Source organism: Lentibacillus jeotgali, from assembly GCF_000224785.1.
Classification (GTDB): domain Bacteria; phylum Bacillota; class Bacilli; order Bacillales; family Amphibacillaceae; genus Lentibacillus; species Lentibacillus jeotgali.
The window spans coordinates 1-57,671 of sequence record NZ_AGAV01000019.1 but is presented as its reverse complement, the minus strand read 5'-3'; the positions used below and the strand labels follow the sequence as shown (position 1 = coordinate 57,671).

At 41.7% G+C, this 57,671-nt stretch carries 50 protein-coding genes and 2 pseudogenes (1 of these 52 running past the window's edge); 12 read left to right on the top strand and 40 right to left on the bottom strand.

What is annotated here, in order from left to right:
- Positions 1-283, top strand: the end of a protein-coding gene (locus ON01_RS15765) for an ABC transporter ATP-binding protein (RefSeq protein ID WP_010531967.1). The gene continues 503 nt to the left of window position 1, outside the view; 283 of the gene's 786 nt are visible here — the last part of the coding sequence; its start codon lies beyond the left edge, outside the window; it ends in the stop codon at positions 281-283.
- Between the two features lie 24 nt (positions 284-307).
- On the opposite strand, the gene ON01_RS19635 is transcribed toward ON01_RS15765, so the two are convergent.
- A complete protein-coding gene (locus ON01_RS19635; RefSeq protein ID WP_175284968.1) occupies positions 308-445 on the bottom strand; it encodes a hypothetical protein in 138 nt (45 codons plus the stop codon).
- Between the two features lie 121 nt (positions 446-566).
- Between ON01_RS19635 and ON01_RS15760 the strand changes: the two genes are divergently transcribed.
- Positions 567-761: a hypothetical protein gene (locus ON01_RS15760; RefSeq protein ID WP_040912579.1), complete on the top strand. Its 195-nt coding sequence runs from the start codon at positions 567-569 to the stop codon at positions 759-761.
- A gap of 81 nt (positions 762-842) precedes the next feature.
- Here ON01_RS15760 and ON01_RS15755 read toward each other — a convergent pair whose 3' ends face one another.
- A complete protein-coding gene (locus ON01_RS15755) occupies positions 843-1,262 on the bottom strand; it encodes a hypothetical protein (protein WP_010531965.1) in 420 nt (139 codons plus the stop codon).
- Positions 1,263-1,432: 170 nt separating this feature from the next.
- A complete protein-coding gene (locus ON01_RS15750; RefSeq protein WP_010531964.1) occupies positions 1,433-2,362 on the bottom strand; it encodes an LCP family glycopolymer transferase in 930 nt (309 codons plus the stop codon).
- Between the two features lie 311 nt (positions 2,363-2,673).
- Here ON01_RS15750 and ON01_RS15745 point away from each other — a divergent pair.
- The 3 genes and pseudogenes from ON01_RS15745 to rraA all read left to right on the top strand — a co-directional run bounded on the left by ON01_RS15745 (position 2,674) and on the right by rraA (position 5,842).
- Positions 2,674-3,540, top strand: a pseudogene (locus tag ON01_RS15745) (SDR family oxidoreductase).
- A 115-nt stretch (positions 3,541-3,655) separates the two neighbouring features.
- Positions 3,656-5,200: a multicopper oxidase family protein gene (locus ON01_RS15740; RefSeq protein ID WP_010531961.1), complete on the top strand. Its 1,545-nt coding sequence runs from the start codon at positions 3,656-3,658 to the stop codon at positions 5,198-5,200.
- Positions 5,201-5,362: 162 nt separating this feature from the next.
- Positions 5,363-5,842 carry a ribonuclease E activity regulator RraA gene (rraA, locus tag ON01_RS15735; protein ID WP_010531960.1) on the top strand — a complete coding sequence of 160 codons (480 nt, stop codon included), beginning with the start codon at positions 5,363-5,365 and terminating at the stop codon, positions 5,840-5,842.
- A gap of 83 nt (positions 5,843-5,925) precedes the next feature.
- Here rraA and ON01_RS15730 read toward each other — a convergent pair whose 3' ends face one another.
- On the bottom strand, positions 5,926-6,879 hold the full coding sequence (locus ON01_RS15730; protein WP_010531959.1) for a hydroxyacid dehydrogenase: 954 nt from the start codon (positions 6,877-6,879) through the stop codon (positions 5,926-5,928).
- 262 nt (positions 6,880-7,141) lie between these two features.
- On the opposite strand from ON01_RS15730, the gene ON01_RS15725 reads away from it, so the two are divergent.
- Positions 7,142-7,687, top strand: a complete 546-nt coding sequence (locus ON01_RS15725) for an NADPH-dependent FMN reductase (RefSeq protein ID WP_010531958.1) — start codon at positions 7,142-7,144, stop codon at positions 7,685-7,687.
- Positions 7,688-8,102: 415 nt separating this feature from the next.
- Here ON01_RS15725 and ON01_RS15720 read toward each other — a convergent pair whose 3' ends face one another.
- Both ON01_RS15720 and ON01_RS15715 read right to left on the bottom strand, forming a co-directional pair.
- Positions 8,103-9,008 carry a glycine betaine ABC transporter substrate-binding protein gene (locus tag ON01_RS15720; RefSeq protein WP_050901132.1) on the bottom strand — a complete coding sequence of 302 codons (906 nt, stop codon included), beginning with the start codon at positions 9,006-9,008 and terminating at the stop codon, positions 8,103-8,105.
- 388 nt (positions 9,009-9,396) lie between these two features.
- Positions 9,397-9,705, bottom strand: coding sequence for an MFS transporter (locus ON01_RS15715; RefSeq protein WP_010531956.1), 309 nt, complete (start codon positions 9,703-9,705; stop codon positions 9,397-9,399).
- 39 nt (positions 9,706-9,744) lie between these two features.
- On the opposite strand from ON01_RS15715, the gene ON01_RS15710 reads away from it, so the two are divergent.
- The gene (locus tag ON01_RS15710; RefSeq protein ID WP_010531955.1) at positions 9,745-10,107 is read left to right on the top strand and encodes an IclR family transcriptional regulator; all 363 of its coding nucleotides are present in this window, start codon (positions 9,745-9,747) and stop codon (positions 10,105-10,107) included.
- Between the two features lie 262 nt (positions 10,108-10,369).
- On the opposite strand, the gene ON01_RS15705 is transcribed toward ON01_RS15710, so the two are convergent.
- The gene (locus ON01_RS15705; RefSeq protein WP_010531954.1) at positions 10,370-12,913 is read right to left on the bottom strand and encodes a glycoside hydrolase family 84 protein; all 2,544 of its coding nucleotides are present in this window, start codon (positions 12,911-12,913) and stop codon (positions 10,370-10,372) included.
- A 536-nt stretch (positions 12,914-13,449) separates the two neighbouring features.
- Between ON01_RS15705 and ON01_RS15700 the strand changes: the two genes are divergently transcribed.
- A complete protein-coding gene (locus tag ON01_RS15700; RefSeq protein WP_010531953.1) occupies positions 13,450-14,559 on the top strand; it encodes a glycerol dehydrogenase in 1,110 nt (369 codons plus the stop codon).
- Between the two features lie 91 nt (positions 14,560-14,650).
- On the opposite strand, the gene ON01_RS15695 is transcribed toward ON01_RS15700, so the two are convergent.
- Together ON01_RS15695 and ON01_RS15690 are read right to left on the bottom strand one after the other, a co-directional pair.
- Positions 14,651-15,541 carry a DMT family transporter gene (locus ON01_RS15695; RefSeq protein WP_010531952.1) on the bottom strand — a complete coding sequence of 297 codons (891 nt, stop codon included), beginning with the start codon at positions 15,539-15,541 and terminating at the stop codon, positions 14,651-14,653.
- Positions 15,542-15,693: 152 nt separating this feature from the next.
- The gene (locus ON01_RS15690) at positions 15,694-16,590 is read right to left on the bottom strand and encodes a LysR family transcriptional regulator (protein WP_010531951.1); all 897 of its coding nucleotides are present in this window, start codon (positions 16,588-16,590) and stop codon (positions 15,694-15,696) included.
- 132 nt (positions 16,591-16,722) lie between these two features.
- On the opposite strand from ON01_RS15690, the gene ON01_RS15685 reads away from it, so the two are divergent.
- Both ON01_RS15685 and ON01_RS15680 read left to right on the top strand, forming a co-directional pair.
- On the top strand, positions 16,723-17,781 hold the full coding sequence (locus ON01_RS15685) for a YeiH family protein (protein WP_010531950.1): 1,059 nt from the start codon (positions 16,723-16,725) through the stop codon (positions 17,779-17,781).
- Positions 17,782-17,990: 209 nt separating this feature from the next.
- Entirely contained in the window at positions 17,991-18,878 is an 888-nt protein-coding gene (locus ON01_RS15680) for a fructose bisphosphate aldolase (RefSeq protein ID WP_010531949.1), read from the top strand.
- 372 nt (positions 18,879-19,250) lie between these two features.
- On the opposite strand, the gene ON01_RS15675 is transcribed toward ON01_RS15680, so the two are convergent.
- Genes ON01_RS15675 through ON01_RS15665 form a run of 3 tightly spaced genes read right to left on the bottom strand, consistent with a single transcriptional unit; the run spans position 19,251 to position 23,282 of the window.
- Positions 19,251-20,717 carry a CoA-acylating methylmalonate-semialdehyde dehydrogenase gene (locus ON01_RS15675; RefSeq protein WP_010531948.1) on the bottom strand — a complete coding sequence of 489 codons (1,467 nt, stop codon included), beginning with the start codon at positions 20,715-20,717 and terminating at the stop codon, positions 19,251-19,253.
- A gap of 22 nt (positions 20,718-20,739) precedes the next feature.
- Positions 20,740-21,876, bottom strand: a complete 1,137-nt coding sequence (ald, locus tag ON01_RS15670; RefSeq protein ID WP_010531947.1) for an alanine dehydrogenase — start codon at positions 21,874-21,876, stop codon at positions 20,740-20,742.
- A 44-nt stretch (positions 21,877-21,920) separates the two neighbouring features.
- Entirely contained in the window at positions 21,921-23,282 is a 1,362-nt protein-coding gene (locus ON01_RS15665) for an aspartate aminotransferase family protein (RefSeq protein WP_010531946.1), read from the bottom strand.
- A gap of 240 nt (positions 23,283-23,522) precedes the next feature.
- Here ON01_RS15665 and ON01_RS15660 point away from each other — a divergent pair, with 240 nt between their 5' ends.
- Positions 23,523-25,148 carry a PucR family transcriptional regulator gene (locus ON01_RS15660; protein ID WP_010531945.1) on the top strand — a complete coding sequence of 542 codons (1,626 nt, stop codon included), beginning with the start codon at positions 23,523-23,525 and terminating at the stop codon, positions 25,146-25,148.
- Positions 25,149-25,218: 70 nt separating this feature from the next.
- On the opposite strand, the gene ON01_RS15655 is transcribed toward ON01_RS15660, so the two are convergent.
- From ON01_RS15655 to ON01_RS15575, 18 genes are all read right to left on the bottom strand, one after another.
- A complete protein-coding gene (locus ON01_RS15655) occupies positions 25,219-25,704 on the bottom strand; it encodes a hypothetical protein (protein ID WP_010531944.1) in 486 nt (161 codons plus the stop codon).
- Positions 25,705-25,708: 4 nt separating this feature from the next.
- Positions 25,709-27,379, bottom strand: coding sequence for a sodium/proline symporter (locus ON01_RS15650; RefSeq protein WP_010531943.1), 1,671 nt, complete (start codon positions 27,377-27,379; stop codon positions 25,709-25,711).
- Positions 27,380-27,412: 33 nt separating this feature from the next.
- Positions 27,413-27,538 carry a hypothetical protein gene (locus ON01_RS20115; protein WP_280990994.1) on the bottom strand — a complete coding sequence of 42 codons (126 nt, stop codon included), beginning with the start codon at positions 27,536-27,538 and terminating at the stop codon, positions 27,413-27,415.
- A gap of 364 nt (positions 27,539-27,902) precedes the next feature.
- Positions 27,903-29,507 (bottom strand): amidohydrolase, encoded by a 1,605-nt coding sequence (locus tag ON01_RS15645; protein ID WP_010531942.1) that lies wholly within the window; start codon positions 29,505-29,507, stop codon positions 27,903-27,905.
- A gap of 105 nt (positions 29,508-29,612) precedes the next feature.
- A complete protein-coding gene (locus ON01_RS15640) occupies positions 29,613-31,118 on the bottom strand; it encodes a sodium:solute symporter family protein (RefSeq protein ID WP_010531941.1) in 1,506 nt (501 codons plus the stop codon).
- A 27-nt stretch (positions 31,119-31,145) separates the two neighbouring features.
- Positions 31,146-31,364 carry a hypothetical protein gene (locus tag ON01_RS15635; protein WP_010531940.1) on the bottom strand — a complete coding sequence of 73 codons (219 nt, stop codon included), beginning with the start codon at positions 31,362-31,364 and terminating at the stop codon, positions 31,146-31,148.
- 553 nt (positions 31,365-31,917) lie between these two features.
- Positions 31,918-33,153, bottom strand: a complete 1,236-nt coding sequence (locus tag ON01_RS15630; protein WP_010531939.1) for a Zn-dependent hydrolase — start codon at positions 33,151-33,153, stop codon at positions 31,918-31,920.
- Between the two features lie 34 nt (positions 33,154-33,187).
- Positions 33,188-33,409 carry a hypothetical protein gene (locus ON01_RS15625; RefSeq protein WP_010531938.1) on the bottom strand — a complete coding sequence of 74 codons (222 nt, stop codon included), beginning with the start codon at positions 33,407-33,409 and terminating at the stop codon, positions 33,188-33,190.
- A 19-nt stretch (positions 33,410-33,428) separates the two neighbouring features.
- Positions 33,429-34,901, bottom strand: a complete 1,473-nt coding sequence (locus ON01_RS15620; protein WP_010531937.1) for an NCS1 family transporter — start codon at positions 34,899-34,901, stop codon at positions 33,429-33,431.
- 142 nt (positions 34,902-35,043) lie between these two features.
- A complete protein-coding gene (gene preA, locus ON01_RS15615) occupies positions 35,044-36,312 on the bottom strand; it encodes an NAD-dependent dihydropyrimidine dehydrogenase subunit PreA (protein WP_010531936.1) in 1,269 nt (422 codons plus the stop codon).
- 30 nt (positions 36,313-36,342) lie between these two features.
- Positions 36,343-37,716 (bottom strand): NAD(P)-dependent oxidoreductase, encoded by a 1,374-nt coding sequence (locus ON01_RS15610; RefSeq protein ID WP_010531935.1) that lies wholly within the window; start codon positions 37,714-37,716, stop codon positions 36,343-36,345.
- Between the two features lie 98 nt (positions 37,717-37,814).
- Positions 37,815-39,242, bottom strand: coding sequence for a dihydropyrimidinase (hydA, locus tag ON01_RS15605; RefSeq protein WP_010531934.1), 1,428 nt, complete (start codon positions 39,240-39,242; stop codon positions 37,815-37,817).
- Between the two features lie 470 nt (positions 39,243-39,712).
- Complete coding sequence (locus tag ON01_RS15600; RefSeq protein WP_010531933.1) at positions 39,713-41,155, bottom strand: aldehyde dehydrogenase family protein; 1,443 nt, start codon at positions 41,153-41,155, stop codon at positions 39,713-39,715.
- 31 nt (positions 41,156-41,186) lie between these two features.
- Complete coding sequence (locus ON01_RS15595) at positions 41,187-41,936, bottom strand: SDR family NAD(P)-dependent oxidoreductase (RefSeq protein WP_010531932.1); 750 nt, start codon at positions 41,934-41,936, stop codon at positions 41,187-41,189.
- Positions 41,933-43,024, bottom strand: coding sequence for an isocitrate/isopropylmalate dehydrogenase family protein (locus tag ON01_RS15590; RefSeq protein ID WP_138919810.1), 1,092 nt, complete (start codon positions 43,022-43,024; stop codon positions 41,933-41,935). The genes ON01_RS15595 and ON01_RS15590 overlap by 4 nt, the downstream gene beginning before the upstream one ends.
- The gene (locus ON01_RS15585; RefSeq protein WP_010531930.1) at positions 43,002-44,237 is read right to left on the bottom strand and encodes a M20 family metallopeptidase; all 1,236 of its coding nucleotides are present in this window, start codon (positions 44,235-44,237) and stop codon (positions 43,002-43,004) included. Before ON01_RS15585 ends, ON01_RS15590 begins: the two co-directional genes overlap by 23 nt.
- Positions 44,238-44,250: 13 nt before the next feature.
- Entirely contained in the window at positions 44,251-45,720 is a 1,470-nt protein-coding gene (panF, locus tag ON01_RS15580) for a sodium/pantothenate symporter (RefSeq protein WP_010531929.1), read from the bottom strand.
- Positions 45,717-46,013, bottom strand: coding sequence for a YhdT family protein (locus ON01_RS15575; RefSeq protein WP_010531928.1), 297 nt, complete (start codon positions 46,011-46,013; stop codon positions 45,717-45,719). Before ON01_RS15575 ends, panF begins: the two co-directional genes overlap by 4 nt.
- A gap of 251 nt (positions 46,014-46,264) precedes the next feature.
- Here ON01_RS15575 and ON01_RS15570 point away from each other — a divergent pair, with 251 nt between their 5' ends.
- Positions 46,265-46,963 carry a FadR/GntR family transcriptional regulator gene (locus ON01_RS15570; protein ID WP_010531927.1) on the top strand — a complete coding sequence of 233 codons (699 nt, stop codon included), beginning with the start codon at positions 46,265-46,267 and terminating at the stop codon, positions 46,961-46,963.
- 290 nt (positions 46,964-47,253) lie between these two features.
- Here the strand turns inward: ON01_RS15570 and ON01_RS15565 are convergent, their stop codons facing one another.
- From ON01_RS15565 to ON01_RS15520, 10 genes and pseudogenes are all read right to left on the bottom strand, one after another.
- The gene (locus tag ON01_RS15565) at positions 47,254-48,237 is read right to left on the bottom strand and encodes a P1 family peptidase (RefSeq protein WP_010531926.1); all 984 of its coding nucleotides are present in this window, start codon (positions 48,235-48,237) and stop codon (positions 47,254-47,256) included.
- Positions 48,238-48,651: 414 nt separating this feature from the next.
- Positions 48,652-49,782 (bottom strand): N-methyl-L-tryptophan oxidase, encoded by a 1,131-nt coding sequence (gene solA / locus ON01_RS15560; protein WP_010531925.1) that lies wholly within the window; start codon positions 49,780-49,782, stop codon positions 48,652-48,654.
- Positions 49,783-49,832: 50 nt separating this feature from the next.
- The gene (locus ON01_RS15555; RefSeq protein ID WP_010531924.1) at positions 49,833-51,260 is read right to left on the bottom strand and encodes a sodium:solute symporter family protein; all 1,428 of its coding nucleotides are present in this window, start codon (positions 51,258-51,260) and stop codon (positions 49,833-49,835) included.
- 154 nt (positions 51,261-51,414) lie between these two features.
- A complete protein-coding gene (locus ON01_RS15550) occupies positions 51,415-52,506 on the bottom strand; it encodes an NAD(P)/FAD-dependent oxidoreductase (protein WP_010531923.1) in 1,092 nt (363 codons plus the stop codon).
- Entirely contained in the window at positions 52,490-52,825 is a 336-nt protein-coding gene (locus tag ON01_RS15545; protein ID WP_010531922.1) for a (2Fe-2S)-binding protein, read from the bottom strand. The genes ON01_RS15550 and ON01_RS15545 overlap by 17 nt, the downstream gene beginning before the upstream one ends.
- Positions 52,818-53,930, bottom strand: coding sequence for an NAD(P)/FAD-dependent oxidoreductase (locus ON01_RS15540; protein ID WP_010531921.1), 1,113 nt, complete (start codon positions 53,928-53,930; stop codon positions 52,818-52,820). Before ON01_RS15540 ends, ON01_RS15545 begins: the two co-directional genes overlap by 8 nt.
- Positions 53,920-54,243, bottom strand: a complete 324-nt coding sequence (locus ON01_RS15535) for a (2Fe-2S)-binding protein (RefSeq protein WP_010531920.1) — start codon at positions 54,241-54,243, stop codon at positions 53,920-53,922. The genes ON01_RS15540 and ON01_RS15535 overlap by 11 nt, the downstream gene beginning before the upstream one ends.
- A 282-nt stretch (positions 54,244-54,525) precedes the next feature.
- Positions 54,526-55,248, bottom strand: coding sequence for a GntR family transcriptional regulator (locus ON01_RS15530; RefSeq protein ID WP_010531919.1), 723 nt, complete (start codon positions 55,246-55,248; stop codon positions 54,526-54,528).
- Between the two features lie 419 nt (positions 55,249-55,667).
- Entirely contained in the window at positions 55,668-57,155 is a 1,488-nt protein-coding gene (locus tag ON01_RS15525) for an APC family permease (protein ID WP_010531918.1), read from the bottom strand.
- A 328-nt stretch (positions 57,156-57,483) separates the two neighbouring features.
- A pseudogene (locus ON01_RS15520) lies at positions 57,484-57,671 on the bottom strand (sulfoacetaldehyde acetyltransferase); the annotation flags it as partial.

Sequence of the window (57,671 nt, the reverse complement as noted above, 5' to 3'; positions counted from 1 at the left end):
CGAATCAACGAGCGGCCTTGACTTCATCGCACGCGAGGAACTCCTTTCTGCCATTCAGGAGCTGATCAAACAGGCCGATTCACCGACGATTATTTTTGTCACCCATCATATTGAAGAAGTGCTGCCTGAATTTTCTCGTACCCTGCTGCTTCGTGATGGGGCAGTTTTTGCAAAAGGGACAAGCAAGGACATTCTGACCGGCGACAGCCTTTCACAGTTTTTCGGAATGCCGGTTAACGTTGAATGGCGCCATCAGCGGCCATGGGTGTCGCTGGATGAATGATGTTTTGAAAAATAACAGCTGCTCCTAGCCTTGCTGGGACAGCTGTTTGCTTTTGTCGATGATGTTTTGGTTCTTCTGCTGATGTCTTTGTTCTTCTGTCGATGTTCTCGCTCTTCTGCTGATGTTTTCGTTCTTCTGCCGATGTTTTCGCCCTTCTGACAATGTTCACCTTCTTCTGCTTGTATTTTCTCAAAGTGTTTCCGATTTACACAAAAGTCGCATCATGTTTATAAAAGCTCAAAGCAGGCAAAACACAAATAAAACCTTTGTGCGGGGTGAAAATGTGAACAAGAAATCAGATGATTCGACTAGGACTAAAACTGCTCGTGAAGAGTTTGAAGAGCAGAAAAAGTTCATGGACGAGCCGCCTGACGAAGATTTAAAAGAGGAATTAAAAGATGAGAAGAAAAAATTCAAATCCAAGCAACCGCCAAAGAATAAGCGAAAGCATAAAAACGACCAAAACGATTCAAAATAGTTCAACGCAACAGTTGATAACCCTCCTGCCTCAGCCGTTCGCTCTGGGGTCTGAGGGTTTTAATATGTTCCCCCCTAAGTGTTAAACCCAATGCTTAATGAACGAACCAACTGTAAGAGCATAAACAGCATGTGCGACTGTCCAGTACGTCCAAGCCATCAGATCCATTACCACTGGCGGGCGATCGGTTAACCCCGTTAATGCATATAAAATCGCGCTGCCACCCGTGTAAATAGCAAAATAAACTAACATCGACCGTTCAAGCCGAAATAGTTTGAGTATATAAAATAGCGCGACAACACTGACGATGCAAAACACAAAATGAAATGCAACCCCACCGAAATTCGCCGGTCCCCAGTCCGGCATCATAGGAATATAATCCGTATTAAACAACAATACATAAGCCTGACTGCCTGTAACAACCTGGACAATTTTTAATAAAACGAGAAGAATAATGCCGGCCACAATTCCAATTATACTCAACTTCAATACCCGCTTCATTATAATCCACCTACTTCACGATAAGAACTGTGTTTTAATTTATTCCCGTGGCGCATGATGTTAAACGGCTTAAAATTGTATCGGGAAGGGTGATTTTCTCCATTAATTCTGACGAGAAAAATAAAAAAACGCACGCCGCTAAAATTGCGACATACGTCTTTTCATAGATATCATGACTTCTCCTTACTGATCATGCCATGGACTTTTTCAACTTCATCATCGGATACCATCAGATAATAAATACCCTCTATATTCGTTCCGCTGCCTTTCATCTGATAGCTCGCAATATTTTTCCGGGTATTACGGTAACCGTTAAACAATTTTTTCATATCGTCAAAATCCATATTGGTTTTCATATTGTTCCCGAGAACATCGATGTAATCATTAATTTTCGTGACCGAACCAATTGAGGCACCGCGCTCAATAATCCCCTGAATAACTTTCCTCTGGCGTTCGTTCCGCCCAAAGTCACCATTTGGATCCTGTTTACGCATACGGACATAAGCCATCGTCTTCTCTCCGTCCATCTCAACAGAACCCGGACTAAAATTATACTCTCCATCATTCCAGGCAATTTCGTTATCGACAGTGATCGTACCAAGCTTATCGACCAGTTCCTTAAGTCCTTCCATATTCATGCGGACATAGTGATCCAGCTCGATATCCAGGAAATTTTCGACTGTCGCAACGGACATATCACTGCCGCCGAATGCGTACGCATGATTGATTTTATCCTTGAACCCCTTGCCTACGATCGTCGTTCGTGTGTCACGCGGAATGCTGACAAGTTGCATCGAGTCATCTTTTGGATTCAATGACAGCACCATCATGGCATCCGACCGTCCACTGTCATGTTCACGCTCATCCACACCAAGCAACAGTATATTCAACGGCTTGGATGCTTCCATTTTTTTCTGTGTGGTCTTACGGTCAATCGAATCAACCGGTTCATGCATCTCCTCATTCACCGTGTCCTTGGCATTGCCATAGATGGAAACAGCGTAAACTCCAATGCCGGCAACCAGTACAGCCATAGCAGCTATTGTTATTTTCAGCCAGCGTCTTTTTGGTCTTTTTCGATCTATTCTCTTTTCATTCACTTTCTCGTCCCCCGATAGATTATCTGTTTAGCATCTTTTTAAACGAATCTTTAAATCTAGTCGTACATTGTCATATTATCTCACAATATCACTAATTTTTTAAGGGCAAATTGAAGACAGTGTCAAACTCTCTGTCCTAACTTCATGTTTTTTTATGAAACAAAACGGTTATCCTTTATATAGAGTAAAACTTCATTCAGTGGGATGATTTTCCCTTCAGATATTTACGAGCAGTAACCCGCCGTTGTTTGGCGGGTTACTGACCGTTAAGGCAGGATAATATAGTACCGAGATTAAGGAGGCTGTCATTTATGGATCCAAGAAATATGCAGAATGGAAGCACCCCGAGACAAAAACAGATCAAGCAGCCCGGGATTGAATCGGATATGACTCCGCGTCCCGCCCAGCCGACAGAATACCAGGGCACGGGAAAACTGCAAGGAAAAAGTGCCTTAATAACAGGCGGTGACAGTGGCATCGGACGTGCCGTTTCCATACTATACGCCAAAGAAGGCGCCAATGTGGCAATTTCCTATTTGGATGAACATAACGATGCCGAAGAAACAAAGGAGATGGTTGAAGCAGAAGGTGCGCAATGTCTCTTGCTGCCCGGTGATGTTAAAGATGATCAACATTGCATCGATATCGTGGAAAAGACTGTGGAAGCATTCGGCAAGCTGAATATATTGGTGAATAACGCCGCCATTCAATAAGTACGCGAAGATTTACTGGACATTTCTTCCGAGCAATTTGAGGAAGTTTTCCGAACCAACTTCTTTTCCCATTTTTATACAACAAAAGCAGCAGTCCGTCACATGCAAAAAGGTGATGCGATCATCAGCACATCATCCATTAATGCGTACCGCGGCAACCCGATTTTTATGGATTATTCCGCAACAAAAGGTGCCGTCACAGCGTTCACACGAAGCATTGCGCAAAGCCTGGCCAAAAAAGGCATCCGAGCAAACGCGGTAGCTCCCGGTCCGGTATGGACACCGCTGATTCCGTCTTCATTCAATGAGGATGGGGTTGAAACGTTTGGACAGGACAGTTTAATGGAAAGACCCGGCCAGCCCTCCGAACATGCCTGGGCCTACGTTATGCTTGCAGCAGATGAGTCTTCCTACATGACCGGACAGGCGATTCATATTAATGGCGGGTCGTGGACTTCGTCGTAGTGAATCATGAGACAAGGTGTCTGTTGCCTTCTCTCTTTTTTTGCTTCTTTCGCCCATTGCAATTTTCCCCTTTCAAACATTTACTATTATAAATGCACATTTGAAGGGGTTGAACATGTTGAACAAAAAGCTTAAAAAATTTGTGGATGCCTTGCCGATACCAAAAACATTAAAACCAGTTCACAAGGACAAAAATGAGGCGTATTATGAAGTGCAGATGAGGGAATTCCGCCACAAGATGCACCGTGATTTAAGACCGACACGGCTGTGGGGCTACAATGGTCAATTTCCCGGCCCTGTCATCGATGTCAATCACGGTGAACCGATTCAGTTAAAGTGGGAAAACAAGCTTCCAGACAAACATATTTTGCCGATTGACAAATCGTTTCATCATCTTGATAAACTCCCAGAAGTCCGCACCGTTACACATTTGCATGGCAGTGAGACAAAACCGGAAAGTGACGGATATCCTGAAGCATGGTATACGAGAGACTTCCGGAAAACAGGGCCTGAATTTAAAACCGGGGTCTATCATTATCCCAACAGCCAGCGCGGCGCCACACTATGGTATCACGACCATGCGATGGGCATTACCAGACTGAACGTTTATGCCGGCCTGGCAGGTATGTATATTATCCGGGATGAACAGGAAAGATTTATGAAGCTCCCTTCAGGCGACTATGAAATCCCGCTTATTATCATGGATAGATCATTTCATGATAATGGCGACCTGTTCTACCCGTCACAGCCGGATGACCCTCAGGAAAACTGGCCAAATCCGTCCATTAGACCATTCTTTAATGGTGAAACAAACGTCGTAAATGGGAAGATATGGCCGTATTTGGAGGTGGAGCCGCGAAAATACCGCTTCCGTATCTTGAATGCCGCCAACACACGTGCTTATCAACTTTACCTTGATTCAGGCCAGTCATTTTATCAAATCGGGTCAGATGGCGGTTTAATACAGAAAACTGCCAAACTAGATAATTTAGCCATTGAATCGGCCGAGCGGTTTGATGTGATCATCGATTTTTCCGATCATGAAGGGGAAACCATTCCATTGAAAAATAACCTTGGACCAGATGCCGACCCTGAAGACGAAACAGATGATGTCATGCAATTTAACGTCAGTCTGCCTTTATCATCTGAAGACAGAAGCAGAATCCCCCGGAATTTAACACGTATCCCTTCACTCAGGCAAAATAATATCCAGCGTATTCGAAACTTGAAACTTGTCGGTTCGACTGACAGCCTCGGCCGGCCATTATTACTGCTGAATAATAAAAAATGGGTGGACCCTGTTACAGAAACGCCTAAACTGGGCTCAACCGAAGTCTGGTCATTCATCAATGTCACAAACTTTACCCACCCCATTCATATTCATCTGATTCAATTCCAAGTTCTGGACCGGCAGCCATTCGACCTTGACCGTTATAACAAAGATGGGAATATTATGTTCACAGGCCCGCAAGAACCACCAAAAGCAAATGAAAAAGGCTGGAAAGACACCGTGGCAGCACCAGCAGGGCAATTCACACGCGTTATCGCTAAATTCGGGCCATTTCCAGGTGACTACGTGTGGCATTGCCATATACTCGAGCATGAGGATTATGACATGATGCGTCCAATGAGTGTGATTGACAGGGATAGGCGGGGATAGAAAGTCTGCCGTTAGGCTTTTTCCTTCCGATGAAACGAATCGCTTACACCAGTATTGAGTCTATTCAAAGGAATAAGCAAGCCGTCTTGACAGATGTATAAATATCGGATAAGTTTGAAAAAAGTAATCCACTATTATAATTCGTTAAAAGGATGGCAGAATATGCGTTTTAAAACGACAGATTTATGTGATGACTATTCAAAAGAATTAGCTATCTGCAATCAACCGTTTATTTCCTATGGAATGAAAAAAGCATTCGCCGGCCCGATTTCCACTGTTAAAGTGCGGGAGGATAATGTACTTGTAAGAGAATCACTTGAGACAATTCCAGAAGGTCATATCCTTATTGTGGATGGTGGAGCATCCAGGAATTGTGCATTACTAGGTGATCGCCTTGCCAGCATCATAAAAGACCGCAATCTTGCGGGGGTTATTATTTATGGATGCATCCGCGACTCCGCAGATATTGCCCAAATGGACGTCGGTCTCCTTGCGCTTGGAACAAACCCCCTAAAAAGCAACAAAAATGGAGAAGGTGAAAAGGATATCACCCTGACATTTGGAGAAGTAGAGTGGGAACCTGGGAATTTTGCATATGCTGATGAAGACGGAATTGTTATTTCAGAGAGAAAGCTGATTTAAGCGGTAGTTTGATTCACGAAATTTATAAATCCATCCGCCCTTAGAAAGGCAGATGGATTTCCTGCTTTACAACTGTTTTAACTTCACACCACGGCACAAATCGATTTACCGCCGTTCAGCACTCTGTCAACTTCCTGTGCGATCAGCATGGCTGTCCGGGACTGCGCTTCATCGGTCAAACCGGCAATGTGCGGGGATAACCGGATGGATTCTTCACGAGCAAGCGGTGAATCCTTCTCAACCGGTTCCTTTTCAAGCACGTCAAGGTACGCACCGGCAATCTGTTCCGACTGAACCGCCTCAATCAGATCCTGTTCATGGACAATACCGCCTCTGGCTGAATTGATCACGTAGGCATGCGATTTCATCAGTGGAAAATTGTCTTTGTTGATCATATGTTTAGTTGCTTTGGTCAACGGAACATGGACTGAGACAAAATCCGATTCGCTGAGCAGTTCATCAAGTGTCTCCGCCGGACGGACTCCCGTCTCCGCCAGGACATGATCAAAAGGCGCAACGAACGGGTCATAGCCAATGACATCCATGCCAAACGCTTTTGCCCTCCTGGCTACACGGTTTGCAATTTCGCCCATTCCGACAAGTCCAAGTGTCCGCTTATTCAACTCATAGCCCGTGAAAAACTTGCGATCCCAGTTTCCACGGCGCACATCAGCATCGGCATCAGAGAGTGGTCGGGATGCATCGAGCATTGCTGCCATCACATATTCCGCAACAGAAGTGGCATTCGCATTTTTAGCAGCTATCACCGGGATGTTTCGTTCTTTTGCCGCTTCCAGATCAATGTTATCCAAACCAACACCAAGCCGTCCGATAACTCTGGCGTTTTTCGCAGCATCAAGAAATTCAGGATCGACCCTCGTTTCATTCCGTACAATCAGAGCATCATAATCCGGCAACAGTCTCAGCAACTCTTCTCTTTTCCGGCTAAGCTCCCTATCGTAATCAACAGAATAACCAAGCCTTCTGAGTTCTTCAATGCCGTCTTGCCACATCAGTTCAGTCACGAGTATTTTCATAAGCATTCACTCCTTGAATAGTGGTCAACTTGTCTATGTATCTATTTCTGATTTTTCCATAATTCAAACATTATTGCAACGATTTGACCTGCCCCTTATTGAATATATGCGAGGGGTGGGAGGAGGATTCTTATGACAAAATTCAGCTTTTGCAATGTTAAGACTCACTTCTCCTGAACCCTTTGTATTTTAGTCCTAAAACGGATATGATAAGATAAAAATTATAATAATTATTACTTTTGTATAAAGTGAGGCTGGATAAATGCGAATTGCAGGTATCTCCGGCAGTATTCGTGAGGATTCGTACAACAATTTGCTGCTGGAAAACATCAAGGAACGTTACGCAAATGACTTTGATTTGGAAATTGTCAAAATCGGCAAGCTGCCACTGTTTAATCAGGTAGAAGAACTCGATCCGCCCGAGGTGGTCAAAACGTTTAAAAATCAAATTGCCGAATGTGACGGTGTCCTTATTTCCACACCTGAATATAACTGGTCTGTTCCAGGTGTCCTAAAGAACAGTCTGGACTGGCTATCACGCGGCGAACGCCCGATGATCGGCAAACCAGTCATGGTTGTTGGCGCATCAATCAGTCTGATGGGAACAATCCGCGCCCAAATGGACTTACGGCGCATATTGAGCGCTCCAGGCTTATCTGCAAGTGTCCTGCCACCTTCTCAAAGTGAAGTTCTCATCACACAGGCTCATGATAAATTTGATGAAGACGGCAAGCTGACGGACGAAGTAACTTTAGCCGTTGTAGAAAAAGCTGTGAAAAATTTCAGCGAGATGCTGAATAAAGGATGATTTAAGCGCACGGGTGTTGCTTCAACTCATGCAGGAGCTTTAGAACGCGGAGAAGACCGATCTAAATGCGTCCGGAGAAAGCAAATACGCCAATTTGTGCGGGAAAATCGTCAAATTAAATGGAGGATAGCTCCGGCTTGTGCAGAAAACGTGTGGAGTTGAGCGGGACGTCTTTAGAGATGTGCGAGACGGGAACTAACTTGTGCGGAATCGTCGTAAACTTATGCGAAAACCCCATCAACTTGTGCGGGAATGGCCTTAACTTGAGCAGGAAACTCAAGAACTTGTGCGACAGTCTTCCAAACTTGTGCGACGACTGTAACAACTTGTGCGGGGAAATTCCGGCGCGCAGCCTTAAATTCATCACAACAATAAAGGAACAGGAATGCTTCAACCTCCCTGTTCCTTTTCTTAATTATTCTCTTGGTATGCCTTCAAGCCATTTATCAACTTGATCAGGGTTATTCTCAATATAGTCCTGAACGACTTTTGCAGGATCCTGATCTTCCGCATGAACTTTCGGCATCATTTCGTTAATCATATCATAGTTTTCATTATATTGCTCGAGCACTTTGTAGGCTCTTGGAGCGTCTTCTTTCAAACCTTTGCGTGCTACCGTATAGATCTGGTCACCTTCTCCGCCATAGACTTCCTTTGGATCCTCAAGCATTTTCAAATCCATTGTTCCGAAAATCCAATGCGGCTTCCAAAGCGGTACAATAATCGGCTCTTTATTCTCAGCGGCTGACTGCAGTGTCGTAAGCATTGCCGCTTCTGAGCTTGATGTCAGTTCCCAATTGTCGAGACCATACGCCTCAAATGCCTCTTGGGTATTTTGCATAATCCCGGCTCCTGGATCAATTCCAGTAACAGTCCAGTCGACCGACTTACCAAGTTCCTCATTACCCTTCAAATCTTCAATTGAATTGATATCTTCCATGTAGCTCGGGACACCCAGAGCCAATGGTGCCTTATCAAGAACTTGCTTGACTTTAACAATATCTTCGCTGTATTTTTCCCAGTACGGAGCATGTGTTGCTGGCAGCCATGCGGATGTATGGAAATCAGCTGAGCCATCGGCAACACTGGACCACATCGCCCCTGCCTCTACCTGTTTCAACTCAACATTGTAGCCGACCATTTCAAGCAGTGCTCCAAGCATATGTGTACTAACCGTCTCCCTTGCCCATGCCACGTAAGGCTGGGTCAATTCTTTCTGCCCCACTTCTGGTCCTTCACTTGTTTCTTCTGAGCCTTCATCATTTGAAGAACCGGAGTTTTCTGCTTCCCCGCTACCTCCACCGCATGCAGCTAGAAACATGATGAGGACAAGGCCAAAGACCGCCAAACCAAATTTAAATTTACGATCTCCAAAAATAATAATACCCCCTTAAATGATTTTATACTTGTACATCTCCAGGGAATTCAGAATCGTGAGTAAATCACCCCTGGAAAAAGACAACTCTTGTTATCATATCAAAGATAGTACATTTGACCTAATTAGTATTTTAAAGATATTGCAAGTATAAAAAATCATTCACACGATAACAGAATCTAAATGGCTTTATTCAATAATTTCTCCTAGATATACAGCAATCCGCCTGATTATGAAATTTTATCATTATCTATGAAAATAGTCGTTTCTCATCGATGCTGTTGCTATTAATTTGAGCCAATACGTTTCGCTTCCTTCCTCGCCGGTAGTTTCATCACCAGCAAACCACTCCGATACAGAAAGCAAAACAGATCAGCGCAACCAGATGCAAGTGGCCAGTATCCATATGCTCGTTAAACGTAAGACCCAGTAGACTGGAAGATAGTATGGCTCCAATATAACGGCTTGTCTGGTACAGCCCGGATGCCGATCCGGTTTCTTCCGGACGCACATTCTCAAAAAGTGCCGTTTGTGTCGTGATATTATTAAACCCCTGGCTCATGCCAAGAATCGACATGATGATCATCAGCCAGACCAGCGGTGATGCCTCATAATACGTGAGGAGCAGGCCGGTACCGCTCAATAAGAAAGATGCCCATATGCCACAAGTTAAGGGAAAGTAATGCTTGCTTATGATGAAGGCGGTGCCGTAGAGGAAGTGATTAATAAAGGATTGGAAGCTCACACTGAAAACAGCATTACCAACCCGGATGAATTGCGCAGCCGTCTGGCAGCTGTCCGCGAAGACGGCTACGCTATCAGTACAGAAGAATTTCGGGAAGGCATTAAATCAGTTGCCGCAACAATCCGTGACCATACCGGAAAAGTTATCAGTGCGATCACAGTGGTCGGACCGCTTCAGCGGATGACAAACAACAAAACCCCCCACATCAAAAAAAAAGTCATGGCAGCTGGAAAAGAAGCATCCGAACGAATGGGGTATGATGAGCGATATTTTAAACAGCTGGGAAGATTGCACCGTTAACGAAATCACATTGATTTGATATCAGAGACTTGCTTAAGGATAGGTGTTTGCGCGCTCACTTAAATACAGGTTTCATGCGCGATTTGGGTCTGCTCTCGCACGAGTTTTAGGCTTCCGCCGCACGAGTTTAGGCTGTCGTCGCACAAGTCCAGAACTCCTAGTATCTTTCAAAGCTAACAGAGCAGCCCACCAGTATACTGCTCTGTTTTTGAATAACACCACAAAACCCCATCTGCCTTACCACAGGCAGATGAGGTTTTGTCTACTCCTCTGACTTCGTAATCAGTACAGTACCGTCTTCTATTTGGATAGTTGCTCCAGGCATTGCATAATCACGAAGCCAGTCATTCGCATGGATACTCAGCACATAGCCGTTGTCGGGGATTTCGGAATCGTTGCCGCCACGCTTTGTAACGGTACCATCAACAACCGTTACTTCGTAGCCCCACTGATTTGTTCCGGTGGATTCACCATGTTCAGGCGTATATTGAATCAATTCTCCACCCCCGCGGGACGTGTTAACACCATCCAGCTCGCGGTACTCGACAACATTGAGCTCACCCCACATACTATCGATCAGGAATGGTTTAATCACTTGCTCACCAATCTTTTGCGGCATTTTATTAACCTGGATCATTAAATCTCTCAGTTGAGCCTGATATTCATTTGCTTGATCTGCCTGTCCGTTTTTCTTTGCCATTAGATACTTAACAGCAACTTCACCTGCATTCCCATAGACATCAAGATTATTTAAATATGGGTTAGCCGCTTCAAGAAAACCTTCATGATCAATACTTTTGCGAGCATTTACAGCGACTTGCTGCAGATTTTCAAACGTAGCAATCAGTTCCTCTGAAGCCTGGTCGGCATCATTACCATTATATTGCTCCCAGAATGCATCAATTTGCGGTTGCAATGTCATTTCCAATGATGGCAATGTCAGCACGCTTTTAATCAAAAATGGCTTTATAACGCCTTGTCCCATTTTTTGCGGGATTTTTTCGAATTGGTTAAATAACGTCATAAGTTTTTCCCTGTATCTCTTATCCGATTGACCTTCTTTTTGTTCCGTAAGATAGTTAACTGCAGCCTCGCCGGCTTCACCGTAAAGTTCCAATTTATCCAAGTAAGGGTCTATTTCCTCAATGAATTTGTCATTATCCATCTGCTGCCGAAGTTTTCCCGGAACACTCTGCAGATTCCTGAATTCATCCCTAAGTGCGTCCGCTTCTTCTTCAGCATTATCAGATACATAAGCCCGCCAGAAATCCTCGATTAATGGTGTCAATGTCAGGGATTCTTTTTCATTAAGCGGTGAGGAATAGGAATTCTCGGCAAACTTTCTGAGTACGTCTGCTGCATCACCGCCAAACGACTGAATGCTGCGCTCCCATGATTGCTTAGGTTCATAGTCAGCAGGATTCCATGTATAGTCCGCAATTGTATACAGTGGTATTTTTGAAGCTTCTGCCTCATTCATTGGGTTTGATGTTAAACCAACAACGCCGTGTTCCACTATATCAGCATCCCGTTTAACGAGCGGGCCAAAGAACAGACTGTTGCGGTCAAAATCGTTTACCGGATAATTATCCCACAGCAACAAGTCATGCTGAAAAATATCCCAGACCTTTTCCGTTCCTTCTGAAGTGATTTGTTCGGAAACCACTTTCGGGCCAGTCCACATAACTATGGTGTCATCATTAAGCATGTCAGCAAATTGCTCACGGTAATCGGTTGTGCCATTACCGGAGTAATCTGTCGGAACCATGATCAATCGCTCCGCTCCTTCATGCGTCTGGATAAATTCCTCGGAAAACCGGTTCAGCAGATAGGCATGGGCTGCAGCAACCGGAGCCTCTTCGTCACCGAATTTCTCCTGATCCTTGTCACAGTGCAGATTTTTACTGATATCATCCAAGAAAATGGCATAAGACCGGACACCCAGATCCCACATTTGCTCCATTTTCTGCTTCAGCAATCCAAAATCCTCGTCGCCTGAGTAGCAGATTGATTGACCGGGTGACAAAGAGAAAGTGAAATTTACATGATTTTCGTTTGCCGTATCTACCAGTTCCTTTATACGTGTCAATTCTCCCTCAGGATAAGGCTCGCGCCAGTTTTCCCGGTGATATGGGTCATCTTTAGGTGCGTAAATATATGTGTTCATCTTATTCTCACCGTAAAATTCCAGCTGGCTCAATCTGTCCTCATGTGTCCATGGCGGACCGTAAAAACCTTCAATCGACCCGCGAATCGGCATCTCCGGCCAGTCACGGATTTCCACCTGAGGTATCCAATCCCTGCCGGTTCGTTCCTTGATTATTTGGCTGAATGTTTTAGCAGCATAATAGGTTCCGGTCTTATCTTTCCCGGCAAGAACGATTTGCTTATTTTTCTTATGTGCATACAGAACGTAGCCTTCGTCCGCCAGTTCTTCCGGTCCTTGTACACCATGCCGTTCCAGAGCATTTACAGAACCTTGATTTTCGGAAGGGCCGCCTATAAAAATAGTTACAGGCGTATTTACTTTTTCACCTGGATTTTTTTGGATGATCGATTTCACATCTGCGTTTTCCAGAGCGCTAATGACTTCATTGACTGCCTGTTCATCCGTCCCTTCCCCTACTACAACGCCAACTTTGGGTGTCAAAGGAAAGCCTTTACCCGTTCTATTCACTTCCTGTGGTTTAGGGTTAACCGTAAGTTCTTCTTCATCTGCTGCTGATACATTGCTGATGCCATTTAACGCTGACAGACACAGCAACAAAATGGGTATCAGCACCAAATACTTACTCCAATTATTCAAAATGACGCCTCCTCTGATTATTATTTGCTGATAACTCTATTTAATACGTTCGCTATCAACTATAAAAAACATAGTGATACAGCCAAAGGATTGATAGAAAGCCCTTTCAATTTATCACGATGCCTTACTGCGTCAGTCACGTATACTCTATTTGAATTTATTAATAAATGATAACATTCATATAATTGAAAATGAATATGAAAAAGGGACTATTTTCGATGAGCAGCAGGACAAATATCTTGTCCTGTATTAAGCAGACCATCTCCTTATACCTATTATCGAACTAAATATGCATTTGGGGGCTTAGGATTAAAAAATATTTATGTAAATTTCCTCTCTGATCCCCCCTTTTTCAGATTTTCTTCGATTATAAGGGTAAGGAAATCTATTTACTGGGAGACTGACTGATCTATTAATGGAAAACACACGCCTATTCCAGCAGCAATCTCATCAACATTTTATAAAATAATTAAGTGTTTTTACCAGCCAACTTGGGAATAAATAACTGGGACATAGCTAAAAAGGAGTGTTGCATCATGAGTGAAAGAATATTTATAAGCCCTGCCAAGTATGTTCAGGGGAAAAACGCCATACAAAATATCGGACAATACGTGAAAGATATCGGTGAACAGACCGTCGTCATATCGGATGAAACGGTTTGGGATATCGCCGGGAACGATGTTGTCGAACAGCTTAAACAGGAAAACATAAAAGCCGAAGAAGTTGTTTTTAACGGCGAAGCTTCCAAACAGGAAATTAATCGGATTACGGAGTTAGCAGATAAAGCGAGTGCGTCTGTCGTGATCGGTGTCGGGGGCGGTAAAACGCTCGATACCGCCAAAGCCGTATCGGATGAAGTGAACGGATATGCCGTGATCGTTCCGACAACCGCCTCAACAGATGCACCAACGAGCGCGCTTTCCGTAGTCTATTCTGATGACGGCGTCTTTGAAGGGTATCGCTTCTATAACAAGAATCCGGACTTGGTCGTTGTTGATACAAAAGTTATTGCAGGTGCCCCGCCTCGTTTCCTTGCATCAGGGATAGCCGATGCCCTTGCCACATGGGTCGAAGCCCGCAGTGTCATCAACGCAGACGGCAATACAATGGCAGGCGGAAGCACATCAATTGCCGCACAGGCGATTGCCGAAAGATGTGAGGAAACGCTATTCCAGTATGCACATCTTGCCTATGAATCGGTCCAGGCAAAATCGGTTACACCAGCACTGGAATCAATTGTAGAAGCCAACACCCTACTCAGCGGTTTAGGCTTTGAAAGCGGCGGCCTCGGAGCTGCGCACGCCATCCACAATGGCTTCACAGCACTAAAAGGTGATATTCACCACTTGACACACGGTGAGAAAGTCGCATTCGGCACACTTGTCCAGCTCACTCTGGAAAAACACAGTATTGACGAAATTGAGCGTTATATCGAATTGTACGTCAGCCTTGGACTGCCGATCACCCTGGAAGACATCAAGTTAAAGGATGCTTCACACGATGACATTATGAAAGTGGCTGAAGCAGCAACATCAGAAGGCGAAACCATCCACCAGGCCTTCGACGTCACAGCAGACGACGTGGCCGATGCTATCTATGCAGCCGATCAATATGCAAAGGCCTATAGAGACAAACATGCCGAATAAGGCTTGTTGTAATTGAGACGAGAGTTCAACACGTCGTCCAAAAAACTTGCCCCGAACACTACACTCGCTGACGTTCGGGGCCTTCTCATTCCTATGACGTTTTCAATCGCTTTTCCTCTTGCGCTTCCTGTTTATCCATCCGGTTGTTTTTCAAGAACATGTAGAACGATGCGCCGAATATGATGACATAGCCAATCACACTGAGCAGTGTCGGAATTTGCCCGAACAGTACAATGCTTAATAGCGCCGAATAAACGACCGTTGAATAAAAGAAAATCGAGATTTCATTGGCCGGCGCAAACTTATAGGCAAGCGTTATACCAAATTGCCCCACCGTCGCACACGCTCCTGCCAATAGCAGCAATACCCATTGCTGCCAGCTCATCGGTTCATAAAGGAAAACTGTGAACGGCAGAAGCACAATTGTTGTGAAAAACGAGAAATAAAAGACGACTGTGTAATACTTTTCCTTATTGCCCAGAACACGGAGAAGCGTGTAGGCACCAGCTGCGAAAATCGCTCCGATCACCCCGACGATATAAGGGAGAATTTCCACGGAAAATTGCGGCTGTATGATAAACAGTGCACCGATAAACGCTACAAAGATAGCGACAACCTGAAATTTACGCGCCTTCTCCTTCAGGAATATCGCACAAAAAATAATCAGGATGAACGGGCTAAGCTTATTCAGCATCTCAGCGTCGGATAAAACAAGACGATCGATGGCATAGAAATTAGCCACAATACCAACTGCCCCAAGTGCTGAGCGGGACAGCAGCAGCTTCTGGTTCTCTTTTTTCCCGAATATCCTTTCATTATGACGCAAAACAAAGCCTAATGTTATGATAGCTGCTACTATATTACGAAAAAAAGCTTTCTGCACGGTCGGTAAATCACCGGATAGCTTAACGAGAGCCCCCATAAGGGAAAAACCAAGTGCAGAAACCAATAATAATAGAATACCTTTATTGCGATCAGACATCTGCTGTTCCTCCAATTAGTGAAACGTAATTCATTAAGGCGTTCATGCCCATACTCCCGTAACCCGGGGCGATATCGGCACCAGATAACAATCCTAATACAAAATCACAAGATTTGAAAGGAACTTGCTTAGCCGATCGCTGCTTGAATTAATCAAATCCAGCCGTCAGCGCTTTTTTCCCTATACAATAAGTCTATAAATACTTCCAATGACTTTGTCCGAAACGGTGTTTGGGTTATGATTGAAAATTGCCTTGAAAACGGAAGACCATTCACCTTTATAATTTTTAGATCCCCGTTCTTCAGTTCCTTCTGAATGGCCCATTGGGATAACAGACTGATGCCCAGCCCGGCTTCTACGACTTCCTTAATGGATTGCGTGCTGCCAAAATTGATTTTCTTTGATGGCACAATGCCGATTTGCTTAAACATTTTTTCAGTTGCTTCACGGGTGCCCGAACCCGGTTCACGGACAACCCATGTTTCCTGCTCCAGCTCACTTATAGCCACATAACCTTCACGCTGGGCCATTTCAAGTGCCGGTGAAGCAACGACAACCATATAGTCCTCTGCAAAATCTTCAATTAGCAAGTGCTTATCTTTAAAATTACCTTCTACAATGCCGATATCAAGCTGATGGCTTGTAACTAAACTGGCAATTTTGGCTGTATTACCGATCGTCAAATCCGGCTGAAGTTCAGGGTAAGCTTTTTGTAGAGTCGCCAGTATGCGCGGCAATACATATTCACCAAACGTGTAACTGGCCCCAATCGAAAGTGGCCCTTTTGCCTGATTCATTAAGTCATCGATCAGATTTTGCGTTTTATCGTAGAGCCCCAGAATTTCCTTGGCGTGATGATAGACAATTTCCCCGGCTTTATTTAAGCGAACGTATTTGTTTGTTCTTTCCAGCAACTTGGTACCGAATTTTTCCTCAAGCGTGCGAATGTACTGGCTGACGGAAGGCTGTGTCATATGAAGCTCTTCAGCTGCACGAGAAAAGTTTTTTCTTTCGACTGTAACAACGAACACTTTCAGATATTGATCCATTTTTCTATCACCCCGACTATCGTCATTTACTCTATGATCATATTATCACGATTTTTTATCATCATCATTATAATAATTTATTTCTCTTATCATAGAACCTCCTTTATTCTGGAGATAGGAGGTGCTGCTGTTATGACTTTAGAAAATGCAACCACTCAGACGGAGCTGCCGACTCAAGAGCCTGAGGAACCAAAACCCTCTAATCAAAAAAAATACTGGATTGGCGGTGTTGCTTTTACATTTTTTATCGCACTCTTGGGCTATCTGCTTGCTCTTGTCCCTGGCTTTGCATATGTCGGCCAGCTCGCCTGTGCTATTATAATTGCGATTGCTTACCGGCAAATTTTCGGCTATCCGGAAGCTATAAGGGCCGGCGTGACATTTTCAGCCAAAAAACTGCTCCGATTAGCCATTATTCTATATGGACTCAGATTAAATATTAATACTGTGCTCAGTGACGGGCTGGGATTGCTTCTGCGGGATGCAGCAGTGATATTATTTGCGATTCTTTTAATGGTTTGGCTTGCGAAAGTGTTTAAAGCGGACACATCAATTTCGTTGTTGTTGGGTGTGGGAACCGGCGTGTGCGGAGCAGCTGCCATCGCTGCCGTTGCACCAATCGTCAAGGCAAAGGATGAAGATACAGCAATCGGTGTTGGCATCATCGCTTTAATGGGGACGATTTTTTCGATTGTTTATATATTATTACGCCCAATCCTCCCCCTTTCGGCTATCGATTATGGTATATGGTCAGGAATAAGTCTGCATGAACTCGCGCATGTTGCACTCGCAGCTGACCCTGCAGGAGGAGACGCACTGGCGATGGCCCTGCTGGCAAAACTAGGGCGTGTATTTTTACTCATTCCATTATGCTTTATCTTCATCTACATTATGAAAGTTAAAAACAAAGGAACAGATCAGTCAAAAACCAAAGTCGCTTTCCCATGGTTCTTGCTCGGATTTATTGTGCTTAGTATCTTTGGTACGTATGTACTTGGAAATTATATCCCAGTATCTGAAGGAACAATGAACGGTGTCTATTCACTGACAACATGGCTGTTGACAGCTGCAATGGTTGGCCTTGGTCTCAGCGTAAGTTTCAATGATTTGCGCACGAAAGCAGTAAGGCCATTGATTGCAATGATCATAACATCTGTTCTTTTATCTGTTTTTGCATTTATTATTGTTTGAAGGAATACCTGTTCAATAGAAAGTAACAAAACACTGTAAAATTCATTTCCCTTATATAATCTTAAATCTTCTGCTATACAAAAACACGCCCATGACTATAATCAATCCTTTTTTCATGATATAATATAGCAGAAGATTGCTTTTCTCCAGATAAATAAATTACCCTAAACAGATAAAGGTAATTTTATCATGATAAAGGAGTGGAAATGATGAACCAGAAACACTTGGAACAAATGGGAAACGGAAAAGGTTTTATCGCTGCACTTGACCAGAGCGGCGGCAGTACACCTAAAGCACTGGCACTGTATGGTGTTACAGAAGATCAATATTCCAACGAAGACGAAATGTTTGATCTGGTGCACGATATGCGCACGCGTATCATCACGGCGCCTGCTTTCGACAATAGTCACATAATCGGTGCCATCCTGTTTGAACAAACAATGGATCGTGAAATCGAGGGCATGTACACAGGCGATTATTTGGCTGAAAAGAAAGGCGTTGTGCCATTCCTGAAAGTGGATAAAGGACTTGCTGAAGAATCGAACGGCGTACAACTGATGAAGCCGATTGATGACCTCGACGATAAGCTCAAACGTGCGAATGAACGCCACATTTTTGGAACTAAAATGCGTTCCGTTATCAAAGAAGCCAACCCTGAAGGCATCAAGGAAGTTGTCGATCAGCAATTCGAAATCGGCAAGAAGATCATTGATGCAGGGCTCGTGCCGATTATTGAGCCGGAAGTCGACATCAATAGTTCTGAAAAAGAAAAATGCGAGGAACTGTTAAAGGCAGAAATTCAAAGCCACCTCGATAAATTGGGACAAGACGAACATGTCATGCTGAAGCTGACCATCCCGACCGTTCCAAACATCTACAAAGAACTGATTGAGCATCCTCAAGTCGTCCGTGTTGTGGCACTTTCAGGCGGTTACGCAACAGAGGAAGCGAACGAGAAACTGAAAGAAAATAACGAACTGATCGCCAGCTTCTCCCGGGCATTGACTCAGGATTTGAACGTTAATCAGTCAGATGAAGAGTTCAATAACGAGCTGAAGAAAGCCGTTGAAGGTATTTATCAGGCTTCTATTACGTGAGTCAAATAGTTAAATTCGAGTAGCAGGGGTGACTACTCCCCCCAACCTCTCAAGCCACCGCGTTACGGTTTCGTATGCGGTGGTTTCATTTAAGTCCAACGAATTCGTCTAATTTCGACTAAATCGACTCTTCATTCTCTGGTTGCTAGATGAATCAGTTAAGAACAGAACTACTGTCATCTAAGTTCCCTATTCTTTGGGCAAAGATTACCTCCCTAGTTCCTTTAGCTTCCGTATTACCCTAGACTCTCCTGTCTTTGGATAACCACTACTATTACTTAATAACTCGGCACTTGAACCCTATAGAATGTGTGCATGCCTGGCACACTAAAAAGAGTACAGTGTTTGCAACACTGCACTCTTAAATGGATGTTATACCCATCTTGTTGTCATAACTTTTTTACGTGTATAAAATTCAACACTGTCCTTTCCGTTTGCATGCAAATCACCATAGAAGGAATCCTTCCATCCCGAGAAAGGGAAAAATGCCATTGGCGCTGGTACACCAATATTAATCCCCAGCATGCCCGCGTCGATGTTTTCCCGAAATTGTCTTACACTACCGCCATCACGTGTAAATAAGCAAGATCCATTCGCAAACGGTGATTGGTTGGTAACATCGATAGCTTCGTCAAGATCCTTGACACGAACAATCGACAGCACCGGTGCAAAGATTTCTTCCTGCCAAATTTTCATTTCTGTCGTTACGTTATCAAAAATGGTCGGCCCTACGAAATAGCCTTTCTCTTGTGCGTTTCCATCTTCACGGCCATCACGGATTAACTTAGCACCCTCGTTTTCACCAGTTTCAATATAACCCAGGGTACGTTCTTTATGCTGTTCACGTATGACCGGTCCCAAAAAGACGTCTTCATCAAGTCCATTTCCAATATTAATCTCATTTGCTTTTTTGATGAGCTGATCAATAAATTCATCCGCTACAGATTCTTCCACTGCCACTACTGATGCCGCCATGCAGCGTTCACCCGCCGAGCCGAAAGCCGCATTCAAAATTTGAGTAGAAGCATTATCCATATTGGCGTCGTTCAAAACAATTGTATGGTTTTTGGCACCGGACAGTGCCTGAACTCGTTTCAGATTGTCTGTCCCGCGTTTATAGACATGCTCAGCTACGGGCTGCGATCCAACAAATGAAATCGCGGCAACTTTATCGTGGTCCAGAAGGCCATTCACAACATCATGGGCGCCATGTACAATGTTAAAGACACCTTCAGGAAGGCCTGCCTCTTCCAAAAGTTCTGCCAAACGATTTGCTAGCAACGGAGTACGCTCAGATGGCTTCATAATAAACGTATTACCTGTCGCGATTGCCATTGGAAACATCCAACAAGGTACCATCATTGGAAAATTGAACGGGGTAATACCACCGACAACACCGATAGGATAACGATATACACCAGATTCAAGTCCCGATGCGATGGAAGATAGTTGATCGCCCATCATTAAATTCGGCGCACCGGCAGCGAATTCAACATTTTCAATCCCGCGCTGTACTTCCCCTTTGGCTTCCTTTAAGTTTTTACCGTTTTCAATCGTAATAAGTTCAGCCAATTCATCCCAGTGGTCAACCAACAGCTGTTGGTATTTGAATAAAATGCGTGCACGCTTCGGTACAGCGAGTTCTTTCCAGTCCTGAAATGCCTCATGTGCCACCTCTACAGCATGGTCCACATCTTCATTGGATGAAATCGGAACTTCAGCAATAACCTCGCCTGTCGCCGGATTAATGACCGATTCCGTCTTATCGCTTTTTGCTTCAATCCATTTGCCGCCTATATAGTTTTTTAATTGCTCTGATTTTGTTTGTGGTTGTGTCATTTTTGAAACCTCCTTAACTATATTAATGAGTTGTCAATTCCATATCATTTAATAATAAACTTGGATCCTTATATGGGATCTTATGTGCTTCTGCAACTGCCTTATAGGTTATAAATCCTTGCATTGTATTGATTCCCTTTTTGATTGACTCATTTTCTAAACTTGATTTAACATATCCTTTATTAGCAATTTCTAATGCATATGGCAGTGTTACGTTTGTTAAACCTGAAGATGCTGTTCTTGGTACCGCACCTGGCATATTGGCTACAGCATAATGAACGACTCCATGTTTTGTAAAAGTAGAATCGTCATGAGTCGTTACTTTATCACTAGTTTCAAATATCCCCCCTTGATCAATAGCCACGTCAACAATAACCGAATTCTCTTGCATTTTCTTAACGGTTTCTTCCCGTACAAGTTTTGGTGCTTTTGTACCAGGAATTAATACTGCACCAATAACAAGGTCAGATTGTGCCACAGATTCCGCTATATTAAGAGGATTTGACATAAGTGTGTTTACTTGATCCCCAAACAAATTTTCTAATTCTCGCAATCTATTAGGGTCGAGATCAAGAACAGTCACATTAGCACCTAAGCCAACTGCAATTCGAGCAGCATTTTCTCCTACAACACCTCCTCCAATAATCGTTACCCTACCTGGCATCACTCCTGGAATACCACTTAACAGAACCCCTTTGCCACCCTTGGGTTTCTCCAATAATTGGGCGCCAATTTGAGCTGCTATTCGACCAGCCACTTGACTCATTGGTGCAAGTAACGGTAGCGATCCATCTTTTTCTTGAATTGTTTCATATGCAATACTAATAACCTTTGAATCTGTTAATTTCTTAGCCAGATCTGGTTCTGCAGCTAAATGTAGATATGTGAGTAAAATAAGACCTTCATAAAAATAAGGATATTCCTGTGGAAGTGGTTCTTTAACTTTTATGACCATCCCCTGAGACCAGACTTCCTCAGGACCTTGTTCAAGGATGGCACCCATTTGTTTATATTCCTCATCTGAAAAGCCTGATCCAACCCCTGCCTGGCTTTCAATAACTACTTCATGTCCAGCTTTGACTAAAGCATCGACTCCTGAGGGTGAAACCGCCACCCGATTCTCATTATTTTTTATTTCTCGTGGTATTCCTATCTTCATTCCAAGCCCTCCATAATCCAGAAATATTCCAATAGAAATAAGGTTTATGAACCATTCTCCTTAAATACCTTTTTGATAATGGATACAATGAAATCTAAGTCTTCATCTGTACTGGAAAGAGGCGGACAAAGTGCCAGTATATTATTATATCCAGCTACGGTATCGCCGTTTTTTCCAATAATCAAACCATTTGCTTTACAATCTGCTATAATTTTTCCTACACGTTGTTCGGTTGCCGGTTCCTTCGTTGTTTTATCCTCTACCATTTCTATTCCCATGACAAACCCTTGATTACGGATATCCCCAACATATGGATGACTTTCCAGTTCCTTTAGTCCATCTCTTAGTTTTTCACCTAAAACAGCAGCCCTATTGGTTAAATTCTCCCGTTCCATTATTTCAATATTTTTTAAAGCAACAGCACATGCCGCTGGGTTACCGCCAAATGTATTTACATGGCGAAAGTGACTATTTTCTTCGGTATTATTGAAGGATTCGTATATATCCTTACGAACAGCCGTAACAGATAAGGGCAAATAAGCACTCGTTAACCCCTTTGCCATCGTAATTATATCTGGCTTTATATCGTAGTGCATGTGCCCAAACGTTCTTCCTGTTCTGCCAAATCCGCAAATCACTTCATCGATAATTAATAATACACCATGACGATTACAAATTTCCTGGACTTTCTCTACATATACTGGATGCGGTATCAATACACCCCCTCCAGTGATGACTGGTTCCATAATCACAGCAGCAATGGTCTCTTTCTGTTCCCATACAATTTTTTCCTCAATCTCATGAGCTCTTTGCAAATTATATTCTTCAATCGATTGGCCTTCAGGTCTCCGATAATTATCTGGAGGAGCAACATGTAAAAAACCGGAAGTGAGAGGTTCGTATTTATATTTACGAATTGATTGACCCGTAGCAGCTAATGCACCTAGGGAACCGCCATGATAAGCCCGATAACGTGATATAAATTTATATCGTAATGACTCGCCATTTTGCTGGTGATATTGTCTGGCTACCTTAAAAGCCACTTCATTAGCATCCGAACCACTATTGGAGTAAAAAATCATATACTCATCATTCAGCATTTCATTCAATTTTTCAGCGAGTTTTATGGCCGGTAAATGACTTTGTGACATTGATGTATAAGACATCTCTTTCAATTGGTCATATGCTGCTTGTGCAAGTTCTTCACGCCCATAACCAACATTCACACACCATAACCCAGACATACCATCAAGATACTTGTTCCCATTATGGTCTGTAATCCAGGAACCTTTTGCCTTTGTTGTAATCATTGGTTCTCTCTTAGAGTCATATTTGGACATATGATGCCAGATATTTCGCTGGTCCTTTTCCACCAGTGCCTGTGATGTTTCCTTTGAGGTTTTCATTTAAAAACTCCTTTCCGGAATAATTTATAGACGGCTGATAGTGACAGAACATTTTACAAACTGTCCAGGAGTCTATTCCATATACTGAATTCTCCCAATCACTCCCAAATTAAGATTTAATCAATTGACAGCGATTACAATTAATTTCATAATCATACTATAACTATTATTCCTAAAATTTTCATTTTACAATGTGTCAAATTAATCCCGTTTTGTTTTAACGGTCTGGAGGGCGGAATAATGAGCAGCTTTAACTTGACAATCAATGATGCGCTGAACAGTGATCTGTTTAAAAGTGCGCACGTTTTAGCAGGCGAAAAAGGATTAAGCAAAAACATAAAATGGACGCATATTATTGAAACAGACGATTTTGATGCCTTACTCAACGGAGGCGAACTGGTTCTCACAACAGGGACGCGACTCGACCTCGAGTCTTCATTTAATACTTATGAAAGGTTAATTAACAAAAATGTTGCTGGCATCTGTATTGAAATTGGGCCTCATTTTAGCATTCTCCCAACTAAAATTAAGCAGTTTGCAGATGAGCATAATTTTCCCATCATTGTGTTTGAAGAAGTTGTTAAATTTGTTGAGATCACACAACAATTACATACACATATTATTAACCAGCATCATAAAATGCTGTATGAAATTAGTGAGTTGACCCAAGCGTTCACAGAACTATCCCTCTCACCAAATGGGATACTAAAAATCCTGCAAAAATTACATGATCAATTTCAATCGTACGCATTGTTTATTACTGATGAAGCCAAAGCGTATTATTATCCTCCTGAAGGGAAGGCTTTTAATAAATTACTCGCTTCATATGTGCAAAATCATTGTACCGAAAAACTTTTTGAAAAAATAATTACCATTGACGATAAAAAGTTTGCGCTGACCCCTGTCAATGTTGTCGGCCAGATTTGGGGGTATTTATGTCTTCACGTAACTGAAGAATCTCCAAACGAGTTTTTATTTACTGTACTGGACAGAGCAGCCATATCAATAGCACAAATTTTATTAAGAAACAGGACCATTGAAGAACGAAAATTAAATGTAGAAGATGATTTGGTGCAAAATCTATTGCTTGGAAAACCATATAATCCTGATGAACTCAAAATGATAATGCCGTCATCGAAGAAACATTTACACTTCAGAGTATTTATTTGTCAGGCGGATACCGCATCTTCAGCCATTAATCATGATGAATGGGATGAAATAAAAGTGCATCGATCGATGACTATCCGATCATTATTTGAACGTTATGGTTTTTATCCAGCAGTTTCTGTAAAGAAAACTGAAATAGCCGTTATTAGTTTTTTTGATACCGACAAACATGACAAATTCGCTGCAAATCAATTCACTGAATTAATTTCGGAATGCCCGCAGATGCTGAACATTCAATCCCACAACACCGGAATCAGCGGCAGCCATCGGGATATCTCCAAGTTCATGCGTGCCTATAAGGAGGCCAATGAGGTGCTTCATCTGAGCAAATATCACGATTCAGACATTGCTCTTTACGAAAACATCGGAATATACCGGCTTCTTTTCCAACTGCAGGACAACCAATTATTCGAATCATATATTGACGATTATATTGGTCCATTGTTTAATCATGATAAGGAAATGAACGCAGAACTGCTGACGACACTTGAAACGTATTTGAAATTTAACGAATCAAAGAAAGAAACAGCAGAACGTTTATTCATTGTACGTCAGACGCTTTATCATCGCCTTGAAAAAATAGAAGAACTCCTGGGGAAAGATTACCTGGAACCAACCAACCGTTTGGCGATTGAAACAGCTATCAAGGCCTATCATTTATTAAAGGATTCCAAATCCAGGGACCTTACCCTTTTCTAAGGGAGTAGAATAACCAAACTCCACGTCTCAAAGTCAGCACGGAGTTTGGTTAAATTTATACGTTTTAAATCTATAAGGGATGATACTGACCAGTTACACCATCCACAATAAAATCCTGTCCATTCCCCTTTGTATTGTAAACAACCCAATAAGGCCTGTAGAACAATTGCCGTTTTTCGACCTGTACATGAGAAAAAGAAAACATCCTCATTTTTAATGATAACGATTGGAATATAAAACTTTCGGAAATAGGCAAACAATCTTCAAGCTCCTGATATTGGTGTAACCGCTGCTTTTCCGATATTTCGACTACTTCAAAATTCGGGTTATAATCCACTAGTGAGCCACTTCCACTTATAGCGTCCACCGCACAACCAACTTTCTCGTTCATCGGTAAAAAAAGTCTCTTAGCTTTTACATTATAGACGAAAAAGTAATAAGGATAATAGATAATTCTATCTGCCAGATACTTTACACCAGGCTGTAATTTCATGAGACTTGTTTCTATTTGTTTCTTTCCAAATTTAATTGATTGTGTTAAGACCTTTTCTCCCATGTCATTACCCCTCTAAATTCAGTCTAACTTCTGGCTGTCCAACTGTACGTCTATGTGCTTTATCAAGCGACGTTTTCTGTTGACTTTCCCTTGATTCCGATGGTCTTTCTACTAAGTCCTTCTGGGCTTCTTGTGTTTCAAGGAAACGGGAAATATTCTGCGCTTCAGGTGCTAAATCATCAAAAATCCCTTTTTCCAATTTTTTTGGGATTCTTTTATTCTGTTTCGCTAAGTCAAATGCATTTAAAATTGGGTCTGAAGGCGGTGTTCCAAATTTATTTCCAATCAGCATAGCAATCAAAGAAACCAGCACGCCGGCCAGGAACGGGTGTATCCCTGTCGCGTTTTGGAAGGTGAACATTTCCCACACAATGTTAGTTACTGAGCCACCAACCATGGCACACAACACACCGATTTTATTCGCATTTTTTGAATAAACTGAAGCAATGTAAGGAACCATAAAAGTGTTCCCCAATACACCAAATGCAAATATGACAAGTGCAAAGACGGTTGGCGGCTCGTATACAGCCACAACGATGCCAACAATGCCCCCAACTAAAATACACAATCTGGATACCAATAACTGTTGTTTATGGCTAGCATTTTTATTAATAAACCGGCTGTAAACATCACGTGAAAGTGTCGTCCCTGCTTGCATCAGCAAAGCATCACATGTAGACATAATGGCCGCCATAATAGCTGAAAGCAGAATCGCTGCTAATATACCCGGAAATACCATATAAACCATCTCCGGGATAACCATTTCCGGATCGGAAACAGTTGGCATAATTATAATAGCAGACAACCCTAATATATAAGGCGTGAATGTAAATAATTGATTGAATCCAGCTGACCAAAGAACGGCATTTTTTGTGGTGTCGCCGCCTTCCATCGACATATGTTTAACGGAAACGTGCGGGAGGCCCATATACCCGATAGCATAAATAAGCACCGCACCCAAGATGACACCCCATTGGCCATAATAGATTAAATCCTTGCCCCAAATGCTGAGATATGTAGGATCAATCTCGGCAAGCTGTGCATTCAATCCTGATAATCCGCCTACTTGAGGCAATACCATTACCCCGATAACACTTACACCAATCAACATGATAATCCCTTGCACAAAGCCACTGAAAGCAACGGCCAGAAATCCTCCGAGCACAGTATAAACAACTATAACGCCTATACCTATAACCAGAGCCAATTCATAAGAAAAACCTGACATCGCTTCCAATGCCTTTCCAGCAGCAATAAACTGTGCAAATGCATATGCAAACAGAAATATGATCGCTACAACTGCTCCATATACACGGACTGCTGTACTTTCAAACCTCTTTTCCAAATATTCCACTGGTGACAGAGCACCTAACAGCTGCGACATTCTTCTCATTCTTTTTCCCAATACCGACAAGTTCACAATCGATCCGCCAGCATCACCTATTGCATACCACAGTGCATGCCAGCCCTCTTGGAATGCTTGGGCCGGACCGCCCATAAACATGAAACCGCTCATAGAAGAACTTTGCATACTGATGGCTGTAACCGGCGCACCGATCTTTCGATTGCCCAGTAAATAGTGGTCCGCTGATGCTGACGCTTTTCTGGTAAAATATAATCCTATTCCCAGCATTGCTAGCAGATAAATGAAAAACACGATAATGTCTAAGTTCATTGACGATTTCTTCCTTTCCAGTGATTGGTTGTGTTATTCTTCTGTATCTCCAATTCTTTCATCCCGCCGCATTTTGAAATACATGACGAGAGCCAAGGTTACCCAAATAACTGGCCAAGGCAGCATTAATAGTGCGGTCTCCCAAGGTAAATTAAACATCGTTTCACCCCCTTGATCTAAAATTAAAAACAATCAAAGACTCTAAATTGTCAATTAGTTATATATTTCTTATTAAGCGCTTTCAGAGTGCTTTTCAACTATTTTGCTACTAGTTATTTTTATTGTGTTAAAGATTTGATGATACTAGACATAATGTTAATTTCTTATGGAGATTGTTAGACAGTGTGTAAGGAATGTGTACGGCAGACTGCTTACGTAAGACACATTTCATTTAAGAGCTGATCCAAAAGCAACTAAAAATATGTGAATAATAGTTTGTTAAAGCTCTTCTAGAAAAAAAGCATTGACTCCAAAAGAAGCCTTTCAGCTGTGCTTTGGGTCAGTGCTTAGTATATATCTCCAGCTATTTTTTCTTATAAACAAATTCTCCATCGACCATTGTCCATTCCACTTGTGCTTCAAACAGGTCATTTGTATCTCCATTAATTAAAGAACGATCAAAAAGTACCATATCAGCTAACTTTCCAGATTCAATACTTCCTTTTAATTGTTCTTCGAATGATGCATATGCACCGTTGATGGTATACATGCGGATAGCTTCAAGCAAAGATATTCTTTGATTTTTGCCTACCGGCTGTCCTGATTGTGATTTCCTTTTAATCGCTGTGTGTATTCCGCGCATTGGTGAGAAATCCGTTATTGGCGTATCTGATGCAATGGCCGCTGGAATATCTTTATCCAAATACTCTTTTAAAGGATACATATGTGCTGTACGTTCTCCATAATTTTCAATATAACCATCACCAAATTCATAATGAAATGCAGGGTTTGGGATAGGAACAACCTTTTGTTCTTTCATTCGTTCAATTAAATCAGGGGTCGCTATCCCCGCATGCTCTATGCGATGACGCACATCAGGTCTTGGATACAATTGATTTGCTTTTTCAATTGTATTAAGTAACATATCAATTGCTGCATCGCCTTGTGCATGAGCCGTAATTTGCCAACCTTTTTGATGGGCAGGTATAAGTAATTCATCAACTTCATCTTGCTCAAAATAGTGAACGCCAAAATTATTGGAATCACTTGTATAAGGTTCCCTTGTCCATATAGTCGGACCGCTGCTGCTGCCATCAAGAAATAATTTAACCGGGCCAATCTTGAATTTATTATCCCCTAACCCAGTAAATATACCTGATCCAACCATGTGCCTTACAATTTTCTCCGAGCCATTTAATGCACCAATCATTGCATAAACCCGTTGGTGAATAATGCCTCTATTACTATGATCCTGAAGCGCATGCAGATTTTCAAAACCATATCCTGTAGCCTCATGAATAGACGTAATACCCTTTTCTATAAACTTCTGAGAGGAAATTCTATGGGCTTGTTCCATTTCTTCCTCTGTAAAAGAGGCGACAGAGAACATGTTCATATGTGCATTTTCAATTAATAGACCAGTAAGTTCACCATTTTCCCCGCGTTCATACTCCCCTCCATCCGGATCCGGTGTGTCTTTGTCTACATTAGCCAGTTCATATGCAAAACTATTTACCACTGACATATGATTGCAAGTCCTACCAATAAATATGGGATGTTCGGAAGAGATATTATCAAGTTCTTCCTTGGTTGGAAAACGTTTATCCTGCATTTGTTGTTCATTAAATCCCGATGCTCTGACCCACTCACCCTTTGGCGTATTTTCTGCTCTTTCTCTTAATTTTTGTAACAAATCATCGATAGACGTTATATTATCATCTTTACATGATACAGAGAGCTGATTTGTTCCGAACATCGTGATATGAAGATGAGGATCAATAAAACCAGGCATTAAGGTACATCCATTCAAATCAAAAACTTCACTGTCCGCATCCTTCAGTTGTAAAATATCCTCTGTTCTGCCCGTCTTAATAATTTTATTATCTAATACAGCAACCGCTTCTTTAATTTCATTGTTATTATTCACAGATATAACTTCGCCATTGATGAACAGTAATTTCCTTCCCAACATTATCCCTCCATATCTTACCTATCAGGCATTTTATATTAATTTCATCCTTCCTCCATTGGAAGATATCTTTATATATCATACAAAAACGTTATTTTGAGTATTTCACAAGGCTTTCTCATCGTTCACTTCCTGTGTTTCTTCTTCATTATTTTTAAACATTTCAAGTGCTTTATCAAATCTTTCAACTACTTTCTCATTTCTTGGGGCAGTTGCTAAACTGACCGCTATAAACAGTATGGTATTAAGTGCAAGTCCCCACATTGCAGGATCAAGACCCAATGGGCTGTTCAGACCAGGAATGAAAGTTAAGATCACCATTATACCAACGCCACCAATTAATCCGGAGATTGCTCCACTGGCATTGGACCTTTTCCAGAAAAGAGCTCCTAATGTTGGTACAATGAGCTGTGCTGTCCCACCAAAAGCGACTAAACCTATCGCAACAAGAACTCCTGGAACAAATAGTGCCATGAAGTAAGCAACGATAGAGAAAATGAGGATGGCGTACCTCGAAACTTTTGTCAACCTTTTATCTGAAGCTTTAGGGTTTTTATATCTCTGATAAAAATCCTTTGTAATAACGGTTGAAACTGCATGAATTTGACTATTGGATGTAGACATTGCCGCCGCTGCTCCTCCAGCTAAAATCAATGCTCCCAAAGCCAATGGCATAAATTCCGTAACCATAATAGGTAAAACTTGGTCCGCATTTTCAATTCCAGGCATTTCCAGAACACCTGTCCAGCTTATTAAAACAGAGCCTAAATAAGTAACAGCTACGAGCGCTATTAAAAATGGCATTAAATTAAATAGTTGGCCATCCTTGACTGCGTACATACGCAACCAAAGTTGAGGTCCCATAAGAGCACCAAGTGCAGTAACAATACATAAAGAAATCCACGATGAAAATCCAGCTGCTCCATCTGGGCCAGGCAGGGTGAGGAACTCCGGATGCATACGCTGCATTTCACTAAACATAGAAATCGGGCCTCCAACTAAGTTAGATATATAGATGCCGCTTAAAAGTAAACCAAAGAACAAAATAGCACCATATATTATATCGGTCCAGGCTATCGCTCTAATACCTCCAACCCAAACATATACAATTATAACTGCGTAAAATAGAAATGCTGCCAACCAAAAAGGAATAACGCCTCCTGAAGTAACTTCTATCAGATAGGCACCCCCAGTTAATTGAATTTGTAAATAAGGGATTGTGAAAATAGTGACAACTGCTCCGACAATAATTCGAACTTTTTCACTATCGTAAAAGTCACCCATAAAATCAGAAGGCGTAACATAATCAAATTTCTTCCCCAGATACCATACTCTTTTTCCAACTATGTAATACAGATACCCAAAAAGAACGTTCCATGCAAAGGCTGTTAAATATACTGGACCTTCCGTATAAAAAGAGGCATTCGAACCTAAAAAAGCAAATGAACTCCACCATGTAGCTGCAACAGTAAAAAAAGCAGCAACAGAACCCATATTTCTGCCTTGGATAAAAAAGTCACTGCTCGAATTATTTGATCTGGCAGCTGCTATAAAGCCCACTACCAATGGAATAAATAAAAATAGAAAAATAATAAATACTCCGGCTGACATAAGTGTACCTCCCATTAAAAGATTAAACTATCGAATAGATTTTTTCTTTCCCCATTTTTTTATATAAGCGATCAGGAAAATAATTGTACAAAATAGCCACCAAAATAGTACCCAAAAAATTAAAAAAGGCAGTCCAAAAATCATTGGTTCAATATTGTTGGCTAGTAATACAATTGGTGTCTCTAACATAATCAAGCCAAAGATAACTGCTGCATGGAAAAAAACTGTACTTCTTTTATTTTTCATAGATTATCTCCTTTCGAAAAATTCATTATTAATATGTAATGGAACTAATAACTCGTCTGAAAATTTGTAAGCTAAAAATCCATTATTAAGCGCTTTCAAATTTGCTTTCTCTATTAGCTAATTATGAACATTTTGATCCACCTTATCATTAGACACATTGTTCAGAATATCATCTTATTATTAAACAACATGTTAATATCAATTGATTTGGCCGTAACTACAGTATTTCCTTCGTTGCTTGCCAACACTTCTTTTGCTGCTTTACAGGCAGCAAACAAGGAAATGGTAGATTTACGCTGGTACTATTATATTGAAATAGCGACAAAAGAAGCGACCGTGCAATTGCCTTGGAGATTGCTATTAAGGCATATTATATTTAGGAAGGTAGAATAAAGGAGTAGACACTTGGGTTCCGGTATGGTACCTGTACTAAAGGAGGACAGAATTCCCCTTAGTTTGGAGATAGTGCATAGTTATCTTTTACAAATGGTTGAAAGAAATTTAAGTGATCGATTTCTTTCAACCATTTGACATCTAGTCACAATGTAAAACTTTACTTTGTGGCTAGGCCCAAAACTGTTTGCAGCATAACATTAACCCCGTTTTCACAGTCTTCCCATGGTGTCAGTTCATCTTCCGCATGGCTTTTACCATTTACACTCGGTACAAATATCATGGCAGTTGGATTATAGGTTGAAATAAACTGTGCATCATGTCCAGCACCACTTACCATACGCTTATAGGAATATCCGATATTTTTAGCCGATTGTTCCAGTGAATTGACGATATGCTCATCAAACCATACTGTATTCCGGTCCCATTGTTTAGTTGTTTTCACGTTACATTTTTCCTTACCCGAAGATTCCGGGAGCCCTTGAATAATTTCCTCTACTTGCCTGATAGTGTTGGCATCTTGATGTCTTGCCTCCAAGGTAAACACAACTTTATTGGGTATGACGGTATGAATGTTTGGACTTACATTCATTCTGCCTATCGTATATACCAATTTATCATCCAATTTATTCATTTTCTCACGTATTTCAGTGATCAAGTTATTGGCAGCAAACAATGCATCTTGTCGTATTGGCATTGGCGTTGTACCTGCATGGTCGGAATCACCGTTTACCTCGATCTCATAGTTGACCATGCCAACGACGCCTTCAACGACACCAATCTGCAGTGATTCACTTTCTAATACAGGCCCCTGTTCAATGTGTAACTCTAAAAAAGCAGCTGCATCTTTTAAGCGATTCTCTTCTTTTCCTTCAAAACCACTGTTTTTAAGCGCTTCTCCAAATGTAACACCTTCCGAATCCGTTGACCGCAGCATGGCCGTTTTATCAAAATGTCCGGAAAGCACACCGGAAGACATCATTGCGGGTTCAAATCGTGCACCTTCTTCATTGGTAATATTAGCAACAACGATCGGTACTTGTGGCTTGATCCCATTTTCAACAATCGTTCGGACTACTTCCAGTCCCGTCAGTACACCGAGCACACCGTCAAAACGTCCTCCCTTTTTTACAGAATCCAAATGCGACCCGACAACTAATGGAGGCTGATCATTATTCGTTCCTGACAATGTTGCGTACATATTGGCCATATCATCCCACACGACCATCATCCCCAGCTTTTCACACTCGGATTGGAAATGCTTTCTGACTTTTAGGTCCATTTCAGATAATGCTAAACGGTTAACGCCATTGTTTTCGGTTCTGCCAAAATCGGCGAACTCTTCAACGGTATTTTTTAACCGCTCACCATTGATAAGTACCTTTTGTTTTTCCATTATTATTGCCTCCTATCCAATCTTTCTCTAATGGTTACTCTACCATTTGTTTTTGCTGCTTGATGTACAATGTTGTAAAATACTTGCGGCTATCCGGGTTGGTTAAGAGTATTGTTTTTTTATCAGACGTTGTTTTATTCTGAAATTCAACCACATCTCCATCAAGTGTCCCTCTTGAACCTGTCATGGTATATCCATTTTGCACCAATTCATCAATTTGAAGTTTTTCCGATAAAAAATCGTCATAGTTTGACAATGATATATTCCTCCTTCCGTTACCCTATCACTTCATCCTGATTATTTTCACTATCTTCATCAATCACCCAATCGCGTCCTACAGTAATTCCCAGATATCTCTCGTCATTTGGATCTTCTATTTCCGCCTGTGGAAATCTTTTGAAGTACCAATACTTAGCCAGCACATAGTAAATGGCTCCCGCTATAACAAAACCTACGATAAACGAATAATCCATGAGAAGAATGGCTACAATTCCGCCAATCACCCAGGCAATAAAACCAGCAATATTTACACCGCCGTGAAACTTAAACTGTCCCCCATGCTGGTACAGTTCCTGTACATTCACCCTTCGCTTCCGCAACACATAATAATCGACAACGAGAATCCCGCTTATTGCTGACAACACGGCCCCGAAAAATAACAGCGCCTGAGTCAATATTTCATAGACACTCCAAGGCTGAATAATCGTCCCAACAATGCCTACAACAAATACCGCAATTGCATTGGATGCTTTAGGTCCTAGCGTGTTTGAAAAAATAGCTGCAGCTGGTACAATATTTGCCGCAGTATTAGTAGACCACTGAGTCAGTACGATCATTAGGAGCAGTATAGCCAACATCCATCCGGAAGCTGTCTCCTGCAAGGCAATAACCGGGTTGGAGCTACCTGCTACCATAAAGGCTGCAGCACCAATCATAATCATAAATGTTTCCGTCAATGGCATAGCGATCAGGCTGCCAATCAAATTCGTTCTGTTACGTTTAAACCAATTTCTTTCATATTTGGGTGCTTTAAAAAAGCGTGATATTGTCGGGATATCGCAACCTAATGTTGCCCAAAAGCCCATATTGGCAAAAATCACAACCATAAACGCTGTAACTGCCGCGCCACCCGTAACCGGACTCGCTGCCCAAGCCCAGACATCGCCCCCTTGTTCAACGATATCTGTCGTCAAGGTATGATAGATGACTAAAGATAGAATAATAATGATTGGAGCGGCAAAGTCCGCAAATCGTTCTACCCATTTAATACCAGAAGCGGTATTGATTAGCTGTACAAGGGCAAACACGATATAACATAATAGCCAGTTATCAAACCCCGAGTTGATCGTATGGATGATTGAATTGATCGCAGTAGAACCAAAATACGTATTTATCCCAAACCAAAATGAAGCTGTTACTGCTCGTGCTACCGAGGGTATATGTGTACCAACTATGCCAAACGGAGCCCTCATATAGACTGGAAATGATAATCCATGCTCAACCCCGATATCTCCAACCAGGGAAATAAATATACCAACAGCAACACAACCTATCAAGGTTGCCAGTACTACCCAGGGTAAGGAAATACTCTGTACTCCAGAAGCTCCAATATCAAAGGTTGCTAAAAGTATGGCCATCCCAACCCACATTGCAAAAAATCCCATGATTCCTATCTTCCGCTGATTATAACCAATTGGAAGTAAATCTGGTGACTTTAGATACGAGTTGTTTTTATTGGGCTTTCCCATCGTTCGTCCCCTTTTAGTTTATTAAGGATTATGAAGCTGTTTGATTCTCAATCCATCAAACAGCTTCATCCTCGATTAATGACCTTAACTCAACAAAATCCTCCACCTTTTCTGTTTTCTTCCCTATTAAATTCCCCGGCCACTATTTATTATTCAGCATTTCTAAAGCGGACTCTCGATTGTTCCAGGACATTGGCGGTTCGGTCGGCTCCAAATCTACCATATCGATTGCCCCCTCAACCGGACAAACGATTGAGCAAAGGTTACATCCGACACATTCGTCTTCCCTGACCTCTAAATAATCATTTCCATTTTCATCTATCAGCATATCGATACACTGATGGGCTGTATCCTCACAAGCAATATGACACTTATTACAATTAATACAAATATCATTATTAATACGGGCAACCATTCGATGATTTAAATCCAGGTTGCTCCAGTCAGTATATTTTTCAACTGATTTGCCAACGAGTTCACTTACAGAAGCAATCCCTTTATCATCCAAGTAATTACTTAAACCCTCGGTCAAATCATCAATAATACTGAATCCATGATGCATGGCGGCTGTACATACCTGTACACCCCCGGACCCCATCAGCATAAATTCAACGGTATCCTGCCAAGTTGAAATACCACCTATTCCCGAAATCGGAATATTAATGTCCGGCTGCCGCGCACATTCTCCAATCATATTTAAGGCAATCGGTTTAACAGCCGGCCCGCAGTATCCGCCATGGGCGCCCTTTCCATTCACATTAGGTGTTGGGTTCCATGTATCGAGGTCCACGCCTATTAAACTATTGATAGTATTGATCATACTTACGGCATCAGCTCCACCGCGTTCTGCAGCTCTTGCCGTGGCGGTTATATCTGTAATGTTCGGTGTTAGTTTAGTAATGACTGGCACCTCAGCGACTTCCTTCGCATACAGTGTTGACTTTTCTACTAAGTCTGGATGCTGGCCTACCGCTGATCCCATTCCTCGTTCTGACATGCCATGCGGACAACCTAGATTTAATTCAAACCCATCTACCCCTACATCTTGAACCCGCTTGACAATTTCATGCCATTTATCCCGCTGTGGTTCCACCATTAATGAAGCAATAATGGGATGATCCGGAAAACGCTTCTTTGTTTCATAGATCTCTTTTAAGTTGTCCTCAATGGGACGATCGGAGACTAACTCAATGTTGTTAAAGCCTGCTACCCGCTGGCCATTAAAGTGATGCGCACCAAAACGCGAGGTAACATTCAACACCGGTTCACAAAGAGTTTTCCATACAGCTCCACCCCATCCAGCTTCAAATGCACGTTGCACTTGATAACCTGTATTTGTTGGTGGTGCAGATGCGAGCCAATAGGGGTTAGGGGACTCAATCCCTGCAAAGTTGATACTAATATCAGCCATATTCATCCTCCAATCATTCGTAGTCCCTTTTTACACATTACCTAATTCCGAAGCTTTAAATTGCTGATGTATGGCATAGGCTGTCTCTTTTCCCTGCTGTGCAGCAGATACCGCCATTGCTTCGCCAACACCTTTTTCAAAGACCACATCGCCTGCAGCATAGACTTTCGGTTGGGAAGTCAAGTATGTTTCATTGTCTACCTTTACAACACCATTATGATGTTCCAAGCCAAACTCATCGATTAATTGATGATGTCGCGTTTGACCAATCGCCTTGATGACAATATCCACATCCATTAAAAATTCGGATCCTTCTATTTCTACCGGTCGCATGCGTCCATCAGATCCTGCTTCTTTTAATTCCATGCGAACACATTCTATCTGTTTTACATGGTCATTACGGTCACCAATCAAACGCTTAGGTGCAATTAACCACCTGAACTCAACCCCGTCCTGTTTGGCAAATTCGTATTCAAAATCGTACGCTGACATTTCCGCTTCTGTCCGCCGATAGAGAATTTTAACATTATCGGCACCAAGCCTTACCGATGTCGTCGCACCATCGATCGCTGTATTTCCTGCCCCAATGACAGCAGCTCGCTTCCCAATAAATTCAGTCGAATAGTTTTCATTCTTTGTTTCTTCAACCAAATCAATCGCGTCGTAAACGCCTTCTAAATCTTCCCCATCAATACCTAACATCGGCACCTTTGACATTCCTGCAGTAAGTATGACGGAATCATAATCACTCACAAGGTCCGCTGCAAAAATATCTTTACCAACTTCGGCATTTGTACGAATCTCAACACCTAAGCTCTCAACCTGTTCCACCTCCCATAACGAAATGTCCTTTGGAAGCCGAAATGGAACAATACCATGGGTGTCTAATCCACCGGCTTCACCCTTAGATTCAAAAACCGTCACCTCATAACCCAGTCGTCCTAGCTCGCGAGCCGCCGATAAACCTGCTGGACCACTGCCAACAATCGCAATTCGCTTTCCGTTCTTCTTTCCAACTTTAAACATGACTTGTTCATTCTTAATTGACCAATCTGTTGCAAAGCGTTGTAAGTCACCAATCATAATCGGCTTAGTAGAATCATTAAGGACACATGCCCCTTCACATAATTCCTCTGTTGGACAAACACGCGCACAGCTTGCGCCGATGGGATTCTCTTCCATAATGGTTTTTGCCGAGCCTTTTAAATTTCCGGACGCAATCTTTTTAATAAAACTAGGGATATCAATCCCAGTTGGACAGGCCTTTATACAAGGTGCATCGTAACAATATAGGCAGCGGTTTGCCTCATCAAGTGCTTCTTGCGCATTATAACTTGGCTTCGACTCCGCAAAATTTTGGGCCAGATCTTCATCCGACAGTAAATTTTGTAGTAGATTTCCCAATAATAAGCCCCTCCTTTTCTTTATGATAGAAATTTAAATTATCATTTCCTTCGTATCGAATAATTAATAGCGTATAGGAAAAAACATTATCCAGGTTATTAACTCCGCGATTTATCCAACTCTGTGGTTTCTTTCGTATCATCAAAGCACAGGGCAAACGGTTCTCCGTGGATAAACCTTCCATCACCTTTTTCACCAATGAATTCTCCATCATTAACCATGAGTTTGCCGCGAAGGAATACTTTATCCACTTTCCCTTCCTGTTTATACCCCTCAAACGTACTATAGTCGACACCGTGCAGACTGTTCTCATTCGATATAATCGACGATTCATTAGGGTCATATAAAACAATATCCGCATCCATACCAACACCAATATGTCCCTTGCAATGATCTAATCCCATATTCTTTGCAGGTGTCGTTGCAAATAGGTCAACAAACTGCTGTCTGGAGAGCTTTCCAGTGTTTACTCCATATGTCCAAAGAATGCCTAGGCGATTTTCTACACCAGGTGCACCATTTGGGATATTGGTAAAGTCATCAACGCCCATATGTTTTTGTGAGGCCCAGTCAAATCCGCAATGGTCGGTACTGATAGCGTTCAGCCAGCCATTATCAACTGCTTGCCACAAGGCCTCCTGGTCCGTTTTAGTACGGAGTGCAGGCGACATCACATATTTAGCCCCTTCAAAATTAGGCTCAGCTAAATTATCTTCATCAAGCATCAGATATTGGACACATGTTTCGCCATAAACCGGGAGCCCTTCATTTTTGGCGTTCCGAATGGCTTTCATCACATTTTCGGCTGTGACATGAACAATGTAAACTGGGGCTTCAGCCATAGCTGCAAGATTAATTACACGCTGAGTCGCCTCCAGTTCCACTCTTGCTGGTCTTGATACTGCATGGTAATATGGATCAGTCTTACCTTCGGAGATCAGTTTCTTTTGAAGAAGATCGATAACATCGGCATTCTCACAATGAACCATGACCGTGACGCCGGCTTCCTTTGCTGCCTTTAATGCTTTGTAAAGGGCCTCATCATCACTGTGAAACGGCATTCCCTTATAAGCCATGAACAATTTTACAGTCGAAATTCCCCTATTAGGCAAATCCGCAATTTCCTCAAATGTTGTATCCACTGGGTCACATACGACAGCATGGTACGAATAATCTGCCATGGCCTGATGCGCAACTTCGTTCTTATCCATATCAAAAATGGTATCTGCCATCCCCTTGCCCTGTTCTTGATTCACAAATTCAACAACCGTTGTGGTTCCCCCAGCAACAGCAGCATTTGAGGTTTCAAATCCTCTTACGCGCTCGCCTTTAAACTCAAAGGAATAATGGACATGCTGATCTACCCCGCCAGGAAGAACATATTTCCCTTTCGCATCTACTATTTGGTCAGCCATCGAATCTAAATTTTCACCGACAGCAATTATTTTCTCGCCATCTATAAGTACATCCCCAACAAATTCGTCAACAGCTGTTACAATCATCCCGTTTCTAATTAATGTACGCATACGTTTCCTCCTCTGAATTGTGAATTTGGCACACTAAAGTACGACAATTATTTAATTTTCATCGTTCTTGCTAGCTAAAAATTAATTTCCATATTTATACCCACCCCATTTCACTATTAGATTCGCCTCATTGAATACGCTTTCATTTCTCCGAAATCATCTTATCACTCCAAAATGGATTGTTATTCCTTTGTTAAACTTTTATAATTATTGGGAATATTATATATCATTAATAATACGTGGTATAAAACTAAATTACACTTATCATACTGTAAAAAATATTGTTATTATTTTAGACATGTTGTTAAATCTAAAGTTGCTTCAATTCATTAGAAAACTTGGCTTATCGCCAAGCTTTTATGGCGAAAGCCTTAGTTGCCCTTATGCAGTAAGAAAATATTTATACTTTTTCTTAACTGCTAAAAAATATCCCGGAAATCACAATTTATGACTTCCAGGACCGACTTATTCTAATCAAACTTAATCGCCACATTCTTCACTTGCGTATAATTGTATAAAGCTATCCAGCCTTTTTCACGTCCAAAGCCGCTTTTCTTGTAACCGCCGAATGGCATTTGTATCCCACCGCCGGCACCGTAATTATTAATGAAAACCTGGCCTGAATCGATTCGGCTCATTAATAAATGCGCTTTATTAATGTCCTTTGTCCAAATGCCTGTCACAAGACCATAGTCAGTGCTGTTGGCAATGTCAATCGCTTCCTGCTCATTCTTAAAAGTAAACACCGACAGGACCGGGCCAAAGATTTCTTCTTGTGCAGCCTTGCTGTTGAGTGAGAGATTATCGATGATGGTTGGCTCCAGATAGCACGCATTCTCGTATTGTTCATACTTCACGCGTTTGCCGCCAGTCAGTACAGTTCCTTCCTGCTCAGCCAACGAAATAAATTCCAGAATCCGGTCAAATTGTTTTTGGTTTAATATCGGGCCAAGGTTGTGATCATCTATAGCTGGACCGACCGATAATGTTTTAAATTTATTAACCAACTTATCCAAGAATGTTTGCTTAAACGATTCTTCAATCAATAATCTTGATCCGGCAGAACATGTTTGCCCGGCATTCTGAATAATCGCTTTTACAACACCTTCGACCGCCTTATCAACATCACAATCCGAGAAAACGATGTTAGGCGATTTGCCGCCTAATTCAAGTGTCACAGGCACGACATTCGACGTGGCAGCATTCGCAACAGCTGTCCCTGTTCCAACCGAGCCTGTAAATGTTAAATGATTAATCAGCGGATGAGACGATAAAGCAGCGCCTGCTTCATACCCGTAACCCGTCACATGATTAAAGACACCTTCAGGCAAATCTGTCTGATCAAAGTATTCCGCTATTTTTGCGGCTGTCAGGGGCGTATCTTCTGCACTTTTTACGACGACCGTATTGCCCATCGCTATCGCTGCAGCCACGCTACGCGATAATATTTGAATGGGATAATTCCATGGTACAATATGGGCTGTCACACCAATTGGTTCACGGATCACATAATCGATGAGACCGTCCTCAATCGGGATTGTGTCGCCCATTACTTTATCTGCTGCACCTCCATAAAATTCAAAATATCTTATGGCAGCATCGATATCAGCATAGCCCTGTGTTAAGGGTTTGCCGACGTCCATTGTTTCCAGCCTTGCCAGCTCATCCCGATTTTCTTTAAGCTGCGCCACTACCTCGCACAGGATTCTCCCTCGCTCAAACGGTTTGACGCGTCGCCATTCTTCACTGACGAATGAATCTTTAGCAGCTCTTACCGCTTTATCAACATCATCATTCTTGCCACGAGGAATCGTTGTCATGACCTCTCCCGTGGACGGATTATTGACATTTATGGTTTCTTTGTCGTGACTGTCTTCCCATTTGCCGTTGATATACATGTTTAATGCTTCCATCAAACCACCACCTCAAGTTACTTAACTGCTGTCAAATGTTTCTGCCGCCATCAACGTGAAATACACTTCCGGTTACCATGCTGGCCTCATCAGATAATAAAAATTTAACTGAATTTGCGATATCCTGAGGCTCCAAAAGTCTTCCCATCGGCACGCTGTCCTTGAATACCGTGTCTTTCATTTTCTCAATGTCTGCACCCTTCTGAGCAAATTGACCAAGCATGTTTGTATCACTTGGACCGGGGTGAAGAAGATTCACGTTAATCTGGTTGTCTGACAGCTCTAATGCCAACGCCTTAGTAAACGATTCAACTGCTCCTTTTGAAGCAACATATGACTGCAGGCCGGGCCTAGGCCTGGTCACTGAAACAGAGCCGATGTTGACGATCGCACCGCCACCTTGTTCTTTCATATAACTGGCAGCTTCTCGACAGGTTAAAAATGTCATCGTTAAATTAATGTCAATAAGTTTGTACCATTCTTTCAAGTCCACTTGCTCAATCGGTGTTGAACTTTGAGCGATGCCAGCTGCATTGACAAGCCCGTGAATTCCTCCAAATGTTTCTTTTGCATTGCTGAAAACTGATTTCACTTTTTCTTCCTCAAGCAGATTACCTTCTATTCCAAGGAACCGGTCAACGCCCTCGAGTTCCTCAAGCGATGCGATATTCAAGTCACAGCCCACGACATTTGCGTTTTCCTTGAGGAGTGTTTCAACGACTGCTTTTCCCATTCCACCGCCAGCCCCGGCAACGACAATGGTTTTATCTTTAAAAGTCATGTTATTCCCACCTTGTTATCACGTAAAATTTTCATTAATTCATCTCCAGTTTCTTCGGTGCTGGCTGATCCACCAATATCCTTTGTTACTTTGGATTTGTCGGATAATAGTTTTTCAATGGCCTTTAAAATATGATCATGTAAATCTTTCCTTCCAATATGTTCGAGCAGCAGTGCAAGCGACCACACTTGGGCAATTGGATTCGCTAATCCTTTTCCAGCTATATCAGGGGCTGAGCCATGAACAGGTTCAAACATCGACGGAAATTCGCCACTCGGATTGATGTTTGCAGAAGGGGAAATTCCGAGTCCCCCTGCCACTGAGGAACCTAGGTCTGACAAAATATCTCCGAATAAATTTGAAGCCAATACCACTTGGAATTCCTCGGGCTGTTGCACAAACTTTGCCGCTAACGCATCAACATAAACTTTTTCATATTCTATATCGCTATGAGATTCAGCTATTTCCCCGACTTCTTTATCCCAAAACTTCATCGTATGAGTAATCGCATTGGATTTTGTCGCGCTGGTCACCTTTCTGTAATCATGTCTACGGGCATAGTCAAAGGCGAACTCAGCAATATTTTTTATCCCCTGCTTCGTGAAGATTGAATTTTGAATCGCCATCTCCTTGTCCTGCCCCTGAAACATCAAACCGCCCGAATCAGAATACTCGCCCTCCGAGTTCTCACGCATAATGACAAAATCAATCTTCTCGCTTTGTGAACTGCTCAGCGGACTTTCTACGCCTTTTAACTGCTTAACTGGACGGAAATTAACATATTGCTGAAATGTTTTTCGAATAGGCATGATTAATTCCCATACCGGAATATCGTCCGGGACCCGATTATCACCAACTGCCCCGAGTAAAATAGCATCATAGTTTTTCAGTTTTTCAAGACCATTGTCCGGCAGCATGCGATTATTCTCGATATAGTAATCACTGCCCCAATCGAATACATCATACGCAACATTTAAATAGTAGTCAGATTCCAGCACGTTTAATACTTTAATAGCTTCTTTCATAACTTCTTTTCCGATTCCATCCCCTGGAATGATCGCAATTTTACTTACCACGGTTCTTACCATCCTCATTTAAAAAGTTTAAAGCGGCTTGACGATAGATTTCCGTCGTCTCGCCCAGTTCATTAATGTCGACATATTCGTTAATGTGATGCGGTACTTCTCTGTCACCCGCCCCTATTGTGACAATCGACACGCCATGAATATGCAGGAAGGTGCCGTCTGTCGCACCGGGAACCCCATTATATTCCGGTTCTTTATCCAACGTGGTCTTCACTGCATCATGAACAGCCTCCACAACCGGGTTTGCCTGATCCGTTTCTGTGGCAGGGCGGTTTTCAATAATCTTATACGTAACATTAAAATCTTCATCTTCTTTTTCCAACTTCTTGAAAATAGCTTCAATTTTTTGGATTAATCTATCATGGTCCTGAGAAGGGATCGTTCTGATATCTAATGTTGTCATGGCCTTTTCCGGAATGACATTAATCTGTGCATCACCTTTTACAGGTGCTTTTACAATCGTTGGCGTTATGCTTGGCCATTTTAAATAAGGATGTTCGCCATGTGTCTCTTGTTCTTCCTTCTCCAATGCTTCAAGCGCAGTGATTATTTTAGCCATACGCCAATTCGGATTGATGCCGCTCCAGGAAATGGCGCCATGAGCCATCTTTCCATTAACAGTGATTTGAATTCTCAGTGCCCCGCGCTGTGCGACACAAATCTGATTTTCTTCCGGTTCACAAATGATTGCACCGTCAACATCATCCGCCCAGCCCTGCTCGATGAAATGTTTGATGCCGATCATCATGCTTTCTTCATCGACCGGAATACACAAGATAATTTTACCGCTGAATGCTTCTTTATCTTCCAGAATTGAACGGACAGCTGTAATCATACAGGCCAAATTACCCTTCGTATCATTTGTGCCTCTACCGTACATCAGACCGTCCACTATCTCCGCTCCAAACGGATCATATTGCCAGCTTTCCCGATCGCCTTCTGTCACAACGTCAGTATGACCCTCAAACAAAAGCGTTTTCCCTGGTTTGCCGGAATCAATAACACCAATAACGTTCGGTCTTCCTGGTTCAACTTCTTCAACATATACATCAATGCCTAAGTCACGCAAATAATCGGCTACAAACTTGGCTACTTTTTCTTCATTGCCATCCGATTCTTCCGGGCGATAGACACTCGGTATTTGAACTAGCTGCTGCGTCAGTGAGACAGCCCTCTCGTAATCCCTTTTAAGTCTGTCTGTTTTAGTCAAATTCATGCATTACCACTCCTTATGCTTCTTTATTCAATTTAGATTCAGGGAATTCATATGCCGTTTCTCTCAAAATAAGGCTAAATACAACAAAGGCTAGCAGTGACAGGAAAACAGGCACTGTTACTGTGTGAACACCAAACAAATCACCATAGGCTTCATTATAGAAATGGATGCCGACATAAGAAACAATACCAGTTATCATCGATGCGATGGCGCCAGATTTATTTGCACGCTTCCAATATAGTCCCAGTACAATCGGCCATATGAACGCTGCTTCCAATCCGCCAAACGCAAATAGATTCAAGAATATGAGCAGTTCAGGCGGGTCGATGGATAACAGAAAGGCAATAACTCCGATAACAGCTGTGACGCCCATACTGACCTTTTTGACGTGTTTAAAAGACGCTTCAGGTTTAAAATAATTAATATAAACATCTTTAACGATGGATGAACTAACAAGCAGTAATAGCGAGTCAACCGTTGACATCATCGCGGCCAATGGTGCTGCCAGTACAATCCCTGCCAGCCATGAAGGTAGAACATCCAAAGCGATTAATGGTATGACCTGATCTGCAACCTCGATCCCCGGCAGTACGGGTCTGGCAAAGACACCAATCAAGTGCATATTGAGCATAATGAAACCAACTACCACTGTGCCTATCATAATGGCACGGTGCATTGATTTAGCATTTCTGTATGACATTGCCCGGACTGTAACCTGTGGCAAAGCGATGACGCCGACGCCAACAAGTATCCAGTAAGACGAAATGTAAGCGGCCGACAGCTGCCCGTCCTGGCCATATGGTGTGACAAAATTAGGATTTTCGGCAACCAATTCAGAGAAGATATTGGACAAACCGCCACCCGCCATAATAACGGCGATCAACAGCACGAATGTTCCCAAAAACATCACAATCCCCTGTACTGTATCAGTAATCGCAACAGCCCTGAAACCGCCAATGGTGACATAGATTAAAACGGACAGCGTAAAGATAAACAGGGCTGCTGTATATGACAAGCCAGTTAACGATTGAATTAAGTATGCACCGCCAACCCACTGTGCAGCCATTGCGGAGAACAAAAAGATAATGATACTTAGTGCCGACAATAAAACGACAGGCGTACTTTTATATCTTTCCTTCAAAAAATCAATAAGGGTAACTGCATTATAGCGTCGTGTCACAATTGCAAACTTCTTGCCGAGAACAAGCAGTACAAAATAGCCAGTAGCCACCTGGGTCATTGCCAAGAGTACCCAGCCGAAACCAATTGAGTACGCAGCTCCAGGACCACCCAGAAAACTTGATGCACTGCCGTATGTAGCAACCATTGTCATAGCAAGAACCATCCCGCCGAATTCACGGCTTCCTAAAAAATAGTCACCCAGGAAGGATTTTGATGAATTCATCTTCCGGTTGGACCAGATCCCTATCATAAAAATGATTAAGAGAAATATTAATAATGGTGTAACAACGCCCCAATTCATGCCGACTCCTCCTCTTCATCATCGACTTCATCGTCTAATGGAACCTCTTTCAATACAAATTTAACAACAATGAATACTAAGGCCACCATAACAAGGTATCCGACTATACAACTCCAGAAGAACCAAGCCGGGAAACCTAATACATATGTGTATTCTTCAGGAGGCTTAGAACCCAAACCATAAGCAAAACCGAACCACCATAGAATATTGATGGCAGCAAGAACACAGCCTACTACAGCTTCACGGTTTGCTACCTTCAACCGCCAATAATCATTAAAATGGTTGTCCTTCATGTTTCTCACCTTCCTTATATAGGTTATTTCATACGAACCGCGTTAACGCTTACATAAAATTTAGTGAATTAAACATACCTAGTTACCTATAAAATTTGCAAATTTCAATAATTCATAGTATATTGAATTTAGAATGTATTACATCATACGTATGATGTAATAGTATTATGTTTATTTACTTTAGCAAATTCTGAATGCTTTGTAAACAATAGATTACAGAAAATTAAATAAAAACTCGAGGGGTTGGTGTTATGGAATTATCAATTGGAAATATTAATTTAAGCCGCACTATTTCATCTGAAATTGTAAATATGATTAAAGATAACCTTCTCAATGGAAAATTAAAACCCGGTGATAAATTACCTACAGAAAAAGAATTAATGGAACAAATAGGAGTCAGTAGAACACCCGTTAGAGAAGCAATAAAGATATTAGAAGCTATTGGTGTTATACAAATAAAACGAGGTGAGGGGATGTTTATAACAAATAACTTATCGCATTTCACCTTAAATCCTTTGATCTTCAGTTTGATAATGCACAGAAATAACATGGAAGAATTGATTAAATTCAGGCAACATTTCGAGGTACTGCTCATGAATATGATTATCACCAAGGAAGACAGAGATATTAGTTACATAGAGAAAGTCTATCAATCACAAGTTGAAAGAATGAAACCGGAATTAAGTCCTGAAGAACTTGCCGAAATTGATTTGGAATTCCATTATGCAGTACTGGAAGCAACTAATAATCCTTTTGTTATTGAAATCGGAAAAACAATTTATGAAATAATAAAGCCAAAAATGATACACTTTAAAAACTCTAAAAACATTAAACGTACATTAACCACACATAAATTCTATCTGGACTTAATAAAGGGAAACCTTGAATTTAATTCAAGTGATATCGTTCAAGACATGATCAAAAATAATGAAGAAATGGTGAATGAATAGAAGAGAAGGAATAGTCCCTGTTCCCTCTCTACTTATCAAATTTCTCAGAATAAATAACTACAAGACGCAGGACAGCCTCAGATGGGAAATGTCTGACGAGTCATTGGAGGTTGTCCTTAAGGCGAATTTCGAATCCGTCTCTATTGATATCTAACCCTTCAAAAAGTCACGGAATACAAATATAAAAACAAAAAGTACATGGGGTACTACTAAAATTATTATGTGCAGTTGGTTACTTATTCAATTTGAGCATTTAAGGCTCCGCAATGTACGCCATATAATAAACTATTTTACCAACATCTATTATAACTGTTCCTGCTTAAATCAGAATAACTGGTCACCCCATGTAACGAGGTTGCCTTCTTTATTGCTCTTACAACAGCCTCTCCCATTACATTTGCAGCTAAGAGTCCGACTAAATCAAGGTCACATTCAACTTCTCCTGTTGCTAGTGCAAAAATTGTGTCCCCATCTACCATAGTATGAGACGGACGCATTGTTCTCGCAAAGCCATCATGAGCCATGGAGGCAAGTTTATTAGCCTCGGCTTTATTGAATTTTGCATTGGAAACAACTACTCCAATCGTCGTATTTTCCTGATTTTTAATTTGCTGATTTTCAAATTCTTTAATCATAAATTCCTCAGTGTTTACAAAGTGTCCGTCTTTCGTGAATGCACCAGCGATGATTTCGCCGGTCTGCGGGTTAATGACATCTCCAAAGCAATTCACAGCAACCATAGCACCGACCATTAATTCCCCCACTTGAATACAATAGGTACCTAAACCACCTTTCATAGCTCTTTCCATTCCTAAGACTTTTCCAACTGTTGCTCCCGTACCTGCACCAATAGTACCTTCTTTACAATAATCTTCAGCAGCATTTTTACACGCTTGTAGCCCCATTTTTTTATCCGGCCTTGCTTTGTAATCCCCTAAACCTAAATCGAACAGTATTGCCCCTGGTACGATTGGAACTTTAGTTACACCGACATCAAATCCTGAGTTATGGTCTTCCAAATATTCCATAATGCCTGCCGCAGCATCTAGCCCAAAAGCGCTTCCTCCGGACAGTAGGATTCCGTGTGCCTTATCAACTCTATTTACAGGAGAGAGAAGCGCTGTTTCACGAGTTCCTGGCGAACCCCCTTCTACATCGACGCCAGCTACTGCTCCCTCTTCACATAAAATAACAGTACTGCCCGTAGCTCCATTATAATCTTGTTCATGTCCCACTTTTATGCCTTCAATATCAGTAAGCTTCCTTTGTAACAAAAAATCCCTCCATTATTTAATTTATAGTCAATGAAAAAATGTGACTAACATTTAAAGGAGTATGCTCTATAAAAAAGTTTATGATTAGGATTTATTAGCTAGAAGGAGGCGGCGTATCACCGGACTGAACAGCAGACAGCGGGCGACTATAATGACATATAGCTCCCGAATGTGCATCCCTCCTTGGTCATTCACAGACACACGTAAAAAACCACTTTCCATACGTTAATGGAAAGTGGTTTTATCATCTCTGTCAACAAAGCATATATCGAAGTTCAACCTGCCACATCTCTACGCCGGCTTTAACCGTCTCAAGTTCAAAGGATACTAGAGTCAGCCACAAGGGAGGGATAACGTATTACCCCATTAAAAACATTTATAGCTGATTAAGTCTATCATCATAGCGTTTCTGTTCTAAGCTTTCGCATATCTATGCGGATCAAGATGTCCAATCGAATGCCTAGTCTCCCCTTCCACAATAAGATCTGCTGCAACTTTTCCGATTACAGGAGACATTTTAAAACCATGGCCAGAAAAACCGCTTATGAGAAATGTGTTATCCATTTCAGGTAATCGACCTACCATGGAATGGTCATCTTCCGTATAGGCATCCATATAAACGCTGGCTCGAACCGGATTCGGCACTAGCCCCGGGAGAAGCTGTTCTACTGCCTCGCCAACCTCTATAAGTTCCTCACTGCTCACATCACGGTTAAGATTATCAGGTTTTAAAACTGCTTCTGGATTTTTGGTATTTGACGCCTTTACCATTGTTCCATCAAGGGTAGGTGTCCCTGTCAGCCGGTAACCCTTTCGCATGCGAGCAAAGATTGGAAACTTATCAGGCTCAAATTCTTCGACATTCTTTGGAGCAAACCATGTAAGCACTAGACGTCTGGCAATTAATTGCTTCCTTAATTGCGGTAATAATTTCCCAGTCCAGGCACCCGTTGTTATTAAAACCTTGCCCACTTGATACGCTAAACCGTTTGCAATAATTTTAACTCCATTTTTGTCAGGATAAATACCTTCTACTGTTGTATAACGTTTAATTTTTGCTCCCAGAGATTCCGCTTTCTCGACAGCTGAAACTACTGCTAATTCAGGTCGCAGAAATCCTGCATTTTTATCTAAAACCATAATATCTTCAGGAAACAGCCGATGTTGCGGAAAACGTTCCGATGCTTCTTTTCCCTGAAGTATTTCATGGTCCAATTCAAATTCATCTATACTGTTTAATAAGCTTTTCATAACATCAGTATTTGGATCCCCTATTGTGAGACCACCATTCAGTGTTAAAAGTTTTCTATTTGTTTCATACTCGAGCTGTTCCCAAAGTTTTCTAGCTTCAAGCAACAACGGTACATATTCCTTTCCCTCCATGTAGGCTGTTCGAAATAAGCGTGATTCCCCTCCAGCAGCGGTTCTATCGTTACCGATTCCATATTGTTCAAAACCCAAAACAGATATACCTCTTTTTGCTAACTGCCACGTTGCCATGCTTCCCATCGTACCAACACCTATAACTGCCACATCAGCATTCATATATTCCACCTCACAATATCGTTTTATAAACATTTGATATATTCCGAAAATTATGCGCCTACTTCTCCCTCTCCGGAGCCACCTACACCGCTTTGATTATTAAACACAAAGTTAAATAACACAAAACCAATGAGCGACCCTAATATGCCAAAGGCTGCATACGGAATCGCCGTATCGATTATTTGAGCTATGGCAGCACTCGCAATACCTAGAACAATACTTCCGATTGCACCTTTGTTAGTAAGTTTCTTTGATTTTCTCAGAAGAAAACCAGCAAAAATCGGTACCAATAATCCGGATGCGGAATAGGCATATGTGGCAACTAACCAATCCAAGGCTCTCGGATAGACCAGAGCTAATAAAACAGCAAGTGTTACAACAACCACTGACATCATTCTTGAAAGTCTTAATAACTTTCCATCTGATACGTCTGGATTAATATACGATTGATAAATATCCTTGGTAATATTAACAACCACTGATTGAATCGCACTACTTACCGTTGACATGATAGTTGCAATGATAAATGCCGAATAGAGCCCTAAAAACCAGATTGGTATTTGAGTTAAAAACCAGCCTGAGGCTAATTCTTCATTTTCCAGCCCAGGATTCATGGAGAATATGGATATCCCCATAAATGAAGCCCAAATACCACTAATAACCCCTACGACAGCTGCGATGATAAAACCTCTTTTGGCAATACTGGCACTTTTGGCAGCATATATGCGTTGGTAGGACATTTGATTGGTCAATGCACCCGGGAAAATCGATAATACCCATAGCAGTATTGTAAGACCACCTACAGCTCCCAAACCTTCAGGGAAACCCGTCATGGATTCGGGCACTTTCCTTGTGATTTCGCCCCATCCTCCACTAAGATTTAAAGCATAAAATCCGCTAACTATAGACATAATCAGCATCATACAACCAAACAAAAAATCGGTCCAGGCAACTGAAGTTAAGCCTCCGGGCAGAACAAAGAATAAGCTTACGACAGCAAATACTATAAGCAGTACTGCAAATGGGATGCCGGAAATCTCAGAAAAAAGGTTCCCAAAAGCCACTAACTGGGTACATAACCAGCCAAAAGGCACGACAATCGCCATAATGGTTACCGTACTGATTAATATTTTGTGCTCACCATACAATTTCCTAAAGATATCTGGCATCGTTGAGAATTTTTGCTTTTTAAGCCATCCCGCTAACAAAACCAACATCACAATACCAGTCGAATAAAGTAAGTTATACGTGATGGCGGACCAGCCCGCACTATAACCAATTCCGATATGAGCCACCAGGACTCCGCCACCCATGCCAGTTGCAAACTGACTTCCTGCCACAACATATACCGGCAAAGAACGACCGCCAACTATCCAGTTTTCACTGTCATTTCGTCTTCTGCCCACCCAGAAGGCAAACGCAGAAGCGGCTGATAATACAATAATTGAACAAATAACAATTGTTAACGTAGGATCCATTCTACCCCTCCAATTTTTAAATTTTTTCACCTCAACCCCGCTTTTGCGTCAATTCTATGCTGATAGTTGGAATTGAGAAAACGAACCACCAACTCACAGGAAAATGACGTTTATACCATCAATCACATCCTTTATTACTGAAAATGTTATATAGCTACCCTATTGACTGAATGGTATTAAAGCGTTTTAAACTGTATCTTTCCAAATCAATAGAGGTTTCACCATCCACCAATAATTCAGTCATTAATGTCCCAACTAACGGGGATAACGTAATGCCACTATGCATAGCAGCGATATAGCCATTTTCAATACCCGGAATTTCCCCTAAGATTGGAAATCCGTCTTCTGGCATCACGCGGATCCCCGAGAAGCACCTCACAACGTTTGCCTTTTCCAAAGCGGGGACAAAATCAATCGCCATCCTGGCTGTATCCTGAATAATATCCAGCGTCGATCGGCGATCATACCCGACTTCTTCCTTAGAATATCCAACCAAAACCTCACCATTGTCTGCCTGACGCATACCGCCAATTGTATGTGTCAACAAAGGGCTCAAAGGTTCCGTTACAATAATTTGTCCGCGTACTTGTTTAATCGGTACGTCTACCCCTAAAAGCTTACCCATGCTTTTAGACCATGGCCCGCCAGCCAAAACCAGCTGATTTGAAAAATACTCGCCATCCTGGGTGGTTACTTTAAACATCCCATTCTCTTTAGAGATATCAATAACCTGATTATAAAAAGAGAATTCTGCCCCGTTTTTTCGGGCTGCTCTGACATATAATTCAATCAGGCGAAAAGGGTTAACATTGCCGTCTATGTTGCTATACGTTGCCCCAGCAATGTTGTGCGAAAGTGCCGGCTCTTTTTCAAGTACTTCATCCCGGCTTAAGACTTCGACTTTGATACCGACTTCTGCCTGCTTTTCAGCAAGTCTTAACGCATTCTCCCTGTCGGATTCGGAAAAGAACGGCGCAATGCCACCCGTTCGTTTATATTCAACATCACCTATTTTTCTTTCTAAAAAAGGATAAAGCTCCGCACTGTACATGTTTAATTCACCATACCAAGCTGGCGTTTTATTATGGACCCACACCCATGCCTGCGTCGATCCAGAAGTGCCTGATAATGGGAAGTCCTTATCAATTGTCAGTATTTCCTTGCTTTTACTTTCCGAAAGGTGATAGGCAATACTACTTCCCACTACTCCGCTTCCAATTACAATCACATCATAGCTCTTCTTCATGATCAGTTTCACCTTCCTCTGCTGATTCCCCAAAAACTGATGCGACGGATGATGCCTTATTGCTGGCCAAAGCACTCATTCGGGTAACGCCTAAAGGTACACGCATCCGGGGAGGCTTGATGTCCTTTAATGACTGGCCAGTCTTCTCACTGATAATTTTACGTACAAGATTCATACAAAACTTGGCCTGACAAGGACCCATACCACATCTGGTCAGTCGTTTAATATCATTAAACGTATGAGCTCCCATATTAATGGCTGATTCGATCTCATCTATATTAATTTCTTCGCAACGACAAACAATTGTTGACTTATCCATTGATTAACCTCCCATTTAAAGAATCTACTAAGGGTGGCAATTGAGCATCCTTTTCATTATGAAGCTCATTGATAACATCTAGACGGGCTTCCAATACGGAATTGTATTCTATACGGTAAAGCTCGTTCCATAAGTATTCTTTTTCCTCTTTAATTTGTACAGTACTTGCAGCATTTAATGATTCCACTGCACTTATTGCTGCAATCTCCCCAGTGAGTAATATACCACCCATATTTGTGATACCAGCTGCATTGCCCGCAACATAAATTGAAGGGTTTGTCGTCTCAAAATTACCGTAATATTCGGGTAGCCACCCTCCTAGCCGTTCCCGATAAATTAGATCACAGTTCATGACTTCAAAGGGCTCAAGAATGGGGGTTATACCTTTCGCAACACAAATCAAATCAACATCATAAAGGGCGTTATTGCCATTATGATTAACATAAGCCTCTTCCACTTTGCCCTTACCTATTGCACTTTCTATTACACCATTTAATACGATTGGGATCTCTGCATTGCTTATCCTTGCAATGAGTTTTTCATTTTGGCAAAGCAATTCACTTCTGTTTTCGACAATCCCTTTAATCGCAATACCGCAATCATGTAATTGAGCGGCAACCTCTAATGCAAATTCATTGGATCCTAAAATAAGCGCCTGTTTCCCGGGCAGTACACGCTCACGATTGATTAATATTTGTGCGGCGCCAGCTGTCATAACCCCTGGTAAAGTCCATCCCGGAAATATATCAGGCTCTTCCATAGCCCCTGTTGTGATTAAAACGTTTTTAGCATCAATTGGGAGGATATCCTTTTCATTCGTGACACCCACACTCCCATCACTATAAGCACCAATCAACGTATGCTTTTCCAATATGGTGACATCCAACGGTTTCAATCGGTCTATTAAAAAATCTGCAAGCTTGTAGCCTCTTAGCTTGGCAAAATGTTGTGGCAAATGATCATAAGATTGCGTTTGCTGCCTCAATTGCCCGCCAAGTGAAAACCACTTGTCGACAATGATTGTTTTCAACCCGTACGATGCAGCTTTATAGGCAGCATTCAATCCGGCAGGTCCACCGCCAACGATTAATAAATCAGTTCTCATTCTTTCCCCTCCTGACGTCTGGATCCGATAGATTCGAATAGACTTCCATTCCTTCTTCCACAAGCGTGGAACAGCTAAGAACATGATCAAGTCCATCGACCGTCAAAAAGCAGCTGTAACATCTTCCACTAGCACAGAACAGCCCTCTGGATTGATGCAATTTCCGGCTTACCCCGAACTTTTTAATTCCATTGGCCATCAAAGCCGCTGCAATCGACTGCCCAACTTTTGCTTTTAAAGGTTCATCGTTAAAAAAGAACTTTATTTCCTTCCTTTCATCCTTTTTTAAAACTGGATGATGGGTTATGTGCATCGAATCGCCCCTTCATAAAATATAATGTTATAACTTTTTTGAAATAACGATGGTATGTCCCGCTCATTTGCTACTAATCGATTTGCCAAGGAATCGATCCCTCTTCACAGTATACGGTGTCGCCTTCGCAAGCGACTTTCGCTCCGCCAGACTGCCCGTTGAGATGGACATCCCCTGGTTTAACATCATCACGTCTGACAAATAAGCATCATTTTCTCAATATTATAATGTTATAAGATTATAATATTAACTTTATTATTTAGCTAAGACTTCTTCATAATGTTAAAGCTGTACTTCGAGATAATACTTTGCCTGGTTTTCTTTTAATATAAATTTTGAATACTCAATGATATCTTGCTGTTTGGAATTGGTATAACGTTCGAGTACAAATAACTGCTCACCTTTTGGAACGTTCAACAATTCTTTTTCGTACTCGTAAGCCAATGCGGTTGAAAAATAGATTTTTGCTTTGTCCAGTTCGACTCCATACTTCTTAGTAAAAATATTATAAAGCAGGTTATCATCAATATCCTCAACCGATAATTCAGGAAAAGTAATGCTCGGTACAAACGAATATTCGATGACTGCAGGGCTGCCATCTTCAATTTTTAAACGGATGATTTTATAAACCTGATCTGAAGGTTTTATATCGAGATGCTTAGCAAGCTTGGACCCCGCGCTTACTTTTTTAAAGCTCAGTAATTTGTGAGGATGTTTAGCTGATTCTTCCCTTTCATTATGGAGTGATACCATTTTTGAAATATCCTGCTCTTCTTTTTTAATGACAAACGTCCCTTTGCCACTTTGCCGATGTAAATAGCCATCATGGACAAGCTCATGTATCGCTCTTTTTATGGTAATGGTACTAACATTGAATTGCTCAGCTAATTCTCTCTCCGCAGCTAATCGATAGCCTGCCTCCCATTTACCCGAATCAATTTTTTCCTGTAAATATGCCTTAATCTGATTATACAAGGGTGTCGTTAAGCTTTTGTCAATTTTCATCTTCTTCTCCTTTTGTTAATTCAATTGTTATTAATTAAAATTCAAATTATCTGTAATTTCTTGAAATTATAGGGTGTTTGCTGGCTGAAGTCAATATAATTCCAAAAAAATTATGGACTTTTTCGAATAATCAGCTAAACTTTTACATTTTTAGTGAAGTAGATTTACTCTGTTGGTTCATACCGTTCTACATGAGTTACCATCCCAAGATCCTTCGAACAGACTGGATTGGAAGTTTCGGTGTTGATTAGCAGGGGGCCCACGGCATGATCACTTGATCCGCATAGAAGGCCCTTTTAATTAACCTGCCAGCAACAGTTGTTGACTTCACATTCTTCATCTATAATTCGATATGCTTTTTAATAGATTTAAAGCTTTAATAAAGCACTAAATAAGCCCTATGAAGCGTACCTTGCTTTTCAACCAGGAATTTCATCACTATTCTCTATATCATCTCCCGGCTCTTTTCCAAGAATAAGATATTCAAGCCGTTCTCTCGGTATTTTTCTGAATTCTGGTCCTTTAACGAGATAAAATGTAATACCCAAGCCAATCCAAATTAATAAAGCTATTAAAGAAGCTGCTCCCATAAATGCAGGTGAGTTTGGAATCAGCAATAAGCATAAAAACACAAATCCAATCAGCGCACCGGCTATACTTAAGCTTTTCTTGAAAGGAGCTGTTACGGAAGGCATATGTTTGTTCTTATGAATGGCCAGTGACTTATCCGACCATTTAAACAACTTAAACGCAACAACACAGGTATAAATATAAGCGATTGTTACCCCAACTGATGACATATCAACAATCCATGTCAGTACTTGCCTTCCAAACCACGGTGAAATTAAACAAACCACACAAGTGAAGATAATGCCTGCATAAGGTGTATTATATTTCGGATGCAGCTTTGTAAAAACCTGTGGTATGATTTGGGCACGCGCCATTGCAAATAACAGCCGGCTGCTCGATACAAAAAAACCATTTAATCCGGTGAATACACCCATCGATAAAGCGAGTGCCAATATTAATATGCCGATGTTTCCGAACAAGCCGGACATAGCATCGCCTGTTCCCCATTGCGGCTGTGAACTGGTCAGCTGCTGCCATGGCATGTACAGCGCGGTTGCAGTAATCATAACCATGTACAGTATCCCCGCACATATCAGTGAAAAAATAATCAGCATAAACGCTTTTTTTGGTGAGAAATTAAATTCCTCTGCCGCCTGGGGAATGTTATCAAATCCAACGAATGCCCATGGTGCTATTGCAACAATAAGAATAATACTTGAAATAGCAGATACTTCCGGATTAAAAACCGGCTGCAGATTCTCAAAAGAGGTAACAGGACTTAGAATGGCGCCTGCTCCCATAAATAAAACTCCACAGATCATAAAAATCACGAATATAAATTGTAATCTTCCCGATAATGTCGCCCCGCGTATATTCATATAGGCAAACAAAATTAAAGCAGCACTGGCAATCAACACTTCCACAAAGTAAACATCCCATCCTGCCAGACTATACATAAATCCTTGTTCCGCCACCGAGGGAAAAACATATCTGACCATTAGCGCTAACGCTGATGCATTCAATGCTACAATACACATATAACCTAAAACCAAAAACCAACCGGCCACATAAGCATGGTTACGATTGAACCCTAGGAAGGCGTAAGCAAACTCACCACCAGAAACCGGGTATTTTTCAATCAGAAAACCATAGCTGACCGCAATGACCATCATCAGTGCAGCACCAATCCCGAACCCGATAATCGCTCCCAATGGTCCAGAACCACTCATCCAGACTGAAGGCTGAACGAACGCACCCCACCCAATAGCCGAACCAAGGGCGATTGCCCAAACCCAATGTGGCTTCAGCGTTTTTTCCAGCTGTTGTCGTTGTTTCATATTCAGTAAGCCTCCTATAAGTATAACTCGGAAATATTATGATTAACGTACTTCCTGGATGAATCCTAATAGAATAGTCAACATCTGTTGTTTTCCATTTAACCTTTCACCCCCAATGTCAACGCTTACATTATCAGTAATGTCAATATTGCTTTCTTACATGGTAACTGGAACCAAACAATTTAACAATTAATTATGAGAATTTTATATAATCAAAAATCAGAATAATGTTTATTAATAACTTTAATATCTATCTTAGCCAGACTGAGATTCTCAGATTAAAAAAACTCCCTGCCCGGACACCCGAGCAGAGAGCTTCCATACAATTCTATTGACCCCACTCACTATAATCAAGATGCTTATACTTATCCAAATGACGAGTCGGCATCTTCAAAGCATCTTTACGGAACGGCGGCGCCAGCTGTGTGCCATCAACATAAATGTTCAAAACGGCAGGCTTGCGCTGTTTTAGAACGTCTTCAATTGCCGGACCAATGTCTTCCGGTTTATCGATGG

Bases quoted from the DNA above. Each gene is read 5' to 3' on its own strand.
- ON01_RS15540 (WP_010531921.1), bottom strand. From the start codon at position 53,930: ATGAGAACTGATTTATTAATCGTTGGCGGTGGACCTGCCGGATTGAAT.
- ON01_RS15630 (WP_010531939.1), bottom strand. From the start codon at position 33,153: ATGGAAAAACAAAAGGTACTTATCAATGGTGAGCGGTTAAAAAATACC.
- ON01_RS15585 (WP_010531930.1), bottom strand. From the start codon at position 44,237: ATGAATTTGACTAAAACAGACAGACTTAAAAGGGATTACGAGAGGGCT.
- ON01_RS15545 (WP_010531922.1), bottom strand. From the start codon at position 52,825: ATGGATAAGTCAACAATTGTTTGTCGTTGCGAAGAAATTAATATAGAT.
- ON01_RS15600 (WP_010531933.1), bottom strand. From the start codon at position 41,155: ATGGAAGCATTAAACATGTATATCAACGGCAAATGGGAAGACAGTCAC.
- ON01_RS15655 (WP_010531944.1), bottom strand. From the start codon at position 25,704: ATGGGAGAAAAGGTCTTAACACAATCAATTAAATTTGGAAAGAAACAA.
- ON01_RS20115 (WP_280990994.1), bottom strand. From the start codon at position 27,538: ATGTTTAATTTACCTTGGGAGACCGCACTATTAATGCTGCCTTGGCCA.
- ON01_RS15740 (WP_010531961.1), top strand. From the start codon at position 3,656: ATGTTGAACAAAAAGCTTAAAAAATTTGTGGATGCCTTGCCGATACCA.
- ON01_RS15650 (WP_010531943.1), bottom strand. From the start codon at position 27,379: ATGAACTTAGACATTATCGTGTTTTTCATTTATCTGCTAGCAATGCTG.
- ON01_RS15550 (WP_010531923.1), bottom strand. From the start codon at position 52,506: ATGAAGAAGAGCTATGATGTGATTGTAATTGGAAGCGGAGTAGTGGGA.
- ON01_RS15640 (WP_010531941.1), bottom strand. From the start codon at position 31,118: ATGTCAGCCGGAGTATTTATTATTTTTCTATTTTTATTTATTCCATTG.
- ON01_RS15620 (WP_010531937.1), bottom strand. From the start codon at position 34,901: ATGGGAAAGCCCAATAAAAACAACTCGTATCTAAAGTCACCAGATTTA.
- ON01_RS15635 (WP_010531940.1), bottom strand. From the start codon at position 31,364: ATGAAAAATAAAAGAAGTACAGTTTTTTTCCATGCAGCAGTTATCTTT.
- ON01_RS15720 (WP_050901132.1), bottom strand. From the start codon at position 9,008: ATGTTTCTAGCTGCATGCGGTGGAGGTAGCGGGGAAGCAGAAAACTCC.
- ON01_RS15570 (WP_010531927.1), top strand. From the start codon at position 46,265: ATGGAATTATCAATTGGAAATATTAATTTAAGCCGCACTATTTCATCT.
- ON01_RS15690 (WP_010531951.1), bottom strand. From the start codon at position 16,590: ATGGATCAATATCTGAAAGTGTTCGTTGTTACAGTCGAAAGAAAAAAC.
- ON01_RS15730 (WP_010531959.1), bottom strand. From the start codon at position 6,879: ATGAAAATACTCGTGACTGAACTGATGTGGCAAGACGGCATTGAAGAA.
- ON01_RS15665 (WP_010531946.1), bottom strand. From the start codon at position 23,282: ATGAAAACCTCAAAGGAAACATCACAGGCACTGGTGGAAAAGGACCAG.
- ON01_RS15675 (WP_010531948.1), bottom strand. From the start codon at position 20,717: ATGACACAACCACAAACAAAATCAGAGCAATTAAAAAACTATATAGGC.
- hydA (WP_010531934.1), bottom strand. From the start codon at position 39,242: ATGCGTACATTAATTAGAAACGGGATGATTGTAACAGCTGTTGACGAA.
- ON01_RS15530 (WP_010531919.1), bottom strand. From the start codon at position 55,248: ATGAAAATTGACAAAAGCTTAACGACACCCTTGTATAATCAGATTAAG.
- ON01_RS15710 (WP_010531955.1), top strand. From the start codon at position 9,745: ATGCTTGCTTATGATGAAGGCGGTGCCGTAGAGGAAGTGATTAATAAA.
- rraA (WP_010531960.1), top strand. From the start codon at position 5,363: ATGCGTTTTAAAACGACAGATTTATGTGATGACTATTCAAAAGAATTA.
- ON01_RS15535 (WP_010531920.1), bottom strand. From the start codon at position 54,243: ATGCACATAACCCATCATCCAGTTTTAAAAAAGGATGAAAGGAAGGAA.
- panF (WP_010531929.1), bottom strand. From the start codon at position 45,720: ATGAATTGGGGCGTTGTTACACCATTATTAATATTTCTCTTAATCATT.
- solA (WP_010531925.1), bottom strand. From the start codon at position 49,782: ATGAATGCTGATGTGGCAGTTATAGGTGTTGGTACGATGGGAAGCATG.
- preA (WP_010531936.1), bottom strand. From the start codon at position 36,312: ATGGCTGATATTAGTATCAACTTTGCAGGGATTGAGTCCCCTAACCCC.
- ON01_RS15555 (WP_010531924.1), bottom strand. From the start codon at position 51,260: ATGGATCCTACGTTAACAATTGTTATTTGTTCAATTATTGTATTATCA.
- ON01_RS15660 (WP_010531945.1), top strand. From the start codon at position 23,523: ATGAGCAGCTTTAACTTGACAATCAATGATGCGCTGAACAGTGATCTG.
- ald (WP_010531947.1), bottom strand. From the start codon at position 21,876: ATGAAGATAGGAATACCACGAGAAATAAAAAATAATGAGAATCGGGTG.
- ON01_RS15595 (WP_010531932.1), bottom strand. From the start codon at position 41,936: ATGACTTTTAAAGATAAAACCATTGTCGTTGCCGGGGCTGGCGGTGGA.
- ON01_RS15695 (WP_010531952.1), bottom strand. From the start codon at position 15,541: ATGTCTGATCGCAATAAAGGTATTCTATTATTATTGGTTTCTGCACTT.
- ON01_RS15680 (WP_010531949.1), top strand. From the start codon at position 17,991: ATGAACCAGAAACACTTGGAACAAATGGGAAACGGAAAAGGTTTTATC.
- ON01_RS15755 (WP_010531965.1), bottom strand. From the start codon at position 1,262: ATGAAGCGGGTATTGAAGTTGAGTATAATTGGAATTGTGGCCGGCATT.
- ON01_RS15685 (WP_010531950.1), top strand. From the start codon at position 16,723: ATGACTTTAGAAAATGCAACCACTCAGACGGAGCTGCCGACTCAAGAG.
- ON01_RS15725 (WP_010531958.1), top strand. From the start codon at position 7,142: ATGCGAATTGCAGGTATCTCCGGCAGTATTCGTGAGGATTCGTACAAC.
- ON01_RS15700 (WP_010531953.1), top strand. From the start codon at position 13,450: ATGAGTGAAAGAATATTTATAAGCCCTGCCAAGTATGTTCAGGGGAAA.
- ON01_RS15575 (WP_010531928.1), bottom strand. From the start codon at position 46,013: ATGAAGGACAACCATTTTAATGATTATTGGCGGTTGAAGGTAGCAAAC.
- ON01_RS15525 (WP_010531918.1), bottom strand. From the start codon at position 57,155: ATGAAACAACGACAACAGCTGGAAAAAACGCTGAAGCCACATTGGGTT.
- ON01_RS15590 (WP_138919810.1), bottom strand. From the start codon at position 43,024: ATGGTAAGAACCGTGGTAAGTAAAATTGCGATCATTCCAGGGGATGGA.